The sequence below is a fragment of the Enterobacter cloacae complex sp. P1B genome (assembly GCF_014982345.1).
Taxonomy (GTDB): domain Bacteria; phylum Pseudomonadota; class Gammaproteobacteria; order Enterobacterales; family Enterobacteriaceae; genus Enterobacter; species Enterobacter bugandensis.
Window position 1 is genome coordinate 1 of record NZ_JADCLF010000014.1, and the last position, 57,671, is coordinate 57,671.

General features: G+C 58.0%; 51 protein-coding genes and 1 pseudogene (1 of these 52 running past the window's edge). 15 read left to right on the top strand and 37 right to left on the bottom strand.

The window, feature by feature from the left end; genetic code table 11:
* The 23 genes from INF77_RS17170 to INF77_RS17280 all read right to left on the bottom strand — a co-directional run.
* On the bottom strand, positions 1–606 hold a 606-nt coding region (locus INF77_RS17170; RefSeq protein ID WP_193532491.1), incomplete at its 3' end, for a type VI secretion system Vgr family protein.
* Positions 607–670: 64 nt separating this feature from the next.
* The gene (locus tag INF77_RS17175) at positions 671–1,081 is read right to left on the bottom strand and encodes a hypothetical protein (RefSeq protein ID WP_223824753.1); all 411 of its coding nucleotides are present in this window, start codon (positions 1,079–1,081) and stop codon (positions 671–673) included.
* Between the two features lie 279 nt (positions 1,082–1,360).
* On the bottom strand, positions 1,361–2,782 hold the full coding sequence (locus INF77_RS17180) for a serine/threonine-protein kinase (protein WP_193532492.1): 1,422 nt from the start codon (positions 2,780–2,782) through the stop codon (positions 1,361–1,363).
* Between the two features lie 24 nt (positions 2,783–2,806).
* Complete coding sequence (gene tssH / locus INF77_RS17185; protein ID WP_193532493.1) at positions 2,807–5,422, bottom strand: type VI secretion system ATPase TssH; 2,616 nt, start codon at positions 5,420–5,422, stop codon at positions 2,807–2,809.
* A gap of 35 nt (positions 5,423–5,457) precedes the next feature.
* Entirely contained in the window at positions 5,458–6,501 is a 1,044-nt protein-coding gene (gene tssG, locus INF77_RS17190) for a type VI secretion system baseplate subunit TssG (RefSeq protein ID WP_045630816.1), read from the bottom strand.
* Entirely contained in the window at positions 6,498–8,369 is a 1,872-nt protein-coding gene (gene tssF, locus INF77_RS17195; RefSeq protein WP_045260272.1) for a type VI secretion system baseplate subunit TssF, read from the bottom strand. Before tssF ends, tssG begins: the two co-directional genes overlap by 4 nt.
* A gap of 2 nt (positions 8,370–8,371) precedes the next feature.
* Positions 8,372–8,935: a type VI secretion system baseplate subunit TssE gene (gene tssE / locus INF77_RS17200; RefSeq protein ID WP_028013485.1), complete on the bottom strand. Its 564-nt coding sequence runs from the start codon at positions 8,933–8,935 to the stop codon at positions 8,372–8,374.
* The gene (locus INF77_RS17205; protein WP_047367782.1) at positions 8,928–9,740 is read right to left on the bottom strand and encodes a type VI secretion system accessory protein TagJ; all 813 of its coding nucleotides are present in this window, start codon (positions 9,738–9,740) and stop codon (positions 8,928–8,930) included. Before INF77_RS17205 ends, tssE begins: the two co-directional genes overlap by 8 nt.
* A 9-nt stretch (positions 9,741–9,749) precedes the next feature.
* Positions 9,750–10,748: a hypothetical protein gene (locus tag INF77_RS17210; protein WP_063437358.1), complete on the bottom strand. Its 999-nt coding sequence runs from the start codon at positions 10,746–10,748 to the stop codon at positions 9,750–9,752.
* A gap of 16 nt (positions 10,749–10,764) precedes the next feature.
* Positions 10,765–11,562 carry a PP2C family serine/threonine-protein phosphatase gene (locus tag INF77_RS17215; RefSeq protein WP_023336024.1) on the bottom strand — a complete coding sequence of 266 codons (798 nt, stop codon included), beginning with the start codon at positions 11,560–11,562 and terminating at the stop codon, positions 10,765–10,767.
* Positions 11,559–13,319 (bottom strand): type VI secretion system-associated FHA domain protein TagH, encoded by a 1,761-nt coding sequence (gene tagH / locus INF77_RS17220; RefSeq protein ID WP_193532494.1) that lies wholly within the window; start codon positions 13,317–13,319, stop codon positions 11,559–11,561. The genes INF77_RS17215 and tagH overlap by 4 nt, the downstream gene beginning before the upstream one ends.
* A gap of 86 nt (positions 13,320–13,405) precedes the next feature.
* Positions 13,406–13,759 (bottom strand): T6SS amidase immunity protein Tai4 family protein, encoded by a 354-nt coding sequence (locus INF77_RS17225; RefSeq protein ID WP_047364888.1) that lies wholly within the window; start codon positions 13,757–13,759, stop codon positions 13,406–13,408.
* Positions 13,756–14,247 carry a type VI secretion system amidase effector protein Tae4 gene (locus INF77_RS17230; protein WP_023330611.1) on the bottom strand — a complete coding sequence of 164 codons (492 nt, stop codon included), beginning with the start codon at positions 14,245–14,247 and terminating at the stop codon, positions 13,756–13,758. Before INF77_RS17230 ends, INF77_RS17225 begins: the two co-directional genes overlap by 4 nt.
* A 58-nt stretch (positions 14,248–14,305) precedes the next feature.
* Complete coding sequence (locus INF77_RS17235) at positions 14,306–14,788, bottom strand: type VI secretion system tube protein Hcp (protein ID WP_008502640.1); 483 nt, start codon at positions 14,786–14,788, stop codon at positions 14,306–14,308.
* 224 nt (positions 14,789–15,012) lie between these two features.
* Entirely contained in the window at positions 15,013–16,512 is a 1,500-nt protein-coding gene (tssC, locus tag INF77_RS17240; protein WP_006810956.1) for a type VI secretion system contractile sheath large subunit, read from the bottom strand.
* Between the two features lie 3 nt (positions 16,513–16,515).
* Positions 16,516–17,040, bottom strand: coding sequence for a type VI secretion system contractile sheath small subunit (tssB, locus tag INF77_RS17245; protein WP_022648413.1), 525 nt, complete (start codon positions 17,038–17,040; stop codon positions 16,516–16,518).
* Positions 17,041–17,115: 75 nt separating this feature from the next.
* Positions 17,116–18,132: a type VI secretion system protein TssA gene (gene tssA, locus INF77_RS17250; RefSeq protein WP_048956570.1), complete on the bottom strand. Its 1,017-nt coding sequence runs from the start codon at positions 18,130–18,132 to the stop codon at positions 17,116–17,118.
* Between the two features lie 11 nt (positions 18,133–18,143).
* Positions 18,144–18,860: a type VI secretion system-associated protein TagF gene (gene tagF, locus INF77_RS17255; RefSeq protein WP_193532495.1), complete on the bottom strand. Its 717-nt coding sequence runs from the start codon at positions 18,858–18,860 to the stop codon at positions 18,144–18,146.
* Positions 18,861–18,876: 16 nt separating this feature from the next.
* Positions 18,877–22,497: a type VI secretion system membrane subunit TssM gene (gene tssM / locus INF77_RS17260; RefSeq protein ID WP_193532496.1), complete on the bottom strand. Its 3,621-nt coding sequence runs from the start codon at positions 22,495–22,497 to the stop codon at positions 18,877–18,879.
* A 2-nt stretch (positions 22,498–22,499) separates the two neighbouring features.
* Entirely contained in the window at positions 22,500–23,738 is a 1,239-nt protein-coding gene (locus INF77_RS17265) for a DotU family type VI secretion system protein (RefSeq protein ID WP_193532497.1), read from the bottom strand.
* Positions 23,739–23,755: 17 nt separating this feature from the next.
* Positions 23,756–25,099 carry a type VI secretion system baseplate subunit TssK gene (gene tssK, locus INF77_RS17270; RefSeq protein WP_041909533.1) on the bottom strand — a complete coding sequence of 448 codons (1,344 nt, stop codon included), beginning with the start codon at positions 25,097–25,099 and terminating at the stop codon, positions 23,756–23,758.
* A gap of 28 nt (positions 25,100–25,127) precedes the next feature.
* Positions 25,128–25,631, bottom strand: coding sequence for a type VI secretion system lipoprotein TssJ (gene tssJ, locus INF77_RS17275; RefSeq protein ID WP_028013495.1), 504 nt, complete (start codon positions 25,629–25,631; stop codon positions 25,128–25,130).
* Between the two features lie 23 nt (positions 25,632–25,654).
* Positions 25,655–26,149: a hypothetical protein gene (locus INF77_RS17280; protein ID WP_028013496.1), complete on the bottom strand. Its 495-nt coding sequence runs from the start codon at positions 26,147–26,149 to the stop codon at positions 25,655–25,657.
* 978 nt (positions 26,150–27,127) lie between these two features.
* On the opposite strand from INF77_RS17280, the gene INF77_RS17285 reads away from it, so the two are divergent.
* Positions 27,128–29,416, top strand: a complete 2,289-nt coding sequence (locus INF77_RS17285; protein WP_048960693.1) for an FdhF/YdeP family oxidoreductase — start codon at positions 27,128–27,130, stop codon at positions 29,414–29,416.
* A 23-nt stretch (positions 29,417–29,439) separates the two neighbouring features.
* Positions 29,440–30,336 (top strand): LysR family transcriptional regulator, encoded by an 897-nt coding sequence (locus INF77_RS17290; protein ID WP_136343452.1) that lies wholly within the window; start codon positions 29,440–29,442, stop codon positions 30,334–30,336.
* On the opposite strand, the gene INF77_RS17295 is transcribed toward INF77_RS17290, so the two are convergent.
* Both INF77_RS17295 and INF77_RS17300 read right to left on the bottom strand, forming a co-directional pair.
* Positions 30,315–31,073 carry a phosphate/phosphite/phosphonate ABC transporter substrate-binding protein gene (locus INF77_RS17295; protein ID WP_136343453.1) on the bottom strand — a complete coding sequence of 253 codons (759 nt, stop codon included), beginning with the start codon at positions 31,071–31,073 and terminating at the stop codon, positions 30,315–30,317. The genes INF77_RS17290 and INF77_RS17295 overlap by 22 nt on opposite strands.
* Positions 31,066–32,037: a fatty acid desaturase gene (locus tag INF77_RS17300; protein ID WP_136343454.1), complete on the bottom strand. Its 972-nt coding sequence runs from the start codon at positions 32,035–32,037 to the stop codon at positions 31,066–31,068. Before INF77_RS17300 ends, INF77_RS17295 begins: the two co-directional genes overlap by 8 nt.
* 148 nt (positions 32,038–32,185) lie before the next feature.
* Between INF77_RS17300 and INF77_RS17305 the strand changes: the two genes are divergently transcribed.
* Positions 32,186–33,166 (top strand): GlxA family transcriptional regulator, encoded by a 981-nt coding sequence (locus INF77_RS17305; RefSeq protein ID WP_028013500.1) that lies wholly within the window; start codon positions 32,186–32,188, stop codon positions 33,164–33,166.
* Positions 33,167–33,244: 78 nt separating this feature from the next.
* Entirely contained in the window at positions 33,245–34,255 is a 1,011-nt protein-coding gene (gene gap / locus INF77_RS17310) for a type I glyceraldehyde-3-phosphate dehydrogenase (RefSeq protein ID WP_126326989.1), read from the top strand.
* Between the two features lie 40 nt (positions 34,256–34,295).
* On the opposite strand, the gene INF77_RS17315 is transcribed toward gap, so the two are convergent.
* Complete coding sequence (locus INF77_RS17315) at positions 34,296–35,483, bottom strand: MFS transporter (RefSeq protein WP_193532498.1); 1,188 nt, start codon at positions 35,481–35,483, stop codon at positions 34,296–34,298.
* A 115-nt stretch (positions 35,484–35,598) separates the two neighbouring features.
* Here INF77_RS17315 and INF77_RS17320 point away from each other — a divergent pair, with 115 nt between their 5' ends.
* Positions 35,599–36,555, top strand: coding sequence for an AraC family transcriptional regulator (locus tag INF77_RS17320; RefSeq protein WP_028013503.1), 957 nt, complete (start codon positions 35,599–35,601; stop codon positions 36,553–36,555).
* Between the two features lie 14 nt (positions 36,556–36,569).
* Here INF77_RS17320 and INF77_RS17325 read toward each other — a convergent pair.
* Positions 36,570–37,266: pseudogene (locus INF77_RS17325) on the bottom strand (carbohydrate porin).
* A gap of 280 nt (positions 37,267–37,546) precedes the next feature.
* Here INF77_RS17325 and INF77_RS17330 point away from each other — a divergent pair.
* The gene (locus INF77_RS17330; RefSeq protein ID WP_193532499.1) at positions 37,547–39,232 is read left to right on the top strand and encodes an alpha,alpha-trehalase; all 1,686 of its coding nucleotides are present in this window, start codon (positions 37,547–37,549) and stop codon (positions 39,230–39,232) included.
* A gap of 60 nt (positions 39,233–39,292) precedes the next feature.
* Here the strand turns inward: INF77_RS17330 and INF77_RS17335 are convergent, their stop codons facing one another.
* Together INF77_RS17335 and INF77_RS17340 are read right to left on the bottom strand one after the other, a co-directional pair.
* Complete coding sequence (locus INF77_RS17335) at positions 39,293–41,395, bottom strand: TonB-dependent siderophore receptor (RefSeq protein ID WP_193532500.1); 2,103 nt, start codon at positions 41,393–41,395, stop codon at positions 39,293–39,295.
* A 112-nt stretch (positions 41,396–41,507) separates the two neighbouring features.
* Positions 41,508–41,762, bottom strand: coding sequence for a GlsB/YeaQ/YmgE family stress response membrane protein (locus INF77_RS17340; RefSeq protein WP_028013508.1), 255 nt, complete (start codon positions 41,760–41,762; stop codon positions 41,508–41,510).
* A gap of 207 nt (positions 41,763–41,969) precedes the next feature.
* Between INF77_RS17340 and INF77_RS17345 the strand changes: the two genes are divergently transcribed.
* Complete coding sequence (locus tag INF77_RS17345) at positions 41,970–42,701, top strand: flagellar brake protein (RefSeq protein WP_126818483.1); 732 nt, start codon at positions 41,970–41,972, stop codon at positions 42,699–42,701.
* Positions 42,702–42,737: 36 nt separating this feature from the next.
* Here the strand turns inward: INF77_RS17345 and emtA are convergent, their stop codons facing one another.
* Positions 42,738–43,349 (bottom strand): membrane-bound lytic murein transglycosylase EmtA, encoded by a 612-nt coding sequence (gene emtA / locus INF77_RS17350; RefSeq protein WP_028013510.1) that lies wholly within the window; start codon positions 43,347–43,349, stop codon positions 42,738–42,740.
* 106 nt (positions 43,350–43,455) lie between these two features.
* Here emtA and ldcA point away from each other — a divergent pair, with 106 nt between their 5' ends.
* Positions 43,456–44,370 (top strand): muramoyltetrapeptide carboxypeptidase, encoded by a 915-nt coding sequence (ldcA, locus tag INF77_RS17355; RefSeq protein WP_182034843.1) that lies wholly within the window; start codon positions 43,456–43,458, stop codon positions 44,368–44,370.
* 88 nt (positions 44,371–44,458) lie between these two features.
* Entirely contained in the window at positions 44,459–46,192 is a 1,734-nt protein-coding gene (locus INF77_RS17360) for a potassium/proton antiporter (RefSeq protein WP_045630795.1), read from the top strand.
* 46 nt (positions 46,193–46,238) lie between these two features.
* On the opposite strand, the gene dadX is transcribed toward INF77_RS17360, so the two are convergent.
* Positions 46,239–47,309: a catabolic alanine racemase DadX gene (gene dadX / locus INF77_RS17365; protein WP_047367798.1), complete on the bottom strand. Its 1,071-nt coding sequence runs from the start codon at positions 47,307–47,309 to the stop codon at positions 46,239–46,241.
* Positions 47,310–47,318: 9 nt separating this feature from the next.
* Complete coding sequence (locus INF77_RS17370; protein WP_041909503.1) at positions 47,319–48,617, bottom strand: D-amino acid dehydrogenase; 1,299 nt, start codon at positions 48,615–48,617, stop codon at positions 47,319–47,321.
* A gap of 321 nt (positions 48,618–48,938) precedes the next feature.
* Between INF77_RS17370 and INF77_RS17375 the strand changes: the two genes are divergently transcribed.
* A complete protein-coding gene (locus INF77_RS17375) occupies positions 48,939–50,471 on the top strand; it encodes a SpoVR family protein (protein ID WP_023293929.1) in 1,533 nt (510 codons plus the stop codon).
* Between the two features lie 44 nt (positions 50,472–50,515).
* Here the strand turns inward: INF77_RS17375 and fadR are convergent, their stop codons facing one another.
* Positions 50,516–51,235: a fatty acid metabolism transcriptional regulator FadR gene (gene fadR / locus INF77_RS17380; protein WP_028013515.1), complete on the bottom strand. Its 720-nt coding sequence runs from the start codon at positions 51,233–51,235 to the stop codon at positions 50,516–50,518.
* 201 nt (positions 51,236–51,436) lie between these two features.
* On the opposite strand from fadR, the gene nhaB reads away from it, so the two are divergent.
* Both nhaB and dsbB read left to right on the top strand, forming a co-directional pair.
* Positions 51,437–52,975: a sodium/proton antiporter NhaB gene (gene nhaB / locus INF77_RS17385; protein ID WP_193532501.1), complete on the top strand. Its 1,539-nt coding sequence runs from the start codon at positions 51,437–51,439 to the stop codon at positions 52,973–52,975.
* A gap of 46 nt (positions 52,976–53,021) precedes the next feature.
* Positions 53,022–53,552 (top strand): disulfide bond formation protein DsbB, encoded by a 531-nt coding sequence (gene dsbB / locus INF77_RS17390; RefSeq protein ID WP_028013517.1) that lies wholly within the window; start codon positions 53,022–53,024, stop codon positions 53,550–53,552.
* Positions 53,553–53,585: 33 nt separating this feature from the next.
* On the opposite strand, the gene INF77_RS17395 is transcribed toward dsbB, so the two are convergent.
* The 3 genes from INF77_RS17395 to INF77_RS17405 form a co-directional block, all read right to left on the bottom strand.
* Complete coding sequence (locus INF77_RS17395; RefSeq protein ID WP_028013518.1) at positions 53,586–54,026, bottom strand: YcgN family cysteine cluster protein; 441 nt, start codon at positions 54,024–54,026, stop codon at positions 53,586–53,588.
* 93 nt (positions 54,027–54,119) lie between these two features.
* A complete protein-coding gene (locus INF77_RS17400) occupies positions 54,120–54,779 on the bottom strand; it encodes a fumarylacetoacetate hydrolase family protein (protein ID WP_028013519.1) in 660 nt (219 codons plus the stop codon).
* 47 nt (positions 54,780–54,826) lie between these two features.
* On the bottom strand, positions 54,827–55,102 hold the full coding sequence (locus tag INF77_RS17405) for a YcgL domain-containing protein (protein WP_041909499.1): 276 nt from the start codon (positions 55,100–55,102) through the stop codon (positions 54,827–54,829).
* Between the two features lie 123 nt (positions 55,103–55,225).
* On the opposite strand from INF77_RS17405, the gene minC reads away from it, so the two are divergent.
* From minC to minE, 3 genes are read left to right on the top strand one after another with little or no spacing between them, the layout of a single operon-like run.
* Entirely contained in the window at positions 55,226–55,933 is a 708-nt protein-coding gene (minC, locus tag INF77_RS17410; RefSeq protein ID WP_028013521.1) for a septum site-determining protein MinC, read from the top strand.
* Positions 55,934–55,956: 23 nt separating this feature from the next.
* The gene (gene minD / locus INF77_RS17415) at positions 55,957–56,769 is read left to right on the top strand and encodes a septum site-determining protein MinD (protein WP_028013522.1); all 813 of its coding nucleotides are present in this window, start codon (positions 55,957–55,959) and stop codon (positions 56,767–56,769) included.
* 3 nt (positions 56,770–56,772) lie between these two features.
* A complete protein-coding gene (minE, locus tag INF77_RS17420) occupies positions 56,773–57,042 on the top strand; it encodes a cell division topological specificity factor MinE (protein WP_010432714.1) in 270 nt (89 codons plus the stop codon).
* 74 nt (positions 57,043–57,116) lie between these two features.
* Here the strand turns inward: minE and rnd are convergent, their stop codons facing one another.
* A protein-coding gene (rnd, locus tag INF77_RS17425; protein WP_028013523.1) for a ribonuclease D crosses the window boundary here: on the bottom strand, positions 57,117–57,671 show its 3' portion. It continues 573 nt past the right edge of the window; 555 of the gene's 1,128 nt are visible here — the last part of the coding sequence; its start codon lies off the right edge, out of view; its stop codon occupies positions 57,117–57,119.

Genomic DNA, 57,671 nt, shown 5'->3' on the forward strand with positions numbered 1-57,671 from the left:
GCCGGACGGCGTCTGGTGGTAAGGAATGACCTCATAGCCGCTGAACGGCTGATGCTGCGTGGCGGCGTCAGTCAGCACCAGGGTGTGCTTGTCCGCATCGTGGCTGAAGTGATACGCAATCCCCTCCAGCTCCATCAGGCGGCTGATGAAGTCCAGGCTCGACTCCTGATACTGCACGCAGTAGTCCCAGACCCGGTAGCTGCCGGTGAGTTTATCCTCAACGTTGACCTGATGCTCGCCCAGCAGGGTTTTCACAATCTGCGGCACAGTCTGGCCCTGGAAAATACGCAGGTTGCGGTCGCGCTTCATCGGCCACAGGTCCGGCTCCACCGTCAGCTGGTACACCGCATAGCGCGTGCCCGTCAGCTCAACGGCGCTCACCGCCACGCGGGTAATCTTGCCGTTAATATAGCGGGACGTCAGCAGGCTCTGCGTCGGGATGGTCACCGTGACCGGCTGGCCCAGCAGCTTACTGCGGTCAATGCGCGCGTCCGTGCCGAGTACGGTCAGCGTCAGCGCGAACGACTCGGACATCGCCTCGCGGCCCGTCAGTTTCCAGAACAGAAGCCCCTCCACCGGGAGCTGAACGGTAATTCGGTTGAGCATAATCTTTATTCCATTTAGCTTATGCGATGCAAAAAAGCGGGTCGCATCTCTGATAAAGCATCATTCAAGAAAGGGGCTTTTCCCGCTCGTTCATCCAAAAAACAAGAGAGTAGATTTTCAGTGACTCTGATGTGACAAATAGCCCTACATTCAACCAGACGTTTGAAATTCCAAACACGCTTACTAAAAGAGGGAAAAATGAGACTGAACATCTGAATGAAATCAAACGAAATAATTCCTGAGCAAGAGCAAATTTGACTGCACCGTTCTTTCGTTTGAAGAATAACCAGGCCGAAGCAAACAAAGAGAGTAGCAAAAGTAAGTCAAGCACAAAAAAAAGCATGACCAAAATGCTGAAACCATCACCTGCAAAATAATTCAACGAAGCACTAAATGCTTTTGCGTCAGAAAGAAATGGGATTCTGTTGTGGCGTACTGAATTCGCGCAATAAATTAAAATTGCGAGAAGATCCATACTTCCCCAGAAATACCCTGATTTACTCTTTAAATGAGCGACATTTTGTTTATACACGTAATTAACACTGACAAAAATGGAATTCCGCATCTTCGCTTCAGCTAACTCTCCGGGGTCGGAGACAAAAGGGCCTGTCGTTTTTCACTGACGGTGGTCAATTAAGACCACCGCTACTAAGCCAACTGAGCTTTCAATCCTAAAGCGATTTTGTACATAAAGAGGAGAGACGCTCTTCGAACACCTTTGGAATAAGTCTCTGGTCTTGAAGATCGTGCATTACTAAGGATTCACCAGCCAGGTGCCCGGCTTGCTGATATCCAGCGTCTGGCTGCGCGTTCTCCCGTTGCCCTGCAGCTCAATCTTCGTCTCACCGGCTGGCAGCTTGAGCGAGGCATAGCCGTTGGTCGCCGGACGCAGCGCTTTTGGTTCGCCGTTCACTTTCAGCGTTTCACCGTCCTGGATACGGATATAAACCAGCGCGACCGGGCTGGCGCCGGCAGGTGGTGGCGTCTGTTGCGCCGTCGCTGGCTCGCTCACCGTCGCCGTTTCTGGCTTCACCTCTGGCGCGTTCGCGGCAGTTTCTGTCGGACGCGTCTCTGACGGAGCCTGGGCAGCCTGCTCAGGCGCATCATTCCCACCGCTGAACAGCATCGCCCCAGCGACAACGCCCACCAGCACGCCCGCGGCAACCATGCCCGGGATCTTATAGCGACGCCAGTCGAGCACCGAAGCTGGCTTCTCTTCCTCAACCGGAACCAGCATGGTGCCGGTTTTTTTGGCGGTGAGCACGTCATTGATCCCGGCGACCGGCATCTCAATCAGCGCCGCGAATTCGTCGATAGACTGCGGACGGTCCTCCATGTGCAGCGCCAGCGCGCGGTCGATGGCCTGCAGCAGCGGGATGGAGTAGCCCTGCGGCATGATTTCCACCAGCGGCTTACAGGTATCCTGGATGGAGCGCACCACGCTGACCGGCGGCGGAGAACCCACAATCAGGGTACGCAGCACCGCGCCGAGGGCGTAAATATCCGTCCACGGCCCCTGCTCGCTCTCGTTATCGTCGGTGTACTGCTCAATCGGCGCAAAGCCGGGGCGCAGCATGGTTTCCGTTTCGTCGGAAAGGTTACCGATGGTGCGGCGCGCGGAGCCGAAATCGAGCAGCACCGGCAGGCCGTTATCCTGGATCTGAATGTTATCCAGAGAGATATCACGGTGCAGATAGCCTTCGTCGTGGATGGTCTTGATCGCGCCGAACAGCATCGGCAGCGTGCGGCGGATCCAGGCCTCGTTGATCAGCTCCGGTTTTTCTTCGCGCAGGCGTGAAAGCGTGGTGCCGCTATAAAACAGCGTCCCCATGTAAGCCGTGTCATTTTGCACCCAGAAACGCAGGACGTGCAGCAGGTTCGGGTGGTTAAACCGCGCCAGCAGACGCGCTTCCTGAATAAAGCTGTTCAGGCCCGCGGAAAATGCTTTGCCAAAGCGCTCGCTGCGCAGCACCAGGGTCATGTCGTCGCCGCGCACGGCGAGCGAGGAAGGCATAAATTCTTTGATAGCGATAGTGCGTTCGAGCTGGTGATCCCACGCGCGATAGACAATGCCAAAACCGCCGCCGCCGATCACCTCTTTGATTTCAAACTCGTTGAAGCGGTACCCGACCGGGAGCGCGTTTGGGACAGTCCGATTGTTATCATTATCCGTCATCTTTTACAGTTCTCTTGATGATTATTACGCGGCAAACTGACAGTGAAACTCGCCCTGCTCGCAGGTGACATGCAGGCGTCGGAACTGCTCGTCGCTGCGGCTGGCGGTAAGTAAGATCTGGCTCATCTGAGGCAGCAGGGTGTTAGTCAGAATAGCATCCACCATGCGGCCACCGGACTCCACCTCGGTGCAGCGCTGAACAATCTGTTCCACCACGCTGTCGTCAAACTCAGAAATAATGCTGTGATTTTCTTCCAGACGACGCTGAATGCGCTTGAGCTGCAGGCGCACAATCTGCCCGAGCATCTCGTCGCTGAGCGGGTAGTACGGCACCACCAGCAGGCGGCCCAGCAGCGCCGGCGGGAATACTTCCAGCAGCGGCTGGCGCAGCGCGCCGCTTAACGCGTCAGGCTCCGGCATCAGCTCCGGATCGGCGCACATGGCGCTTATCAGCTCGGTGCCCACGTTGGACGTCAGAATGATAATGGTGTTACGGAAATCAATGTGGCGCCCCTCGCCGTCCTCCATCCAGCCTTTGTCGAAGACCTGGAAGAAGATCTCATGGACGTCCGGGTGCGCTTTTTCAATTTCGTCCAGCAGCACCACGCTGTAGGGGCGACGGCGCACGGCCTCGGTTAACACGCCGCCTTCACCATACCCTACGTACCCCGGAGGCGCACCTTTTAAGGTGGAAACGGTGTGCGCTTCCTGGAACTCGCTCATGTTGATGGTGATAACGTTCTGCTCGCCGCCGTACAGGGATTCCGCCAGCGCCAGCGCGGTTTCGGTTTTCCCGACGCCGGACGGGCCGCACAGCATAAAGACGCCCACCGGTTTGTTCGGATCGTCGAGCTTCGCCCGCGAGGTTTTCACGCGGCGGGCAATGAGATCCAGCCCGTGACGCTGGCCGATAACGCGCTGGTTCAGCGTATCGGCAAGGTTCAGCACCGCGTCGATCTCGTTTTTCACCATCCGGCCCAGCGGGATCCCGGTCCAGTCAGAGACGACTGCGGCGACCACGTTTTCATCTACCGCCGCAAACAGCAGCGGCTCGTCACCCTGCAAGGCGTTCAGCGCCTGCTGCTGCTCCGCCAGCTGGCTGCGCAGCTCGGCGGTCTCTTCCTCGCCCGCCGCAAACAGCGCGGCGCGCAGGCGGATGATCTCCTGCACCAGACCGCGCTCGTCTTCCCAGCGCCGGGCCAGAGCTTCGCGTTTTGTTTCATACGCGTCGCGCTCTGTGATTAATGCCGTTACGCGCTCTGCGTCACCGGCGCCGACGCGCGCTTCGCGTTCAGCAATTTCAATTTCAACGTCCAGCGCGGCAAGATGGCGCAGGCAGTCTTCCAGCTGCGCCGGCGGCGCGCTCTGGCTGACGGCCACGCGGGCACAGGCGGTGTCGAGCAGCGCAACGGCTTTGTCCGGCAGCTGACGCGCCGGGATATAGCGATGGGACAGCTTCACCGCCGCGCTGACCGCTTCGTCGAGCAGCAGGACCTGGTGGTGCGTCTCCAGCGGCGACACGGTGCTGCGTAGCATCAGAATGGCTTTCGCTTCGTCCGGCTCGTGAACCTGTACGGTCTGGAAACGACGGGTCAGCGCCGGGTCTTTCTCGATGTACTTTTTGTATTCCGCCCAGGTGGTGGCGCCGATGGTGCGTAGCTGACCGCGCGCCAGGGCCGGCTTCAGCAGGTTCGCCGCATCGCCGGTTCCCTGCTGGCCGCCTGCACCAATCAGAGTGTGGATCTCATCGATAAACAGGATAATCGGCGTGGCGCTGGACTGGACTTCGTTAATGAGCGCCTGCAGACGGGCTTCAAACTCGCCTTTCATGCCCGCGCCTGCCTGCAGCATGCCGATATCCAGCAGCCACAGCTGAATATTTTGCAGCGGCTCCGGCACGTCGCCGTCGGCGATACGCAGCGCCAGCCCTTCAACGACTGCGGTTTTGCCGACCCCGGCCTCCCCGGTCAGCAGCGGGTTGTTCTGGCGGCGGCGCATCAGGATATCCACCATCTGGCGGATCTCCTCGTCGCGCCCGACAACCGGGTCAATCTTCCCGTCGCGGGCGCGGGCGGTCAGGTCCTGGCCATACTGGGCCAGCGTCCCCTGCGCAGCCGGTACCATACCCGCCGGTGCATCGACGGCGGCAGCGGCCTGCTGCGTCTCTTTGCTGTTGGCGCAAATAGCGTCGAACTGCTCGATCAGCACTTCGACGTTAAGGCGGGTGAACTGCGACGAGATGCTTTTCAGCACGTTGGCCAGATTCCAGGTCTTGAGGATGCCAATCAGCAAATGGCCGCCGCGAATGCGGCTGACGCCAAACTTCAGCGAGCCGAAGACCCAGGCGCGCTCCACGGCGCTGTCGATATGTTCGGAGAGATCGGAAACGGAACTTGCGCCGCGCGGCAGAGCGTCCAGCGCCGCCACGATATCGCGCGTTAGCTGCTGTTCGTCGAGGGCAAAGTGGCGGATGACCTGCTGCAGATCGCCATCCTGCTGCTGCATCAGCTGATGCAGCCAGTGCACCAGCTCAACGTAGGGGTTGCCGCGCAGCTTGCAGAAGGCAGTCGCGCTTTCCAGAGAGGTAAATAACAGCGTATCCAGTTTGCCGAAAAGCACGGCACGGCTAATTTCTGACATGTTCGGTTCCGTTGATAACAATGCGTTAGAAAAATTTATCGCTCTGCGCGATACACCAGATCGCCACGCGGGACAGGCTGCGGCTGATGCCCCAGCCAGGTGTTAAAGCCTAATCGCCCATCGCTGCCGAGCGTGGTGCCCTGCACCGCGTCTTCACGCAGGATCACCCGTGTTTCCCATTCAAACTCAATTCCCGCGTACTGGCGCACCCAGTCGCGCAGCTCGGTGACCCACGCTTCGCCCGGCAGAAAGCGGTTGTACTCCTCCGCACTCAGCGGGCCAATCTCGATACGAAACTTATGCTGCACGTCGCGGACGGCAACGCCGAGAAAAGCGGATTCCCCCATGCGCGGCATGCGGCGTCCTGCTCCCAGCTGCGCCTGCTCGCGGGTGGAGAGCGGCATCCACTGCGGCACGTTGCTCACCAGCTTAACCGGCGCTTTAAAATAGCTGCGCAGGATCTTCTCCAGCCCTTCCGGATCCCGCCCGTGGCGGGTCAGGTGCCCGGCGTGGGTAAAGCGGGCATGGGCGCTCAGGCTGCCCTTGTTCATCTGACCCGGCTGTCCCATGCCGATCAGCGACGCCAGGTAGCCCTCAAAGCGCTTATTGTCGGCGCGATCGAGGGAAACGGCAGGCTGCGCATCCGCCCAGGCGCGGTAAAATAGCAGCGCAAGACGATGATGGAACAGATCGGCAAACGCGCTGAGGCTGGTGTCCTGATGATGATGAATCCGCTCGCGGGCGTACTCGGTCATATGCACCGGCAGCGGGCCGTTCGGGCCAAACAGGCCAAAGCTGAGGATCGACACCTCATGCAGCCCGCTTTCCTCACGCTGTCGCACCTGGGCCAGCGTCGACGGCGCAAAGCTCATTGAGGGCTGCTGGCCAATGCGCAGCGGCTCAAATTTCGGCAGCGGCGCGCGGCCCAGCGGGTAACGCTCGCCACCCTGGGCATCAATGCGCCTTAACAGCTGAAACAGATCGTAGCGCCAGGGCGTCTCGCGGACCCCGTGCCAGAACGTATCCGGCAGCTTCGTCAGGCGATGCACGCGCAGCGGTGCGGTGGCAGCGTCACTCATACCAGCGCCCTTTTACCCATGCGCGGTGCCCAGTAGCCTATCTCGCCGCGCTGCTGACTCTTCAGGGTGAACTCGGTGAAGCTGTTGATGGAGACCAGACGGGCAAAAAGGCGCTCCATCACGCTGCCGAAAAGCCACGGGCTGGCGCCGGAAAACGCCCGCTCGTCCACCGTCAGGGTGATGCCAATTCCGCGGGCGAAAACGACCGGGCCGGGTTCAGGCACGCGGCGGTGTACCGGCTCCAGCACACAGTGGCGAACCCCCTCCACCTGACGCGCAACCGGCGTTTCGGCCAGGTTGGCATACAGACCTAACAGCTGGCGCAGCGCCGCTGCCCCCTCTTCATTTTCGCTGTCCATCAGGCTGAGGTAGTTCATCTGCAGCTGGCTGATGAGCCGCCAGGTGCTGAACCCTTCCGCCAGCGCCGGACGCGGCGGCGTCGGGCCTTTGCGCAGGGTTAACCCCTTCACCGGCATGGAGTCGGCCATAATGAACTGCCCGAGCTCCTGCTGCAGCATCAGCGGCAGGTCGCGGCTGGTACAGAGCACCTCGGCAGAGATGTAGCGCAGGTTTTCCTGCCACGGGGCATGCTGTTCATCCACCAGCGAGACAAAGACCTCCGAGCCGATATAGCCGGTACGGGTGCCGTAACGCAGGGCGTGTTCGGAGAGCACGCGCTGTTCCCGACGCAGGGAAAAATAGGCCCCGTAGTTGCCCGCGTCGCCGCTCCAGGTGCTCCAGAACGGACGAAACGTCTGGTCGTCGCGCTGGCCGTCGGCGCTGCCAAAAATTTTATTTACCGCATAAATTTCGTAGTCCAGCGGACGGATGTTATCGACCACCAGATGGTATTCATGCTGGCCTTCATTCAGCTTCTGCCGGGCCGCCACTTTCGGGAACAGGTTGATGACCGGCGTGCAGTGCAGCGCCAGATGGCTGGCGTCGACCACGCGCTCCAGCTGTTCATCCGACTTATCCAGCAGAATGAAGATATCGAAGGCTTTTTCGTTTTCGCAGCGCTGGATAAGCGTGCTCAGACCGCTCAGGCTGATAAAGCGGAAGCGGGCCGGAAACGCAAAATACTCCTGCAGCAGACGGTAGCCGTCAAAGTTGCGCAGATCGTCCGGGAGGAGCGCCTGGTCCGGCGCAAAGCCCTCCTGACGCAGCGCATCCGTTGCCAGCAGCTGTCGCTGCGGCTGCGGGCTGACCGTCTGGCAGACGATCCCGGCGTGGTGCTCCATCACCAACTCCAGCAGCTTCAGCGCCTCAATGTCCGGGCCGCTGAGGAAAAACTCCAGCCGGTCAAAATTCAGGTGCCCAAGGTTTTGCGGGCCGTCGCAGGCAATGCGGATCCGCAAGGCGCTGTTGATCCCCCGCTGGCTTAAGCCGAGCTGCGCCAGCGGCAGGTCAGCGGGCACGCCGCCGAGCTCCACTTTGTCGATTTTCAGCGGCAGCAGATTAACCTCGTGCGCGGTGGTATAGCTGCAGGTTACGCCGGTTTTTTTCAGCGCCAGGCTGTCCATCATGGTGCCGCGCGGCACAATAAAGCCGTTGCTCAGATCGCCGCGGCTGCTGTCGGGCTCAATTTCCGCAATCGCCATTGAAGGGGTGGGCGCGAGGTAGTTCGGCGCGATCATCTCCAGCAGACGCTGGGAGAAACGCGGAAACTCCGCGTCCATTTTCATCTGCACGCGGGAGGTCAGAAACGCGAAACCTTCCATCAGGCGTTCGGTGTACGGGTCCGCCACTTCGATGCCGCGCATGCCCAGCCGCCCGGCGACCTTCGGATAGCGTTCGGCAAACTCGGCCCCCATTTCGCGCAGGTAGGCCAGCTCACGGTTGTAATATTCGAGCAGTTTACTTTCCATGATTACCCCGCATCTTTCAGTTCAAAATGGCCATTTTCCAGATCGACATCGGTACGAAACAGAAACTCCAGCGGGTACGGCACACACCATAAGCGCCCTTTAATCTCGATGGAGAGCACGTTATGCAGATCCAGCGAGGAGGTATCCGACACGCAGCGGACCTGCAGCCCCTGCGGCAAAATGCGCGGTTCAAAATTGATGATGGCCTCGGTGAGCTTGCGCTGAATGTCGTGCCATTCGATGTCCGACATTCTCTTCCCGGCCAGCGGCGCGACGCCGAAGTTAACCACCGAGCGGCTCACGTGCGGTAGCGCGCTTAAATCGCCGGAGGCATCGTGGTTGATGGTGTTAAACAGCCACTGCAGATCCCGCAGCACGTTACGACGCAGCGCGGCGTGGGTGATCAGGTTGCTGTTAGCCGGCTCGCGTTTTTTTTCCGGATCGTTATCGGTGAGGCGATCGAGCAGCGAAGGCTGCATTTTGTCGCGCGCACCCACCTTCTCCTGCCTGCTGCGGGCTTGCCAGCCGCTGCGCAGCAGATCGCCTTCGCCAGCGGGATTACTCATCGGCTCCATCCGTCGCAAACGACACGAGGCTTAACGACAGCAACGGGCTTTCGCTTTGCTCGCTGAGCCAGGCTTTCTGGCCCATCCCTTCGTACAGGGTGCCGTCCTCGTCGAGCGGCTGCCACTCGGTAGTGCGGCCCAGTTTGATCGCATCCGACGCATCGGCAGCAAACGGGTAACGCGCCGGGATCTGACAGACCTGCTCCGTACCGTCAGTCAGGCGCACCAGCGCGTGACGCCAGACCAGATCGGTCACGCTGGCAGGCGCCTGGAAACGGATCTCGGCGATAGCGTTAAACGGCAGCCAGAAATAGCGGCCGTTCACGATGGTTTCGCACACCGGGCCGAGACGGGCATCGCCGTCCATCAGCCAGTCAAACGGCTGAGCCTCATCGTTTTCGAGGGTGATGTGACCGGGAGTGGCCTGCGCCTGGTCAAGCGCTTCAAGGCGCAGCGACCGGGCACGCTCGCCCTCCTCGCGGAGCGCCGCGGCCAGGGTGGTCAGCCACGGCCACTGAGTTTCAGGCATGGCCGGACGCGCCTGCCCCGCCATCACCTGTGCGCGCTGCAGCTCGCCCTGAATGGACTGCTCCAGCAGCGTGACGGTGGGTTTCGCCTGCGGCTTCAGCGCCAGCCAGCTTTTCAGCTGGGTCAGCGCGCGCGTCCCGTTGCCGCTGAGGATTAAAAACTGCACGAACGCGGCGCGGAGGTCTGCATCTGCCGGACGGGCTTTGATCTCCGCTTCAAGACGCGCCAGCGCGTCGTTGAGCGTTTCACCCGCCAGGTGTTGATAGAGCGTATTCATAGCCATTCCTTAATTCGCCGCGCGCCAGGCGCCCACTGCCGGATCGCGCAGCTGAGGACGCAGGGTATCAATCAGAACGATATTCAGCGGGGTGCCTGGGGCAACCCAGGCGCTCCAGGTTTTCTTCACCGCCGCAATACGCGCCTGCAGTTTTGCATCGTCGCTGGCGGTCTCGCGGGAAATTTCTACCGCTACCGTGCCGTTGCTCTTCCAGCTGTTCAGGGTGCTGTCGTAAGGCAGGATCATCCAGCTCTGATCGCTGTCTGGCGTGCTGAATACCATGCGCTCTTTATTGACGGAGGTGATCAGCGCGTTTTCCGGATCGGCGCTCTGATTCAGCCCCATCACCGGGAAGCCGTGAATGTACGTCACCGCCATCTCTTTCTGCCCGCCGTTGCGGGACTGAGAGATAACGGTGTGACCGCTCAGCCAGCTGCCGTTACCGCAGCGGGTGGTGTCAGAATCCGGAATAAAGAGCGCCGGAGCGGACGCGCCGCCCTCCCAGAAGGTGCGCAGGTGGCAGCCATCCTGCAGGGTAAACTCCTGCCACGGCGTGCGGTCGGCAGCAACGGTGCGGGAAGCCACGTTCTGATCGGGTGGCAGTAACGCGCCGCTGGCTGGGGTTGCGGTGACGGTCTCGGCAGGCGCGGCCTGCTGCTGTTTCACCACCAGCGCCCAGTCCTGCGCTTTAGCTGCCGTGCCCTGCGCCAGCGTCGTTCCCTCGGGATCGTTGAGCGTCCAGCTGAGTTTATTCACTTTGCTGCACTGGTGTTCCAGCAGCGAGCCAAGACGCGGCACAAAGTTTTCCAGCACGGAGACGTCTTTCTTGCCGTTCGCCACAATGCGCAGCGCCACTTCTGGCTTACACCAGCTCTGCGGGGTGTTGTCTTTGATGTTGTCGATCCAGATATCCAGCTTCTGCGCAGGAGACTGCACGATGCGGAAATTTTCAGCCTGCGCGGTGGAGGTCGCCGCCAGAAGTGCCAAACCCGATAGCCAAAGTTTCATATCGTTCCTTGTGTGTCTAATCAGTTCCGCAGGGAAGAAATTGTGCTGCATCAGAGAGGGTGTGCAGCAAAGTGGTGTCCTGAGGGTTGCCCATCCATACCGCCAGGGCGGTATAGTTATCCTGCGCATTCCCCTCCTGCTCGCCATTCTTTTGAATGATTTGGTTCATTAAGGTCAGCCACTCCTGCGGCGTATTGACCATGTGCAGCGACTGCTTCATTTGCTCTTCGCTGACGCCGTGCCAGAACCCGTCGGTGCAGAGTAAAAAGGCATCGCCGTCTTCTACCTGCACCACGTCGCTGTAGCTCGCTTCCGGTCCGCCGTTTTCAATCCCCAGCGCCAGATAAAGCAGGTTGCTGTTGAGATCGTCCGTCTGATGCCCGGCATCCTTCATCTGCTGCACCAGACTGTGGTCCGTGGTGACGTGCCACAGCCACCCCCGGCGAAACAGGTACAGGCGGCTGTCGCCGGCATGCGCCCAGTACGCCAGCCCGTAGTCCCGGTCAATAAACAGGCTGACCAGCGTCGTGCCCATCCGGCGATAGTCCTGAACGGCCTGCTGTTCGCTCAGAATGGTGCGATTCGCCGTCTGCACGTAGTCGCGGATATGCTGCGCGTTGAGGTGCTTGTCGCCATCGAAGCGGGAGATAATGCTGTTACGGGCCAGTTCCGCGGCGACTTCACCACCGGGCAGACCCGCGATGCCGTCGCAGACGACAAAGCAGGCCGAGCGTTCCCCTATGGTTTCTCCCGTCTGATCCTGGTTGCTGGCGCGCGTCCCCTGGCGGGAGAGAGAAGCGGTTGCGATATTCATTTGTCTTCCGATCCGCTCTGTGAGTCTTTGTACTGATTCACCTCCATGTCATACGCATGAAGGAAGGCTTCGCCGAACAGGGTGTGGAAGTCATCCTCAATCTCGCCCGCCGTCTCGCCATAGCTGCGAACAAAATAGTCCCACAGGGCGGCTTTGCGGCTGCCCGGCAGCGCCAGACGCGAGGTCATGCCGTTCTGCTTCGCCTGCTCCTCCAGCTGTTCCGGGTTAAAGGACTGCAGCATCGCTGCGATGATGGCGCGGATACCGGAGATCATCCCCAGCTGGTGCGCCTGCAGGTCGATCAGCGCGTCGCGCACCGATTTGGTCGGCGGCATAAAGCCCGGCATCGGGGTGCCGAACATCTGAATTAAGACGGTTTTCCCGGTCGGCAACAGCTTGAACGGGTTGTTGGCATCGTCCAGCACCATGGTCATATCGGCTTTTACGCCGCGTTTCAGGATGGAGCGCGACGAGAGCAGCGCCACGGTGCCCTGCGAGAACATGCCGAGAATCTGCCCCAACTGACGCATATTTTCCCGGTCAAACTGCGGAACAGGCTGCATTTCGCTCAGGCCCATACCTTCAAGCAGCGCCTGCAGCAGCTCGCCCTGCAGCACTTCACCCTTCTCGCCATTATTCGGGCTGGCGGTTGGGGATGCCGCGTTATTGACCGGGTCGATGCGCAGGCGCCCCTTCGGTGCCTGAGCGCTGCTGCGCGCAACGGCCTGCGGCGTAGGCATGGTGAAGCCTGCGTAATCCGGCCGCGCTGGCTCTTCTTCACGCGGCGTTTCCTGCGGCTCTGGGGCGAACAGCGGAGAATCGGCAAGCACGTCCTCTTCCTGCTCCGGTTCAGGCGTTGGTGCTGGCTTTTCGTCGGCAATATCATCCGGGTGGGTCAACGGTGCTCCGCCCATCAGCCCGAGCGGGTCATCATTGCGCGCGGCTGGCGCGCTGGCCTTTCCACCGAACAGCGCCAGCGGGTCAAGCTCGTCCGCCGCGTCTTCTTTAGGGGCGGGTTGCCCCTCAACCGGCGGCACCAGCGTGGAAGGCGTAACGTCGTCAAAAATGCTCTCTTTTTTGAACAGCGCTTCGTCGCTGAACAGCGTGTCCGGGTCGACGTTCTTGCGCTCAAGCGTTGGATCGCTGTCGTTGAACATCGCCAACGGATCTTCGGCATTACGCTCAGGCGCGGCGGGCTGGGAGAAGGGATCCTGTGAGGCCGCAGACTGCGGTTTTGCGCGGTTGCTGGAGATGCTGTCGGAGATGGAGAACTCCTGCATCAGGCTGTCCCAGATTTCGGAAGGCACGGCGGTCGGTTCCGCCTTCCCGCGTGGCGCGGGGTTAGCAGGCTTCGCTTGCGCTGCAGGCGCAGCGGGTGCGGCTGTCGGACGTGACTGCTGCTGCATGCTGGCCGCCATGCGGCTCACCGGCTGCGTGTCGTGGATCAGTTCAGTCACTTCAATACGGTAGTCATCAATACCGAGAATGTCGCCATCCTGCAGTTCAACCTGACGTCCGCGTTCCAGCGGAATATCGTTTAATACCACGCGGGTGACGCTGCCACGGTTGGTGACACGGCATTCGCCCTGAGCGTCAACGTGGACAATGGCCTGCAGACGCGAGATGGTGCGGTCATTGTCCGGCAATACCAGATTGTTATCCGTACCGCGCCCAATGGTGCCGCCCGGGGCGTAAAAATCACAGCTGCTTTGCGGCGGCTGATGACCGGGTTTCGTAGAAATAATCGTGAATCGCATGGCGTATTCCTGCTGGTATGATTAGCGCTCAAACGCTGCCGCTCTCGGGACGAGAACGGCGGCGTTTGGGGCCGCTTCCACTGCTTCTATTTTGCGGTTTTGAGCGGACGAATCGCGTCGCTGTTGGCGATTAAGCTGCACTTTAAAACCTGATATTGGCCCGGTTCAGTACCGCCTATCTTCTCTTTCAGAGAAGAAACAATGATCTGGTCAGCTTTTTCAAAATTTTCAGCAGGGAGATTGCTTGCTTCCAGCCAGGCGGCCGCGCTGGCCTCTGCATCATCTTTCAGACTTTTACTGTCCGCGATCTTACTGATGCAACGGTTTTGCACCCAATTTTCAAAGATTTGTTGCTGAGTAAAAGCGCTGACGGCAGGCAGATTTTGGGCATAAACAGCAGAGGCATTGATAGCCAATACCAGCAGTAATAAACGTTTCATTTCAGGCTCCAGAAGGTGGCGTTGGTCGGAATAAACGAACCATTACCCGGTGAGCCGAGGAAATGGCAATCATCAGAGCAAATATTTCCATTCCAGAGTGTGACATGACCGGTTGCGTCGCTCCAGCCATGCCCGGTAAAGATGATAATGCCTTGCTTGCCTGCAAATTGCGCAGGCGTTGGGGAAGAGACCGACATATCTGCATTGCCCAGTACCGTGGGGAGAAATGCAATCATATCTTTAACGCGGAACATATAGCGCTTTTTGTCGTTCCCGGTCACTGTCGCATATTTACTGTTAGAGGGGATCGGAATGCCACAGTAATTTAAAACGTAACTCATACGAATTGGGCAGGCATTTTTAAAAATACCGGCGTCGATATTATGCTGAACTTTTCCACCCAATAATTTGCCAACCTGTTCTACGTTTACGTTCACTTCTCTGAATCTGTTCCAGGCGGCACCAAAAGCAGGACGCATATGAGACATCTCGTTTCTCCTTGATAAGAAGCTCAGGGTAAAGTGAGCCCTTTCGGGCCCACTATTATTATGCTTCTTTGTTTTCTTTGATATTCCAGCCAGCGCTGCTTTCAGCACCTTTACCACCCGACGTGGTCTGCTCCCAGTACTGCTGTTTCACTTTCGCAGCCTGGAATGCATAGGTCACACCCACGGTGTCGCCGTTGTCTGCACCGGTGTACTGAACGGAAGTCACCAGCACATCTTCCAGCGTAATGCGGGAGTATTCCACCTGCTGACCGCCCGCTTTACAGACGGACAGCTCAACCTTAGTCAGGTGTTTACCGCTGGCGCAGTGTTTCAGGATAGCGGTGGTGGATTTGTCGATCAGCGCGTTAACGTGCAGGTCGTTAAAGTTAACTTTACCGGCACCGCCGCCACCGCCAACGCTCATATTACCTGGCTGGGAAGCGCCCCAGGAGAAGGAGGTAATATCAGTCCAGCCGGTGTGGTTAGAATCTTTAGATTCGCCCGTAACACCCTCGACCTTCAGAAACATATCAATAGCCATAATATCTACTCTTCGTGGATGAACAATATTGCTTTCGAAAAAGCACTTATATGGCAAACAGGAAAGCATGGGGCTGAATAAAACCGTCCATATTTTACCTCTGCCTCATATCAAATGACCCGTGTCATTTGACAGTCTTACATTCCTCCAAAATAACGGAATGAATGTGAAGTCATTATTACCGTTCCAGCCGTCTTTCTTGCCGGCCCGTGCAGATGTTGCTCTTACGCGTCTTTCGTCTTCAGCGACGGCAGTTTAGAAACCAGACGCAGAGAAACGGTCAGACCTTCCAGCTGGTAGTGTGGACGCAGGAAGAACTTCGCGGCGTAGTAGCCCGGGTTGTCTTCGATTTCCTGCACCTGCACTTCCGCAGCCGCCAGCGGTTTGCGGGACTTGGTTTCCTGGGAGGAGTTAGCCGGGTCGCCGTCGACGTAGTTCATCACCCAGTCGTTCAGCCAGCGCTCCATCTCTTCGCGCTCGCGGAAGGAGCCGATTTTGTCGCGCACGATGCACTTCAGGTAGTGGGCAAAGCGGCAGCAGGCGAACAGGTACGGCAGACGAGACGCCAGGCGCGCGTTGGCGGTCGCATCCGGATCGTGGTACTCCGCCGGTTTTTGCAGAGACTGCGCGCCGATGAAGGCGGCAAAGTCGGAGTTTTTACGGTGAACCAGCGGCATAAAGCCGTTTTTCGCCAGCTCGGCTTCGCGACGATCGCTGATGGCGATCTCGGTCGGGCACTTCATGTCCACGCCGCCGTCATCGCTCGGGAAGGTGTGGCACGGCAGGTTTTCCACCGCCCCGCCGGACTCCACGCCGCGAATCGAGGTGCACCAGCCGTACTCTTTAAAGGAGCGGTTGATATTGGCCGCCATCGCATAAGCCGCGTTCGCCCACGAGTAGCTGTTGTGGTTCGCGCCATCGGTCTGCTCTTCAAAATCGAAGCTGTCCACCGGGTTGGTGCGAATGCCGTACGGCAGGCGCGACAGGAAGCGCGGCATCACCAGCCCCAGATAGCGGGCGTCTTCCGATTCACGCAGTGAACGCCAGGCGGCGTATTCGGTGTTCTGGAAGATCTTGGTCAGATCGCGCGGGTTGGCCAGCTCCTGCCAGGACTCCATCTGCATCACGCCCGGCGCGGTACCGGTAATGAACGGACAGTGCGCCGCAGAGCCGATGCGCGCCATTTCCCCCAGCAGCTCAACGTCCTGCGGGCTGTGGTCGAAATAGTAGTCGCCGACGATGCAGCCAAACGGCTCGCCGCCGAACTGACCGTACTCCTGCTCGTAGATTTTCTTGAAGATCGGGCTCTGGTCCCAGCCCACGCCCTTGTAGCGCTTCAGGGTGCGGCCCAGCTCCTGCTTGGAGATGCTCATAAAGCGGATCTTCAGCATCTCGTCAGTTTCGGTATTGTTGACCAGGTAGCTCAGACCGCGCCAGGCGCTCTCCAGCTTCTGAAACTCTTCGTGGTGAATGATCTGGTTCACCTGCTGCGAGAGCTGCTCGTCGATACCGGCAATCAGGTTCTGAATGGTGCGGTAGGTGTCGTTCGAGAAGGTAACGGTATTTTCCAGCGCCTGCTGCGCCAGGGTCTTGACCGCACTCTCCACGGCGGAACGCGCCTGATCGGTTTTCGGGCGGAACTCTTTGTTCAGCAGCGCGCTGAACTCATCCTGGCTGAACGCCTGACCCGCCTGCTGATCGTGTTGTTGAGTCTGGTTGCTCATCGATTATTCCTCGCTACCTTTCGCACTTTCGTCATTTTTTGGCATCTGGCTCAGGGATTTGAGCAGCGTCGGATCCTGAAGGATTTTTGCGATCAGCTCTTCCGCGCCGTTTTTGCCGTCCATGTAGGTCAGCAGGTTAGAGAGCTGCGTGCGCGCCTCCAGCAGCTTGTTCAGCGGCTCGACTTTGCGGGCCACCGCGTCCGGCAGGAAGTCGTCCATGCTGTCGAAGGTCAGATCGACGTTGAGCTTACCTTCGCCGGTCAGGGTGTTATCTACCTGGAACGCCACGCGCGGCTTCAGCGCCTTCATGCGTTCATCGAAGTTATCGATGTCGATTTCCAGGAATTTACGCTCGTCGACGGCTGGCAGATTTTCCACCGGCTTGCCAACCAGATCGGCCATAACGCCCATCACAAACGGCAGCTGAATTTTGCGTTCTGCACCGTAGATCTCTACGTCGTATTCGATCTGCACGCGGGGAGCACGGTTGCGTGCGATGAATTTCTGTCCACTGTTACTCATTGCCATGATGTTCTCCATCAAAGATGCGCGGTGAAGGTGAAACGGCAGACTCCATGCCTGTCGTCATAATGCCAGGACGCGTCATTCGCGGCGTCCAAAGATGTTTTCCAGTTGGTTAACGCCGTCTGGCGCCAGGTCGCGAATAATGTCCATAAAGTTAAGTTCTGACAGCCGCTGCACCCGTTCAATCATCAGCGGCGCGGGGTGGCTCGGTTCGTACTGCGCGAAATACTGCTTCGCTTTTTCCAGCATTAGCTGCGCGTCGGCGCGGCTGGTAACCTGCACGCTGCGCCAGTCGGTGACCGGCTGAACGGGCTGCGCTGCCGCAGGCTGCGGCTCAGCGTGCTGTTCAGCCTGCGCTTCACGGTTCGGCAGCAGCTTGCTGATGTCGGTCACCTGACACGCGCTGGCGACCAGCCCCACTGTTTTCAGCAGCTGTTCCATTTCCGGTACGCCGCTTTCACCGAGATGCCCGGTGAGCAACTCGCGGATGGCCAGCAGCCGTTCGTTAATCACAATGACCGCTGCGGTCCCCGGCTGGTCGCCGCGCGCCAGTTCGTCAATCAGCCTCGGGCGACCGCCGGGATAGTCCGGACACTCGGTTTTACTGCCGTCCAGCAGCGCCTGGGCGTCACGCAGCGAAATTTCATCGCCGTTTGAACGCAGCAGCGAGGCGTTACGTACCGCGACGGTGAGCTCGGATTTATCGCTCAGCCCTGCCAGAGCGTTAATGCGATAGAACGGGTCGGTTTCGCCATACTCTTCCAGCAGCGGATAGAGCGGCTCCCAGTAGCGCGCGATAGCCTCCTGCACCAGCAACAGCCCGTCCGCGTAGCCCGCAAGACCGCGACGGCGGGTCCAGGCGTGGGTTAACGCCAGCATCACGCGAAGATCTTTGGTGCGGCTCAGCAGGCTGGTAGCGAATTTTTCTACCGTGTTCCAGTCCGCAGGCTCTGCCGGGATGATGGTGTCGCCAAACTGCTGTTCCGCTTTGCCCTGACTGGCCTGGTTCATCGCCTGGAAATCAGCGTCATATTCCAGATTGTCGCCACAGGGCTTATCGGGACTTATTGGCGCGAGAAATTCTTCGATATTCATGAGATCCCTGCTTATTCAAACATAGGCGGATAGAGACCGTGACGCCCCGGGCGGGCGCCCCCTGCCGGGTCGAACAGCAGGGTAAAAAGCTGCCCGGTGAAGTTGCCGCTGTGAACGTGGGTGTATAGCGGGTAACCGTCGCAGCGGTTAGTCCACCAGTAGCTGGTCTGACGCAGCGGGTCAAAGCACTCTGCCGCCTGCGGCCAGCCCAGCGTGCTTTGGCCGTCCTCGTCGTAACCAATGACGTCGAGGATGTCAGAGCGCTTCTGTGGCTCGACGGGCTGCGGCGCCGGAATGGACATCAGCATCTCATCCAGCTGCGAGGCGGAAAAGCTGTTACGCACCGCGTGCAGCCCCAGACGACCAATTTGCTGATACCAGCTCTCCGCCTGGCTGAGCAGGCTGGTCGACCACTCTGACGGGGCGAAGCTCAACTGAATGCAGACCGGGTACTGTCGGCCAACGCTGTCGCGGCCGGGCAGCAGGCAGCCCATCTGGATCATCTGGCTACCCAGCATCGGCGGGACGACGAAATTCCAGACCGGAGCTTTGGTGAAGTGGCGCTCGCCGCTGCGCTGCTCTTCCTGCTGCCAGGCCAGCAGGCCAACCTGAAACCAGTGCGACCACTGGCGCTGTAAGGTGTCAGGAAAACGACGCTGCAGGAAATCTCCGGCGCTGGGTAATTTGCCATACCAGCTGTAGCGGTTCATCGCAGGGGTATTCGTCATACGGCTGTCCTTGCGGTTATGGGCATGAAAAACGGGGAAGCTGGAACGGGTTGCGGATGCTGTTAGGCGCAAACTCCAGCGTGACCTGATGTCCGTCGACGTTGAAGGTGGCCTGACGGCTCAGGCTTCCCGCGCCCGGGCTGGTGCTCGCTTTGTCAAAAAAGCGGTTTAACGCCCAGGAGCCGTTGGTCACAAGCGTCGCGGTGCTGCCGTTAGCCAGACCCAGCTGCATACGGACCTGGTTGGTGCCGCCCGGCCCCGGCCAGTTCATGATCTGCACCGCCTGCGGACCGTGGCTGTAACGCAGCAGCTGGCCGTCGACATCCAGCGTCAGGTTCAGAATGGTGTTATCCATTCGCACGGTGCGAACCGTCACCTTGAAAGACGGAGTGGTTGCGCCGTTAGCAAAGAAGGCGTCGCGAATCGACTGGGCCTGCTGGAACGGTCTCAGCAGCCCTTCGCTGCCCGGCAGGGTTTTACCGTCGATACCCGGCATAAAGCGCCAGTTTGCCTGCGTCGTATCCACTTTGCTGGTCAGGTTGTCGCGAAAGAAGGTATCCATCAGCCCGGTGCCCGGCGCGAACATGCGGGCGAGATCGTCCGGAGTGACCTCAGTGCTGGCGCTGCGCACCAGCGGGTAGCGACCGGCGATCGCCTGACGGCAGAAACCGCCGACTTCAACGTTGATCCGCTTACGCACGTTTTCCAGATCGCGGCGCTGGGTATCGCTACTGGCCCCCACCGCCATGTTGCTGAACATGGTTTGCAATCCGCCCGGCAGTCGACCGGCGCTGGCCTGCAGACGGCTGATCGCCTCGCCGCCCGGCGCCGGCATACCGCTGTTGGCGGCGTCCTGCACGGCGGTCAGGTAACGATAAAGCTCATCCACCTGCTTGAGAAAATCGTCAAACACGATGGTCTTGCCACCCTTTTCCAGCGGCTGGGCCAGCTCAATCATCGGCGCGTAGTGGTCAGTCACCAGCTGCTCCGGCGCCTGAGTAATCGCGGCAGCCTGCGTCGGGGCATTGTCATTATTGCTGAACAGCGCTTCCAGCGTGCGGGTGGCGCGGTTGCTCTGCGCCTGCGCTTTATCGGCATCTTCCGGTGCCGGGGTATCCCGGGAGAGCGTCAGCACCTGGCTCAGGTTCTGCACCAGACGGCGCAGGGGCGAGTTTGCGCCAGAGAGCAGGCGCGCAGTGTTGATGCGCTGGGAGAGATCGGCGCTGTTGTTAAGCTGGATGTCGGCGAGAAAGCGATCCCAGTTCGCGATAAAGTCGCGCATGTAGAGCTGGCGTACGGCGTTATCGATCTGCTGTTTATCTTCCTGCGCGGTCGCGGCGCCCAGCACCCAGGCGTCGTCTTCATGCAGGGCGGTCGTTACGCTGTCAATCTGGCTGTTAAAGCTTTTCCAGTAACCGTCCGGCGTATAAAGACCCGGCACCCCTTCGCTCACCGGCTTACCGCTTTTGCGGGAAAACACCAGCTCGCTCTGTGGCCCGCCCAGGTCGGAAAGGGAGACCGGTTTGAGGTTGTCGTCATGTTCCAGCAGGCGCTTCAGGCGACCGTAGACGCGGGTTGAAAGCGGCTGCTGGCCGATCAGCGCTCTTTCACGCGCCACCAGGGATTCGTCCTGCGCGTACGGCGAGGCCTGAATTTTCGGCTCCAGCAGCTGGGTGAGATGCCATTCGAGCTGCTGCAGCTGCGCCTTCGTGACGTTTTGCGGCAGGTTGCGCTGCAGGTTGAGCATCACCCAGGAGTGCAGGAATTTGCCGTCGTAGTGCTTCGGCTGATAGAGCATCTGATAGGCTTTCAGCGCCTCGTAGCTGTACTCCACGTCGCTGCCGTTGTCGTTGCGCAGCCAGGTGGTGATGTGCATAGCAACGGCGGGCAACAGCAGCTGATCCAGCGCTTTCTGGTACAGGGACTGCGAAGCATCGCTGACGTCATCCCCACGGTAAAGCCCCATGCGGCGGGAGACTGGCGGATCGTTGACATCAAACGCGTCGCTTTTCGGCAGGTCCACCAGGCCATTCAGCAATGGCAGCAGATCGTACAGGTCACGCTGCGGCTGGTTCTGCAACGCTTTGCTCTGCTGGTCCAGCAGCGGCACCTTCGCATCCACCTCTTCCAGATAGGCCTTGTTTTTAGCATAGCTGGTCAGCCACAGCCCGCCGAGGATCGCCAGCAGGGCCAGCAGCGCCACGTAGCCGGACCAGATCACCGCCCGGTTGCGCAGCTCCCACCAGCGGTTTTCCCCGGCGATCCCGGCTTCCTGGAAAATAACGTTTTGCAGCAGGTTCTTGATGAAGAAACTCTGGCCCTTCGCGCCCGGGATTGGGGCTTCTTTACTGACCGAATCCCAGTTATCGCGCTCTGCCCCTTCCGGCAGGGAGAGCGCGCGGTTCAGTTCGCCCATTACGCGGTCAAACGGCATGCCTTCCTGCGTCCCGCTGGCGAAGTAGATCCCGCGCGGGGAGAACTCAGTTTCGAAGTTGGAGCGCGCAAAGACCGTGCTCAGGTAGTCCGCCAGCAGCGGACGCAGCGCGGCGAACTCCTGCGGGAAGAGATACGCTTCGGCGCGGGTTTTCGCGTCATGCTCTTTGAGCATGGTTTCCGGCAGCCCGGCATCAAGACGCTGCTGTAACAGAGAAAATTCCTGCTGGAAGTTGCCCATCAGGTCGTAATCGGCGTGTTTGGTCTGCTCCCACGGCAGCGTGAAGCCCCAGATCTGGTCGCGCTGCGCTTTATCGTAGTCGGCAAACCAGGCGCGGAAGCCTTTGAGAAGGTCGGCCTTGGTCACCATCACGTACACCGGGAAGCGGATACCCAGCTGTTCATGCAGCTCGGACAGGCGCTGGCGCAGGTTCACCGCCTGCTGGCGGGACGCCTCGGCAGACTGGGTCAGCAGGTCCGAAATGCTGATCGTGACGATGACGCCGTTGATCGGCTGGCGGCGACGGTACTTGCGCAGTAGCCCCATGAACTGCAGCCACTCACCGGCATCCTGCGCCTGCTCGCTCTCCTGGGTGGTATAGCGACCCGCGGTGTCCAGCAGCACGGCTTCGTTGGTGAACCACCAGTCGCAGTTGCGCGTGCCGCCAATACCGCGCAGCGCGGTCTTACCGAAACGGTCGGCCAGCGGGAACTGCAGCCCGGAGTTCACCAGCGCCGTGGTTTTACCGGAGCCCGGCGCGCCGATAATGACGTACCATGGCAGCTGATAGAGATATTGCGTGCTGAAGCGCTGGGTCCACTGAGCGCCCTGGCCCGCTTTGCTGAAGTGCGCTTTTTTAAGCATCTGCGCGGCTTCATCAAAACGGCTGGCGAGGATCTGCTCCTCGCTGTTCAGGCGCTGCTGCGGATCCGCCGCCTCCGGGCTGGTGGTGTTCTCGTTGAGCTTGTCCATCAGCTTGCGGTTCAGCCAGGCGTTATAAAGGCGCGGCAGAATATGGCCCTGCGCCCACAGCAGGTAGACCACGGCGATACTGATGATGCGGTTCTGTTCGGATTCGAGCGGTCGGGTGTCCACGATGGACAACAGCGGGCCAATCATCCAGATCACCGCCGCCAGCGCCGTTACGCCGAGGAAGCTCCACAGAATGCGGTTGGTCAGAATGGAAAGAAGTGTAGTCAGCATCCTTAGTTTCCTTGCGGCAATCCGTTCAGCTCGGCCTGGGTGTTTTCAGGCGACACCAGCAGAGTAATTTCCACACGGCGGTTACGGGCGCGGTTTTCCGGCGTCGTGTTCGGCGCCACCGGGTTAATCTCGCCCCGCCCTTCCGCCTTCACGCGGCCAGGCTGAGAGAGGCTTCCCTGCAGCATTTTCTGTACGGAGCGCGCGCGTTCCAGTGAGAGCTCGTAGTTAGAGGCAAAGCGCGCGCTGCGGATCGGCACGTTATCGCTGTAGCCCACCACCAGAATTTTGCCGCTGACGTTGTTCATCGCCTGCGCAATGCGGTTGATGACCGGTTCATAGCGGTCGCGCACGACGGTCGAGGCGGAGTCAAACAGCCCATCGCCCTTCAGGATCACGACGCTGCGATCTGCCTGGTCTTTTACCGCCACCAGGCCCGCCTCAATTTCAGGCTTCAGGAAGCCGCGCAGGTTAAGCACCGCGGGCAGCTGACGCGCCGGCTGCTGGATGGTGGTTTCCGGCAGCTGGGACTGATAAATCTTCGCCAGCACCGGGTTGGTGTTGTCGCCAAGGCGCCAGTTAAGCACGATGTAAAACAGGCAGGCGATAAACCCGGCCAGCGCCACGCAGGCCCACAGGGGAACCATCGGCCGCCAGAGCTTGCGCAGCACCGGACGATCTTCCGGATGAGGAGAAAGCGGCGGCGGATAGCTGCCGCGCACGCCGCGGATCATTTGCCACAGCCGCTGCTTGATGGTTTCAAGCTGGGTGCGGCCATTGTCCAGCACCCGATAGCGCCCCTCGAAGCCGAGCAGCAGGCAGTAGTTGATCATCTCCAGCAGCAGGATATGCTCGCGCGGATTCTGCGACAGGCGCGCCAGCAGCTGGAAGAACTTTTCGCCGCCCCAGGTTTCGTTATGGAACGTCACCAGCAGGCCATTGCTGGACCAGACGCCGCTGCTGCCCCAGGGAGTCAGCGCGGCGGCCTCGTCCAGCGCCGTGCACAGGCAGTAGCGCGCCCCGACGATCACTTCGTAGGGCAGCCCCGCCTGCTGACAGCGGACTTCAAAACGGCGAATCTCATCGATCAGGCGCTGGCGTAACGCCACCTGATCGTCATGTGATACCGAATGACGGATCTGCGGAATCGCGTTGAGCAGCGGATTGGCGGCCGCCACCAGCTGATTGTTGCTACTGGCTCCGGTAAACGCGGCATCACTGCCGCTATCCTGTCGTTCCTGCATATTAAGCGCTCGCTTTATTATTCTGTCGGGCTACGGATGGCCCAAAACTCCATATCCAGCCCCGGGAACTCCCCTGCAAGGTGCAGGGCGAATGCGCCGGACTTATCCATCTCGTGCCACAGCTCGCTGCCCTTCTCCAGCTCGAAGTAGCTGTAGCCGGCATGCCACGGGATCTGCGGCGGCGCGACCGGCATGGCGCGCAGCATAATGCCCGGCAGCTGCAGCTGAACCAGATCGCGAATTTTCGAGACCGGGGCAATTTTCATCTGCGCCGGGAAGTGGGTTTGCAGGTGTTCGCCCGGCACGTTGGCTTTCACCGCCAGCACGAAGCCAAATTCCCGCACCATGCTGGTTTCAGGAACGGTGGCGATGTTCAGGCCATGCGAGCGCTCGTTAAGCGGCAGCTGAATGGCGTGGTCTTCCATCACCAGCGACAGCCCCTGACGCAGCATCAGCATCAGCTTGCTGAAGCAGTTCGCCAGATCGTCGTGATCGTAGATCGGCAGCACGCTCTCGGTGGTGCGCTGCGACGTCCAGGTCGTGAGCTCGGTGGCAAACGGCAGCCAGCTGCGCCAGAGCGTTTCCGGGTGCAGCAGCGGCAGCGTTTTTAAATGTGAAACCTCGCCCAGATGACGGTTCACGAGCGAAAGCAGCGTAAATTCAATCAGTTCAGAGGTGTTAAAGCGGCCAGGCTGACGCAGGCGGCCGCCAATCTGCTGGCTGCGCTGCACCAGCAAACCGTGCAGATCGTTGATCATGCTGTAGATCTGCGGGCTGTTATTGGCGTTCAGCATCGGCGGGATGTAGCTGTTATCCAGCCGCACGTGGTTGTCGTTGCGTTTTTCAGTCACAAACGCCACGCCGATGGATGTCCATTCTGCCGTGAGGTCTTTTTCCAGCATCAGCGTCAGGCGCAGGCGGCCAAACTGGACGGTGGCATCCCCCACCGACATGGCGTTATCGTCCTCCACCTCCTGCTCAAACGCGACGAAGCGGGCCAGTGAGGCAGGCTCTTCGCTGAAAATCACCTCTTCCCGCTCGCCACGACGAACCGGCAGCGCGAGCACCACCTTTTCGTTGGTGAGATTGTCAGGAATTTTTAGCGGCGCGGGACCATTGCGTCCGTTGCGGACCTGGAAAAAGGTGCCGTCCGGCAGTAACCCGCTGCAGTAGCTCAGGGCAATACAGCCCTGGCGAAGCATCGCTTCGTCCAGTTCTACGTCGAGAAAGCCCCAGAGATAGGAACGCTGCAGCGCACCCCACTCACGAACATGGTTGAGCAGATAACTTTCAGTCCGCTGAAAATGGTGTGGACGCAGGAACATGCCTTCGGTCCAGACGACCTTTTCTGCTTTGGTCATGATGATGTGTTTCCTGTTGTGAAGCGCGTTACTGGCTGATGACCCGAATGCCGTTTACGTCGAGAAAAACGTTGGCCTGGAGTTCATCCGCGGACCATTTCCAGAACTGGTAGATATGATTTTCGCCTGGCACAGGCAGCGGGAGTGAAACGCGCCATTTTTTACCGTCCAGCTTCTGATATTCCGCCATCACGCCGATATAACGCGCCTCAGGATCGCTCTGACCGCTGAGGGTTTTGGACAGCTGTCCCGGCATCAGGAAGAAAACGTCGCTGTTCAGCAGATTCGCGCCAAGCGTTGCTGACGCGTTGTTCTGCAGGGAATAGAAGTCGCTGGACATGAAATCCGCATCGGATTTCAACAACAGCACCCGGACTTTAAGTGGCGCAGAATCATTGATTTGTGGATGAGCCTGAAACTGCAGATTGTAGCGGGAAGGGTCGCTGTGTGAAGACGACGTACAACCACTGACAAGGGCGAAAATCGCCGCGTAAAAGACTAACCACAGCCGATGAAACTTTTTATTATTCATAAAAATACGCCCACGAAAGCCGTTTAGTTCAGGATCCAGGTACCGTTAGCGCTGTCTTTGCAGGCTTTGCTGTTGCCATCCACATCGACGCAGGTCGCTTTTTTACGCACCTTAGGACGAATGGCCTGTTTGCGGACGGTGGCTTCGTACTGGTCGGCTTTGATAACGGCACGCATCGGGACGTAGCCAATCAGCTGGTCGTTCCCCTCATCGGCGAGCGCCATCCAGTAGTGTTCAACCTGCCCCAGCACTACATAGGTTTTTCCGGTTTCCAGCGTACGGATAACCTTTCCGCCAAAATCAGGACGGCTCATCAGGGAGGCCGGGTACATGGCACGATAAGGCTCATTGAGCTGGGTGAATTCCGTTGGCGGCACCACGGCGTGACGGTGGGTCAGGGTGACACCGTTGACCTGGCTGGTCACGATCGTGTCGTCGGTGATTGCCGGTTTCTGTGGCGCTTTACAGCCCGCCACCGCCATTACAAACAGAAGTGAAAACAGTACGCGCATTTTCATATGCTTTTCCGTAGCGATATTTTGATGATGGAGATAAGGGGATGAAATTTGACTTAGGTGCTATTGTTAAAATAGTCAGGATAATTTCGGGGTGTTACTAATTTAAAGGCATAGCTACCGCACGAGCCCTTCAGAATAAGGCCCAGCGTCTTCCTGACATATTTTGACAAACGGTAAACAAGTTTACATGAGCTTTGCTTCAATTCAATATTTACCGCAGCGTAAGTGGTGGTAATTGAAGCAGCCAAAACATTATAGGAATAATCTGATAAAAAAACCCGACATGGCCTGGAGCTACTTATTTCAACACCTGCTAATGATATAACACACTGTTATTAAAGCACAAAATTCAAAAGAGAACGGATTTCATTAACGCAATAACGCTATTATCGCCACTACCATAATTAGTAGAAATGTCGTTTTGGTGATATCAGATGAAGATATCGACGATGAATTATTTGTTGCACTAACAGGGTATGTTTAATATTGCCGCATCACCTGACGACACCATCGCTATTTAACTTATTGACTGCCCCTTTAATTTCACGACTCAAAATAACTTATATTTCATATTGTGATAATAACCCTGTAAGTGATTATACATTTCCATTAATCATTAAGCCTGAGTAAACCTTCTCGTCACTATTTCGAATACCGATGTTGCTACAGCGCCTGTCATCCGCCATGTTTCCACTTTTGAGCGACCGTCTCTTTCATTCGAAATTTTACCTGCGCTACATGCTTTCCCTCTCGACGCTATCTATCCTGCCTACCGGATGATAGATACAATTTATTATTAAAATGATAAAATTTCGTTATAATTTCTTTAAATAGTTGCATGCCAACATTTTTAACTCATTGTTATAAAGATAATTACAGGCAAGAGCCGTAACTCGACCGCGTGGATTTCCATCTCCGCCAGTCATTGCTTTTGCTTATTACCCAGCCGTTGCGCGACCAAACACGTCAGGAGTCAGTATGAACACGAAAAGACGCTCAGTTCCCGGTATCAGACACTACGATGGTCCTGCCGGCGGCTGGGGCGCGTTGAAGGCGACGGCCATTGCAGTACGTACCCAAATGGATACCCTGGACGCTCCCGCGACGCTGCTGCGTACCAACCAGCCGGACGGTTTTGACTGCCCCGGCTGCGCGTGGCCCGATAAAGAGCACAAGTCGACATTCCAGTTCTGCGAGAACGGCGCGAAAGCGGTAACCTGGGAAGCGACCAGTAAGCGCGTGACGCCCGATTTTCTGGCGGAAAACAGCGTCTCCTCGCTGCTGGCAAAATCGGACTTTGAGCTGGAAGGTTACGGTCGTCTGACGCATCCCCTGCGCTATGACCGGGCCAGCGATACCTTCCGGCCCGTCGACTGGGACGAGGCGTTTCAACGCATCGGGGAAATATTGCGCGGGCTCGAACCGGACCAGGTCGAGTTCTATACTTCCGGGCGCGCCTCCAACGAAGCGGCGTATCTGTTCCAGCTGTTCGCCCGCGAGTACGGCACCAATAATTTCCCGGACTGCTCGAATATGTGTCACGAGGCCACCAGCGTCGGCTTGCCGCGCTCCATCGGAATTGGGAAAGGCACTGTCTCGCTGGACGATTTCGACAAGACTGAGCTGGTGATCTCCATCGGTCACAACCCCGGCACCAACCATCCGCGAATGATGGGTACCCTGCACGAGCTGGCGCGTCGCAATGTGCCGATTATCGTTTTCAACCCGCTGCGCGAACGCGCCCTCGAACGTTTTGCCGACCCGCAAAGCGTGATTGAAATGGCAACCTATAGCTCTACGGACATCGCCTCGACCTACTTCCAGGTGAAGGCCGGGGGCGATGCCGCCGCGCTGAAAGGCATTGCTAAACACCTTCTGGAGATGGAGGCCGAACGCGGTGACGTGCTTGACCGCGCGTTTATTGCAGAACACACCCGGGGTATTGAAGATTTTGCCGCCGATATCGCGCAGACCCGCTGGGACGACATTGAGCGCGAGTCGGGGCTCAGCCAGGCGGCGCTCAAAAAGGTGGCCGAGGCCTATGCCAAATCAAACGCCACCATCATTACTTACGGAATGGGGATTACCCAGCACAATAAAGGCACGGCGAACGTCCGCCTGATTGCTGACCTGCTGCTTCTGCGCGGGAACATCGGCAAGCCCGGCGCGGGGATCTGCCCCCTGCGCGGCCACTCTAACGTTCAGGGGAACCGGACCGTCGGGATTAGCGAGAAGCCTGCCCCGGCCTTCCTGAACCGCCTGAAAGAAGTGTTTGGCTTTGAGCCCCCTTCCCGTCACGGACACGATGCGGTGCAGGCGACGCAGGCCATGATCGACGGTCGCGCAAAAGCGCTCATTTGCCTCGGCGGTAACTTTGCCGTCGCGATGCCCGACCACGAGAACGGTTTCCCGGCGATGGGTAACCTGGATCTGAGCGTGCACGTCGGGACCAAGCTGAACCGTACCCATCTGCTGGTGGGCAAAGAGACCTTTATTTTCCCGTGCCTCGGCCGCACGGAGCTGGATATGCAGGCCACCGGCCGCCAGTCCATCACCGTCGAAGACTCTATGTCGATGGTGCATGCTTCCTCCGGCAAGCTGAAACCCGCCTCGCCGTTGCTCCGTTCGGAGCCTGCCATCGTCGCTGGCCTCGCAAAGGCTACCCTGCCGGAAACACGCGTGGACTGGCTGACGCTGGTCGAGGATTACGACCGCATCCGCGATTTGATCGAGCAGACCATTCCGGGCTTTGAGAACTACAATGCGCGGATCCGTGTTCCCGGCGGCTTCCGCATGCCGCTGCCTCCGACACAGCGTATCTGGCCCACCGCAACGGGCAAAGCGATGTTCTCGGTATTCGACGGCGTACAGGAAAACGCCAGCGGTGAAGGCGAGCATGTGCTGCGCCTGATCACGCTGCGCAGCCACGATCAGTACAACACCACCATTTACGCCCTAGACGATCGCTACCGTGGCGTATTTGGCCGCCGCGACGTGCTGTTTATGAACGAAGAAGATATGGCGCAGTCAGGGCTGGAACACGGCGATCGCGTGGATATCGAAACCGCCCTCCCCGGCAGCGCGCAGCGGCTGGAAGATATTACGGTGGTGGCGTACAACATCGCCCCGGGCTCCGTCGGCGCGTATTACCCGGAGGCCAACGTGCTGGTGCCGCTCGATTATCTCGATAAGGACAGCGGTACGCCGTCGTATAAATCGGTTCCGGTTCGCATTACCCTGCGCTCGAAAGAGATCCGCATGCTGTAAGGCTTTACGCGCAGAGAAGAGTGATGGACATAAAACAGTTAAAATATTTACTCGCGCTCGACGAGACCCGCCACTTTGGTAAAGCGGCATTGCGGTGCAACATCACCCAGCCGACCCTCTCCATGCGCATCCGCAGCCTGGAAGAGGAGCTGGGGCTGGTGCTGATCGTGCGCGGGCAGCGCTTTGAAGGGTTTACGCCGGAGGGAGAGCGCATTCTCGCATGGGCGCGCGCGCTTCTTGCCGCACACGACGGATTGCAGGCGGAAGCCGCGCTGTGTAAAGGCCAGGTAGTGGGAGAATTACGTCTGGGGATGGTGCCGCTGGCGAGCGTGGATCCGATGATCTTTATCCGCCTGCTGACGCAAAAGTACCCGGAGCTGACCTACAGCCTCTATTCTATGTCTTCGGCGCAGATTGCCGACGGCGTCAACCGCAATCAGCTTGAGCTGGGGATTTGCTACCTGAACAGCATCGACACCAGCCTGTTTGACATTATTCAGCTTCCCAAAACGAAGATGGGGCTGCTCCACGACACCCGTCATTTCCAGCTTACCCCGGAGACGCTGACCTGGCACGACCTGACGGATTTTCCGCTGGGGTTCCTGACCAAAGGGATGCACTACCGGGCGCATATGGAGGCCAGCTTTAAAGCTGCTGGCATCGAACCGACGGCCGTTTTTGAGAGCGACTCCACGTTCCAGATCATTCAGGCAGTTCAGAGCGGCGTATGCTGCGCCGTGATGCCGCTGAATAACGGGCTGGAAGCCCTGAACGGCACTTTCAGGATTATCCCCATCGCCGACGCGAACATTGAGGCTCCCATCGGCCTGATTATGCGCAGGCAGAAACCCGTCTCTTCGCTGGCGCTGCGCTGTTTTACCGACGCGCAGGCGATTTATCACGCGGACAAGGAGGCGTAAGCCTGCCGCGACACCACGCTAAAACCGCCGATCAGCACTGCGGCGCAGACCTCCCGGTATTCCGGCGCACTCACCAGCTCGCGCAGCGCATCGCGAATGGCGCTGAGCGTTTCGGGGGACGTGCGTCGCGACGTGATTAATGGCAGCCCTGGCGTCAGCGGCGTTCGATCGAACGCCGCCAGCCCCGCAAGCCGTTCCGGCTCATGACGCTCCAGCAGCGCCCAGGTCACGCAGTCGATGGCGGCGATATCGCTCTTCCCGCGCTGCACGTCAATCAGCGACTGACGGTGGCTACCGCTGAAGGACGTTTGTGAAAAAAATGGTCCGTCAACAATCAGGGGAGCCACCTTTTTTCGCAGCGCGTTATAGCCGGACTGCGAGTCTTCCGAATTACAAACCGCCCGACGTCCGCGAAAATCCGCCAGCGTGAGATGCCTTTCCTCCGCGCGCGCTACCAGAAAACTGCGGTACTGGAATCCTTCGCAGCCCGCGGCGGTGTAGTGAAAACAGCCCACCACCTGTACCTCCGGGAGCTGCGTCACCAGCGGGTAGCCGCATGTCTGGCTGAGGATAAGCTCAGGCTGCTGCCAGTGGGCCAGCAGGTCAGACTCCGGCCAGCCGGGAGCACCACCGACGGGCACGCCACGCGCGGCCAGCAGATGCTGCACCGCCAGCCAGAGCGCGCGGGTATCGCCGCGATCCACGGCGTACATGGGAAACGCCAGCAGGTTACTCATACCTCTCCTCCTGTTGTTTTCCGGGATGGACGGTGACCTCCACTGGCCGGGTCCAGAACTGGCGTAGCCATTCACCGTAGCCCCGTACCACAAAGCCGTGGTTACGCTGCCGGTACGCCTCCCGGTTTTGCCGGTAGATCGTCGGCAACCCGTACCAGGGAACGCCCGGTAAATCGTGGTGAATAGAATGGTAGTTGAGATTCAAAAACAGCACCCGCCAGACTAGCCCGGCCTCGTTAATGACCGAGCGCGCGAGCGGATCGTCCGCCGCCCGATGTTCGTAGAACGAGCGGACCTTGGTCAGCGCCAGCGCCGGATAGCTTACCGCCAGCACAAACCAGACGGGTGAAAAGCCGTGATGCACCATCCACGCGAAAAGTGCCCCCAGCAGCAGAGCATGAACCAGCCACATCGCCATCGCCCGCAGGTGAAAATCACGAAACGCCGCCCCGGCGCTGCCCAGCGTCTGGACGATATCCAGCAGCGGCGCCAGCAGAAGCCGCCCGGCAAAGGTATTCCGGGCCCGGATCAGGCACTTCTGCCACGGGGAAAAGCGCGCCCAGCTCGCCTCGGTGAAATAATACGACTCCGGGTCATCCACCGGATCGGTCAGGCTATCGTGACGGTGATGGGCCAGATGGGAATCCCGGTACAGGCCATACGGATACCAGACCGCCAGAGGGAGCGTGCCGAACAGCTGGTTAAGCCAGGCAAAACGGGTGGGATGCCCGTGGATCAGCTCATGCTGCAGGGACATGTACCAGGCGGTAAACCAGATAAGCAGCAGCGTGGCGGGAAGCAGGCCGAGCGTTTGCCAGAATGTTAGGGCGGAAAACCAGCCGGTATAGATAATGACGATCAGCAGCCACGTAGGGAGTTCACTTCGCCACAGAATCCCAGATGCAAGTCGGTGGATGTGATTGCGCTGCTGCGGATGTAAATAGAGGGTGCTTCGTTTACTCATTCCTTCAGACGCCGTTTCGCCAGAGACAATGCTCTGACGATCGGGGATAACGCCTGAAATGACAAAGAACTTAAATCGCTTTGCTTTGCCGGAAACGCAGGGTCACGCCCGGCTTGACTTATTCTGTAGTAAAGGTACTTTTCAGGACATGAAGAAAATATTAATTATCGTACCTGACGGCGGCATGCTGTTTGAGGCCGCCGGTATCGCCGACATTCTGATGCAGGCCAACCGGCTGCATCCGGAAGGGCTTACCCAGCCCCGCTACCGTATCATCATTGCCACCACGCAGCCCCACCAGGTGATCCACGGCCAGTCTGGCCTGAACCTGCTGGCGGACTATCGTCTGCCGGAGCTGGATCCGCGCGAACCGCTGGACACCATTATCATCACCGGACGCGGGATCAACGAGCAGGAGAGCACGGCGGTGGTGGACTGGCTGCACCTCGCTGCCCCGCACGCCCGGCGAGTCGCCTCCATTTGCGGGGGCGCGATGCTGCTTGCCCAGACCGGCTTGCTGGACGGCCGCCGTGCAACCACCCACTGGCGGCTGCTGGAGACGATGCAAGCCCAGTACCCGGCTATCCACGTCGAAGGCGGCCCGCTGTATATTCAGGATGGCCCCATCTGGACCTCCGGCGGCGTGAGTTCCGGGTTCGATCTGACCCTGGCGCTGGTGGAAGACGACTACGGATTTACCCTCGCCCGCGACGTGGCGCAGGATATGGTGATGTATCTGCGTCGCCCCGGCGGACAACTGCAGTTCAGCCGCTATAGCCTGCAGCAGCCTGGCGCATCGGGGCCTATCAGCGAACTGCAAACCTGGATCCTGCAGAACCTCACCGCCGACCTGTGCGTGGAAAATTTGGCCGAAAAGGTGGCGATGAGCCCGCGCAATTTCACCCGGGTTTTTACCCGCGACGCGGGCGTCTCGCCTGCCCGTTACGTGATGGAAGCGCGCCTGGCCGCCGCCCGACAGTTGCTTGAGCAGACCCATGATCCCCTTGAGCGGGTTGCCGAGCAAAGCGGGTTTGGCACCAGCATTAACCTGCGCCGCGTGTTTGAGAAACAGCTCCACCTCACGCCAGGCGAGTATCGCCAGCGCTTCCACTGCCGCAAGATGGCGTAATCTGATCCTTTTTTGTCGTTTACGCCAACCGGCCCTGCGCCTACAGTGACTCCAGACAACAGAGATAAGGAGTGCACCATGGTTAAGGTCGGTATTAACGGTTTCGGCCGTATCGGACGTAATTTCCTGCGCGCGGCGCTGGGTAACCCGGATCTTCAGATTGTGGCCATTAACGATCTGACGGACAGTAAAACCCTCGCCCACCTGCTGAAACATGATTCCCTTCTGGGCAAACTGCCCGCGCCCGTTGAAGCGGCTGACGGCGCACTGCAGGTGGACGGTCAGCGGATTGTGGTGTTTAGCGAACGCGACCCGGCAAATATTCCGTGGCGCGATGTTGGTGTTGACGTGGTAATTGAGGCCACCGGCTTCTTTACCGATCGGGAAAAAGCGGCGGTGCACGTCACGCAGGGTGGCGCAAAGCGCGTCATCATCTCCGCGCCCGGCAAGAATGATGATCTGACGGTTGTGATGGGAGTGAACCACGATCGCTACGACCCGGCTCAGCACGTGGTCGTCAGTAACGGGAGCTGTACCACTAACGGTCTGGCGCCGGCGGCTCAGGTGCTGCATCAGCAGTTCGGGATCGAGCATGGTCTGATGAACACGACGCACGCCTACACCAACAGCCAGGCGCTGCACGACCAGCCGGAAAAAGATCTGCGCGGCGCGCGCGCGGCGGCGCTGTCGATTGTGCCTTACTCCAGCGGCGCGGCGAAAGCGCTGGGCAAAGTGATCCCCTCCCTGGACGGCAAGCTGACCGGGTACTCCCTGCGCGTGCCGGTGCCGGTGGTGTCGATTGTAGATTTAACGGTAACGCTCAGCCGTACCGTAACCGCCGAAGAGGTGAATGAGGCGTTCCGCAACGCGGCCGCCAGCGGGCCTCTGAAAGGGATCCTGGGCTATAGCGATGAACCGCTGGTCTCCAGCGACTACCAGGGCGACCCGCGCTCCTCCATTATCGACGGGCTTTCCACGCTGGTAATTGGCGGGAACATGGTGAAGATCCTGGCGTGGTATGACAACGAGTGGGGCTTCTCTAACCGCCTGGTGGATCTGGCGGTGCTCATGGATAAGAAAGGGCTGTAAGCCTGGAGCCGGGTGGCGCGAACGCTCACCCGGCAAAAAATCATTCCGCTTTCACTTTCACGCCCATCAACACAATCACCATCGCCGTCACCAGCAGGAACCCGCTTCCGGCGAATACGCCGCTGGCACCGTTAAGGTCAAATACCGCCCCGCCCCCGGCCGCACCGGCGCTTATCGCCAGCTGGATTGAGGCCACCAGCAGCCCCCCTGCACTTTCGGCTTCATCCGGAACGGTGGTGGCAAGCCAGGTTGACCAGCCCACCGGAACCAGACCAAACGCAAAGCCCCACAGCGCCACCAGGAAACCGTCCAGCATTGCCAGATGGCCAAACGCCACCATCGTCAGCGCCAGTATGCCCATGGCGAACGGCACCAGCGCCAGCGTCAGGCGTAGATTACGTGCCAGCAGATGTCCGGCAACGGAAGTACCGACAAAGTTCGCCAGCCCAAAGCCCAGCAGGATCAGTGAAATGGTCTCAACGTTCGCCTGCCCCACCGTTTCCAGGAACGGGCGCAGGTAGGTAAAGAAGGCGAAATGGCCGCTGAAGATCAGAATAGTGGCCAGCATGCCGCCGATCATGCCCGGTCGACGCAGCACGCGGAACAGCGTGCTGAGGCTACCGCTGCTCTCGGGCTTCATGGACGGCAGTACCCAGATCTGCCACAGCAGCGCCAGTACGCTCGGCAGTATGCAGAGCACAAAGACGTTGCGCCAGCCGATCAGGCTACCCAGATAGCTCCCCAGCGGGGCAGCAACCACGGTGGCAATCGACACGCTGGAGAAGATCACCGCCAGCGCCTTCGGTACTTTATCCGTCGGAACCAGGCGCATCGTGGTGGCCGTCGACATCGCCCAGAAGCCACCGATGGCGACCCCTAACAGCAGGCGCCCCATCAGCAGGACGTGCAGCGTAGGCGCAAAGGCCACCAGCAGGCTGGAGATGATTTGCAGCACGGAGAAAAACATCAGTACCCAGCGACGGTCGATACTTTTGGTCGCCGGCGTAATCAGAAGCCCGGTGACCAGTGCCACCAGCGCGGTGGCGGTGACGGCCTGCCCGGCCATGCCCTCGCTGACGCCCAGACTCGCGGCCACCGGCGTCAGCAAACTGGCTGGCAGGAACTCAGCCGTTATCAACCCAAACACGCCCAGCCCCAGTGAATAGACGGCCCGCCAGGCGGGTCTGGCAGGCGCCACGGCCTCTCTCACCACGACACATGAATTCATCTGTTGTTCTCCCGTTATAAAAATGTGACAACTGTCGCAAAAGCATAGAGGGTTCACCGTGGACGATCTATGACATATAATCTCCACTTATTGATTATTCGTCCGGAGTTGCGCCATGACCGTTCAGTCCCCCGATTTGATCAGCGAACTCTTACGCGGCATGCGCCTGTCGGGCGTGAAATACCGACGGATTGAAGCCAGCGCGCCGTTTGGCGTGGCGTTCCACCAGGCGCCCGGTAAGGCGCAGTTCCATTTTGTGAGCCACGGTAGCGCCCTGCTGCGTATGGAGAGCGGTGCGACCTTCGAACTGAGCGGCGGCGACGCGCTGTTTATTCCTGGCGGGAATGCCCACGCCCTGCTCTCTGACGCTCAGGCAGCCATTACCCCGGTGAACGCTTTTCCGAGCGAACCTATCTGCGGCTCGGTGTGCGCCATTACCTGCGAGCCCTGTCCGGAGAGCGAGAACACCATCATCTTTAGCGGGTGTATGGATTTTGAGCTCGGCGGGATGCAGCCGCTGATCAAAGCAATGCCGGAAGTGATGATGGTCAGCCGGCTGATGTCCACCTGGCCGGAAATTCATCCGCTACTGGCGGCGATGGAGCGAGAATCCATGACCCGTCAGGCCGGGTTCGCCGGGATCCTTGCCCGGCTGGCTGATGTGGTGGCGGCGTTAATTGTGCGCGGCTGGGTTGAGGGCGGCTGCGGTAAAGCCACCGGCTGGGTGCAGGTTTTACGCGACCCGCGCCTGAGCCGGGCCATTTACGCCATGCACCAGCAGCCTGGCCTGAACTGGAGCGTGGCGGATCTGGCGAAAGAAGCGGGTACCTCACGCTCCGTGTTTGCCGAACGGTTTCTGGCCGCGACGGGGACGACCCCGGCAAAGTATCTCAGCGAACTGAGAATGCGGCTGGCGATTCAGTACATTCGTCACGAAAATCAGCCGATTGAAACGGTCGCCCTGCGGCTGGGTTACGGATCGCTGGCGGCGTTTAGTCGGGCCTTTAAGCGCATCATTGGCCATGCGCCGGGCACGCTGCGGGAAGCCGGCCAGGCCCCGGAAGAGGTCTGACCGGCAGGCTGGCATCAGAAAGAGTATTTAAAGCGCACGCGGCCACCGTAGCGATCGTCGTTTTTCTTATCGCCCGCTTTCGGGGAAGCGTTGACCCAGGACGCATACGCGCCCAGATAGATATTGAAGTTTTTCATCTTCAGGATGTTCGGGATCAGGTACGACGTATGGATGGTATGAATATCGTACTCGCCCTTCGCGTCCAGGTAAGCGGTGTTGAGGTTCATGACCACGCCGTTCTCCGGATCGGTTTTAAGCCCGTCCCAGGTCATAGTAAACCCGTAGCCGTCGCTGTAGAGATCGTCCGACTTTAATTTCCCCGTCGTTCACAGAACCGAAGAAGAATACCGCATCATCGAGATAAAATTTCCCGCCGAGAGGCTGAACGGAAAATCCGGCAGAATTGCCGTTATCCCTTTTTCGATAACCATCAAAACCTCATAAATTACGCCCGTTAATATCCCAGCGTTCTTTATATCCCGGCGCCCGGTCGCTATTAGCGCTTTGCTTAATGGAGGTCAGACTGCCTGTTTTACTGGCGGCATCTATATTAAACGCCACGTCACCATAAAATTTAATATCACCAAACCCTGAAAGCGTCAGCTTTGGCGGTTCGGCTTTGCTCACCGGCTCTTCGGACTGCACAACAACGGCGGGTGCTGCCTGCGCGGCGGCCGCCTGCTGCTGTCTAAGCGCCGGAATAAAATGCACTTATCAGTATTACCGTTTTTTTAATTTCATAAAATTCATCCTGATTATAAAAGTGAATACGCAAATCGGGAGCATCGCCATTTCGACTACATAGCCTTTTGGGTTCTATTATTTTTTTTGTTGCACAACAAATCCTTCCGGACAGGGCGTGCGAAGCGGTAAATTGTCTGGTTCTGCGCAAAATGGGATATTCAACACGCGAAGCGGGCAATATTCGTCTAAGGTTTTCAGGTGATTGATAACAGCGGTCACGCTGCTCAGGAATACAGGAGACGAACCGATGATAAGACCTCGTACTTTACGCCCTGCTCTTTTGCACCTCGCGCTGGGAGGCGCGCTGCTCGGTGTGGCAACGATGGGTTATGCTGAAGAACAGCTAGCCTACCAGAAAAATTCACCCGATATTTTGCTTGGCCCTCTGTTTAACGACGTGCAGAGTGCCAAACTGTTTCCCGATCAGAAAACCTTTGCCGATGCCGTTCCCAAAAGCGACCCGCTGATGATACTGGCGGATTACCGGATGCAGCACACCCAGACAAGCTTTGACCTGCGCCACTTTGTGGAGATGAACTTCATACTGCCTGCGGAAGGTGAAAAATATGTGCCGCCTGCGGGACAAAGCTTACGTGAGCACATTGACGACCTCTGGCCTGTGCTGACGCGCACCACGGATAAAGCCAGTAACAAATGGGATTCCCTGCTGCCTTTACCGAAACCTTACGTTGTGCCCGGCGGGCGCTTCCGCGAGGTCTACTACTGGGATAGCTATTTCACCATGCTGGGCCTGGCGGAGAGCGGCCACTGGGACAAAATCAGCGATATGGTGGATAACTTTGCGTATGAGATTGATACCTTCGGCCATATCCCCAACGGTAACCGCAGCTACTACCTGAGCCGCTCCCAGCCGCCGTTCTTCTCACTGATGGTTGAGCTGCTGGCAACGCATGACAAAGACGCGCTGAAAAAATACCGTCCACAAATGGAAAAAGAGTACACCTACTGGATGGAGGGTGTAGAAAGCCTTCAGCCAGGGCAGGCTAACCAGCGCGTGGTGAAGCTCGATGACGGTTCCGTACTCAACCGCTACTGGGACGATCGCGATACCCCGCGCCCGGAGTCCTGGCTTGACGATATCACCACGGCGAAGAGCAACCCTAACCGGCCTGCGACGGAGATCTACCGCGATTTGCGCTCCGCAGCGGCCTCGGGCTGGGACTTTAGCTCCCGCTGGATGGACGACCCGCAAAAGCTCGGCACCATCCGCACCACCAGCATTGTGCCCGTCGATCTGAACGCCCTGATGTTTAAAATGGAAAAACTGCTCGCGCGAGCAGGCCAGGAGGCGGGCGACAGCGCGGCGGCGAGTAAATACGAGGCATTAGCAACCGCGCGTCAAAAAGCCATTGAGCGCCACCTGTGGAACGATAAAGAGGGCTGGTACGCCGATTACGACCTCAAGAGTAAGAAGGTGCGCAACCAGCTCACGGCGGCGGCCCTCTTCCCGCTCTACGTGAAGGCGGCGGCACAGGATCGCGCCGATAAAGTGGCCGCGGCCACCTCCGCACGCCTGTTGAAGCCGGGCGGTATTACCACCACCACCATCAACAGCGGCCAGCAGTGGGATGCGCCAAACGGCTGGGCACCGCTGCAGTGGGTGGCAACGGAAGGGTTGCAGAACTATGGGCAGGATAAGGTTGCAATGGACGTGACCTGGCGCTTCCTGAAGAACGTTCAGCATACTTACGACCGCGAGAAGAAGCTGGTGGAGAAGTATGATGTCTCTTCTACCGGTACCGGCGGTGGCGGCGGTGAATATCCGCTCCAGGATGGGTTCGGCTGGAGTAACGGCGTGACGCTGAAAATGCTGGATCTGGTTTGTCCGAAAGAGAAACCGTGCGACAGCGTGCCGGAAAATCAGCCTGCGGCGAATGATGAGGCTGCGCCGGTGAAAGCTGCGGCGCAGTAAGGGAGTATTGCCGGGTGATGGCTACGCCTTACCCGGCCTACATTTTGAACTCACAGGGATTTAGAAGCTGTAACTCGCCCCTAGCTGATACGTCCTGTCACGCCCAATCCAGCAGTTGGTCGCGTCGTAGCAGGTCAGCGTCTCTTTATTGGTGATGTTCTGCATACTTGCCTTAAGCGTCAGCCCCGCCAGCGAAGGCAGAATTTCGCCCATCCGGTACGACGCCGCCAGATCGTACTGCGTAGTGCCCCCCAGCTTACCCGCATCGTTAGACGGTGAAATCTCCATCGGCCCGGTATAGCGCGCCCCGGCGCCCAGCATCAGCCCCTTCAGCGGCGTGCTCTCGAAGGTGTAGTCCCCCCACAGGTTGAACGCATTTTCCGGCACCTGAGCAGGACGCTTGCCCTGGTATTTATCATCTTCGGTATTAATTACGTGGGTGTAGGCATAGTTGGCAATCAGCGTCAGGTTGTCCGTCGGGCGGCTGATGGCGGAGAGCTCCGCGCCTTTGGATTCCACTTCACCAGTCTGACGGTAGTTCAGGAAGCCCGGGTCGGAGGTGACGACGTTTTTCTGCCGGATGTTAAACACCGAGGCGGTAAACGTCGTGGCGTACTCTGCCAGCAGATATTTTACCCCGCCTTCCACCTGCTTGCTGGTGGTTGGCTTGACGTCTTTCGCCGTGAGCGTCCCCTGCGGCGAGACCGGTGCAAAACCTTCTGAATAGCTGATAAACGGCGAAATACCGTTATCGAAGGCGTAAAGCGCCCCCAGGCGTTTGGTAACGCGATCCTGCGATACCCAGGCCTTATCGCCGTTTTGCAGGTAATCGGTGGTGACGGAGCGGTAATCGTCGTAGCGCAGGCTGCCCAACAGACTTAAGCCGCCAAATTCCACCTGATCCTGCAGGTAGTACCCGTTCTGCTGGTAGCTGAGGCGGTTTTTCTGGGCGGTGTAAAGCCCCAGCGCGCTTTCGTGGATTTGCGAATAGTCCGGATTACGCATATCCATGCCCGGCGTGGTCGACGCGTAGCGGTAGTGGAAATGGGAGTTCAGCTTCTGATAGTCAAACCCGGCCAGCAGATGGTGTTTCCAGTCGCCCAGCGCAACGGTTTTAGTCACCTGGTTGTCGATGTTGAAGCTCTTAAGATCTTCATCGGTGGTATAGGCAAAGCGGTTAAGCTGATAGACCTCACTTCCCGTTCCCGTCGCGTAGACGCTGTTCTGGTGGGTATCGACGTCGAAATAGCGCGCTTTCTGATTAAAGCCCCAGCCGCTGTCAAACTCGTGTTCGAAGCTGTAGCCCAGCATCCACTGGCGCTGCTTAAACCCGCTCCACTCATCTCCGGCGTAATCCCGGCGATCGGCATATTTGGACCGCAGATAAGCGAGCGGCAGCGGGTTAGACGGCGTCAGGCTCGGGGAGTTTTGCGCCAGCGCATCCAGGGTGAGACGGGTTTTACTGTCGGGTTGCCATGTAACGGACGGGGCGACCAGATAATTTTCATAGCGGCTGGTGTGCGGCTGATCGTCATTCTCCGTCGCCTTACCCAGCAGGCGGTAATTCCAGTCGCTGTCGGCAATTTGTCCGGTCGAATCGAGGTAGCCTTCTTTCAGATTACGGTTCCCGGTGTTAAAACCGACCTCGGTTCGGGCTTCCCGCTGCGGCTTTTTGCTTTGAATATTTACCAGCCCGCCCGGTGAACCGCCGCCGTAAAGCACCGATGAAGGCCCTTTCAGGATATCGACGCTCTCTATTAACAGCGGATCGATGCGCGCCTTGGTGTTGCCGGTGACGTTATAGGGTAGCTGCAGCCCGTTGTAAAACTCCTGATCGACGGTAAAGCCACGAATTTTGTATTCGCTCATATAGGAGGTATTCCCCCGCACCTCGGTTGAGACGCCTGGGGCATAGCGCAGGATTTCATTCACGGAGTTCGCGTGACGCTTTTCGATCTCCGGCGCAGAGAGCGTGTTGATAACCTGCGGCGTTTTACTTTCGGCAACGGCCGATTTGGTGGCGCTGTTGGTCCAGGCCGGCAGCGCGCTGCCCTGCTCTGAGCCCGTGACGACAATGGTTGATTCTTCGGCGAAAGCCTGGACCTGCAATGCCAGCGTGACTGCACCCGCCAGGGTGCATAACGTAAAACGTGAGGAGTTCATAATGTCGTCTTGTTATTACATGCAATACGGAACGACAATTATTATCATTTAGATTAGCAAATCAATATGGCGGCAAAAAAAACGGCCCTCCGCAGAGAGCCGTTCTGTCATTTTATGCTCGTCGCAGTAATCTGAATATGCCCAGCACGACAATGGCTCCCACGACAGCGACCAGGAAACTGTGCATGTCGAAACCACTGATGTCACCACCAAAACCAAACATCGTCGCCAGCCAGCCGCCTACAACCGCACCAACGACCCCGAGTACGCAGGTCAAAATAAAGCCGCCGCCATCGTTTCCCGGCATGATCAGTTTTGCGATAGCGCCGGCAATAAGGCCAAAGATAATCCAGGCGATGATACCCATAGCAATGCCCTCTTGCAGATTAAACGCATGTGCAGAAAACCTACTGCACAGCTAACTTAAGTATAGGTCATCACCGGAAAACCAGTTTCGTCTCACCGACTTATCCTGCGGACAACGGTAAAAAAATCTCACCGGTTTGTATTAAGTTTGAGGGTGGATTGCCGATAACACTATGACAGTCTGTCATCAATCAAGGAGCCATCCGGCGTGAGTCATTACAGTGAGCAGTTCCTCAAGCAAAATCCGCTGGCTGTATTAGGGGTATTACGCGACCTGCAAAAAGGCGAAGTGCCGCTGCGCATCAGCTGGTCGAATAATCAGTTTATCAGCAAGATCCTTGACGTCTCGCAGGAGAGGCTGGTTATTGACCTGGGCAGCCTGGAGTATGAAAACCGCGCGGCGCTGAAAGCAGAGAATATCGTGGTCATGGCCGAAACCCATGGGGCCAAAGTGGAATTTGTCCTGCCGCGACTGGAACTGAGCGAATACCAGGGACTTCCGGCTTTTGTTACCCCCCTTCCTGGCAACCTCTGGTTTGTCCAGCGCCGTGAATATTTTCGCATCAGCGCCCCGCTTCATCCTGCCTATTTTTGTAAGGCCAAAATGCCGGACAAAAAAGAGATCCGCTTCCGTCTCTTTGACCTGTCGCTGGGCGGAATGGGCGCGCTGATGGATACCCCGAAGCCGGAGGGTCTGGTAGAAGGCATGCGGTTTACGCAAATAGAACTGGATATGGCGGGCTGGGGCCGTTTTTATTTCGATGCACAGCTGATTGCCATCAGCGAGCGCACGGTGGTGGACAGCAAAAATGAAACGATTACCACGCCGCGTCTGAGCTTCCGTTTTCTGAACGTCGGGCCCGGCGCGGAGCGCGAGCTGCAGCGCATTATCTATTCGCTGGAACGGGAAGCACGGGAACGTGCGAATAAGGTTCTTTAGGAAAAGTCGGGCAGCGAGCGCCGCCCGTTTGCGGCATTACATGGCATCCATCGCTTTCTGTACTTTCCAGATATAGCGAGGCGCCTGCGGTGCCGGATGATTTTTCGCCACATGCTCGACGAACTCATCTTTGTCCATGTCGTTGATCTCCTCAATCGCCTCTTTGCGGTCAGAGGAGAAAGTTCTGAGCAGCGCCCCGGCGCCGTTCACGTACGAGACCACCAGCGCGTATTGCATCACTTCCGGATCCTCAATGCCCTTCAGCACGCCGTGTTCCAGAATGCTCAGGTAAGCGGTCCCCATAGAAATGTTGCGTTCCGGGTTCTTCAGCTCGCTGGTCGACGGCTGGCCGCTCCAGCCCATATAGCGGTAGACCTCTCTCCCCGCCGTAGAGGCTTTCAGCTGCATCAGCCCCACCGCGTTGGATTTGCTGACAAGCGTAGGATTGCCACCGGACTCCACCGCAATAATGGCGGTGATCAGCCGCGGGCTGACGCCCCATGCCTTCCCGGCTTTTTCACTGATCGGCATCCACTGCATGGCCCGTTTCACCGGCACTTCCGGATTCCAGGGCGGGTTTTGATAATCATGTTTTGAACTACAGCCAGCCAGCAAAACAATCAAAAAAGCAAACCATCTCAATTTCACGTCATCTATCCTTATAGCCGGTCATCGCGGTGCGCCGCCCTTGAAGCAGGCGGCGTATACGCGGCATGATATAGACAATTAGTTTCTCATTCAGCAAGGAATTGCCATGTCTCAGTTTCATCTCATCGCGCCATCGGGCTACTGTATTAACCAGGACGCGGCGCAGCGGGGCGTTCAGCGCTTACTGGAATCCGGCCATCAGGTAGAAAATCAGACAATTATCCCCCGCCGCCAGCAGCGTTTTGCCGGAACAGAAGCGCAGAGGCTAAATGATATCAATAGCCTGGTGAACCTGAAGGGCGAAAACCGAATAGTCCTTGCGGTGCGCGGCGGCTATGGTGCGAGCAGGCTGCTTGAGAGCATTGACTGGCAGGGCCTGGCTCAGCGCCAGCAGCAGGATCCGCTGCTGATATGCGGCCACAGCGATTTCACCGCCATCCAGCTTGGTCTTCTGGCGCTGCATAACGTCATCACGTTTAGCGGCCCGATGCTGGCCGGTAACTTCGGCGCGCCGGAACTGGACGCGTTCACAATGGAGCATTTCTGGCGCGCGCTGCGCAATCCCACCTACAGCGTTGAATGGCAAGGCAATGGACCGCACTGGGAATGTGAGGGCCAGCTCTGGGGCGGTAACCTGGCGATGCTGGTCTCGCTCATCGGCACGCCGTGGATGCCGCAAATCAAGGACGGCATTCTGGTGCTGGAGGATATTAACGAACATCCGTTCCGCGTCGAGCGCATGTTATTGCAGCTTTATCATGCCGGTATTCTCGATAGCCAGTCCGCGATCGTGCTGGGCAGCTTCAGCGGCTCTGCCCCGAATGACTATGATGCGGGCTACTCCCTGGAAACGATGGTCGATTTCATCCGCTCGCGGCTGGATATTCCGGTTATCACCGGTCTGGATTTCGGCCATGAGCAGCAGACCGTTACCCTTGCGCTGGGCGCGCAGGCGACGCTTACACATGATGTTTCGGGCAGTCGGTTAACGATCGGTGGTCATCCGGTCATAAAAGCATAAAAAACCCCCTTAATAAAACGCTGTTGCCGTTGTTAATATGTTAGGGTTTTAGTAACAGCGTTAACATTGAGGTGGGAGAAAGAGAACATTGGATGCCGCAGCGATAATCAGCCTTTTCATTTTGGGTTCTGTACTTGTAACCAGCAGTATTTTATTAAGTTCATTTTCATCGCGTCTTGGCATACCCATTCTTGTTATTTTCCTTGCCATCGGCATGCTGGCCGGCGTTGACGGCATCGGCGGTATCCCCTTCGATAACTATCCCTTCGCCTACATGGTGAGTAACCTCGCGCTGGCGGTGATCCTGCTCGACGGCGGGATGCGCACTCAGGCGAGCTCCTTCCGCGTAGCCCTGGGGCCTGCGCTGTCGCTGGCGACCGTCGGCGTGTTGATCACCTCCGGCCTCACCGGGATGATGGCCGCATGGCTTTTCAATCTCAATCTCATGGAAGGCTTGCTGATTGGCGCAATCGTTGGCTCTACCGATGCGGCGGCGGTCTTTTCCCTGCTTGGGGGTAAAGGGCTTAACGAACGCGTTGGCTCAACGCTTGAGATTGAATCCGGCAGTAACGATCCGATGGCGGTGTTCCTGACCATCACGCTGATAGAGATGATCCAGCAGCACGAGACGGGCCTGAGCTGGATGTTTGCCCTGCATATTCTGCAGCAGTTCGGGCTGGGGATTGTCATCGGCCTGGCGGGGGGATACCTGTTACAGCAGACGATCAACCGCATTTCTCTGCCCTCGGGGCTTTACCCTCTGCTGGCGCTGAGCGGCGGCATTCTCATTTTTGCCGTTACCACCGCGCTGGACGGCAGCGGTATTCTCGCCGTCTACCTCTGCGGGTTCCTGATGGGCAACCGCCCTATTCGCAACCGTCATGCTATTTTGCAGAACTTTGACGGCCTGGCGTGGCTGGCGCAAATCGGCATGTTCCTGGTGCTGGGCCTGCTGGTGACCCCGTCGGACCTGCTGCCGATCGCCGTTCCGGCGCTGCTGCTGTCGGCGTGGATGATCTTCTTCGCCCGTCCGCTCTCCGTATTTGCAGGCCTGCTGCCGTTTCGCGGTTTTAACCTGCGCGAGCGCGTCTTTATCAGCTGGGTCGGCCTGCGCGGCGCGGTGCCGATTATCCTTGCGGTGTTCCCGATGATGGCCGGTCTCGACAACGCGCGGCTGTTCTTCAACGTGGCGTTCTTCGTGGTGCTGATTTCCCTGCTGTTCCAGGGCACGTCGCTCGGGTGGGCGGCGAAAAAGGCCAAAGTGGTGGTGCCGCCCGTAGGCTGGCCGGTCTCCCGCGTGGGGCTGGACATTCACCCGGAAAACCCGTGGGAGCAGTTCGTCTACCAGCTGAGCGCCGACAAATGGTGCGTGGGAGCCTCGCTGCGCGATTTGCACATGCCGACTGAAACGCGCATTGCCGCCCTGTTCCGCGATAATGTCCTGCTGCACCCGACTGGCAGCACCCGCCTGCGCGAAGGAGATATTCTGTGCGTCATTGGCCGCGAGCGCGACCTGCCCGCGCTGGGCAAGCTGTTCAGCCAGTCGCCTCCCGTGGCGCTGGACCAGCGTTTCTTCGGCGATTTTATTCTGGAAGCCAGCGCCAAATTTGCGGATGTGGCGCTCATTTATGGCCTGGATGAAGGTGCAGAAGACGGTGATAACCCGCAAACGCTGGGCGAAATCATTCAGCAGCGGCTTGGCGCTGCGCCGGTTGTGGGTGACCAGGTGGAGTTTGCCGGGATGATCTGGACGGTGGCAGAAAAAGAAGATAACGCGGTGCGGAAGGTCGGTTTGAGGCCGATGGAAGAGGAAGCGGAGTAGTTTTTTTGCCGGGTGGCGGCTTCGCGTCACCCGGCAAAGATACAAGTTACACCGTCACAACCGGCACTCTTGGTGCCAGGGCACACATCAGTTCATACCCTACCGTTCCCGCCGCGGCCGCCACGTCATCAATTTTGATTTCGTTGCCCCATAGCTCGACCGGTGAACCGATGCCCGCCTGCGGGCATGGCGTCAGGTCAACGGCCAGCATATCCATTGATACCGTGCCTACCGTTCCCGTGCGCACCCCATCAACCCACACTGGTGTGCCGGTCGGCGCGATACGCGGATAGCCGTCGGCATAACCGCCCGCGACGATGCCAATCCGCTGCTCGCCCTTCGCCCGGAAGCGGCTGCCGTAGCCTACCGTGTCGCCCGCCTTCAGCGTCTGCACGCCGATGATCTCGCTGCGCAGGGTCATGACCGGCCTCAGGCCGCTGTTGGCGATATCCTGCCACTGGCCTGAGGGTGATGCGCCGTACAGAACGATCCCCGGACGCACCCAGTCATAGTGGGCTTCAGGATGCCAAAGCGTCGCCGCCGAGTTCGACAGGGAGCGCGGACAATCGAGCCCTTCAGCTGCCTGCTCAATGCGGACCATAGCATCAGCAATGCCGTCCGGTTTTTCCGCGTCGGCAAAATGCGCCATCAGCGTCATTTCCCCGACGTTTTTCAGGCCACGCAGCTGCTGCCAGACCGTATGCACCCGCTCAGGCTGGAAGCCCAGGCGGTTCATGCCGCTGTTCACCTTGAGATAAATATCCAGCGGAGCGTGGAGCTTCGCATCCTGAATGGCTTTAATCTGCCAGTTGCTGTGAACGCTGGTGGTCAGGCGATACTTATCCAGCAGCGGCAGATCGTCCGCGTGGAAGAACCCCTCCAGCAGCAGAATAGGCCCTTTCCAGCCGCGCTCGCGCAGCAGGATGGCCTCTTCGAGATTGAGTAACGCAAAACCGTCGGTCGCGCCGAGCGCGCTCCATATACGGTCAATACCGTGGCCGTAGGCGTTTGCCTTGACGACTGACCAGACGCGCGAACCAGGTGCTGCCCGGCGAACAATTTGCAGGTTTTCCTTCAGGGCCTGCAGATCCAGCTGAGCCAGAACAGGACGGGACATGACAACTCCTTAGTTATGCGCGCCGTGCAGGTGCTGAGGACGCGATGGCGTAAATCCTGATTGATAGCGCGCAGCACTTAAATCGTCAAACGGAATTGCCGGCGTGCGCCCGGAAATCAGGTCGCTCAGCAGCTGGCCCGAGCCGCAGGCCATCGTCCAGCCGAGCGTGCCGTGTCCGGTATTGGTCCACAGGTTTTTATATGGCGTGCGGCCCACAATCGGCGTGCCGTCCGGGGTCATCGGACGCAGGCCGGTCCAGAACGTCGCCTGTTCCACAAACCCGCCGCGCGGGAAGAGATCGCCCACCACCATCTCCAGCGTTTCACGACGCGGCTGCAGCAGCTCGGTGTTGAAGCCGACAATCTCCGCCATGCCGCCGACGCGAATACGGTTATCAAAGCGGGTAATGGCGATTTTGTAGGTTTCATCCAGGATGGTTGATACGGGCGCCCCGCTCTCCTCTTTCACCGGGATAGTCAATGAGTAGCCCTTGAGCGGGTAGACCGGAATATCGAGGATGCCTTTCAGCATGGCGGTGGAGTAGGAACCAAACGCCATCACGTAGGCATCCGCCTTTATCACCTCGTCGCCGCACTTTACGCCGTAAATTTTTTCGCCTTCCGACAGCAGCTTGTCGACGGAGGTATTAAAGCGGAATTTCACCCCAGCCTGCTCGCACATCTGTGCCAGACGCTGGGTAAAGAGCTGACAGTCGCCGGTTTCGTCATTCGGCAGACGCAGACCGCCGGTCAGCTTGTGGGCCACTTCGGCCAGCGCGGGTTCCACCTGCCCCAGCTGGCTGGCTTCCAGCAGCTGATACGGTACACCGGCATCTTCCAGCACGGCGATATCGCGGGTGGCGTTTTCATACTGTTGCTCGGTGCGGAACAGCTGCAGCGTGCCGCCCTGACGGCCTTCGTACTCAATCCCCGTCGACGCGCGCAGGGCTTTGAGGCAGTCACGGCTGTATTCCGCCAGACGCACCATGCGGCCTTTATTTTCCATATAGTGCCGGGTGTCGCAATTGCGCAGCATCTGCCACATCCACTTCAGCTGGAACTGCGTGCCGTCAAGGCTGATGGCCAGCGGCGCGTGGCGCTGGAACATCCATTTGATCGCCTTCAGCGGCACGCCGGGCGCCGCCCACGGGGCCGCATAGCCAGGAGAGATTTGACCGGCATTTGCCGCACTGGTTTCAAGCGCCGGGCCGGATTCACGATCGATAACGGTAACCTCATGTCCCGCCTGACTTAAATACCAGGCGCTGGTTACGCCAACGACACCACTTCCCAGTATGACAACACGCATAGCCACTCCATTATGAGCAAAAGAACAATCATCTAATTACAGATTGATAACCTAGTTGAAAATATTATTCAACATACGACTTTTTTATGGTGACTTACCTCACACATCCCCCAGCATCAGGGGACAGGGATAATTTGGGATCTCCTGCTGAGCTTTATTTTTAACCAGCATAAAATTCTGATGGGTACGCTTTTTTTGCCGTATCAAAAACGGGAAATCGCAAAGAAAAAATTTCTGCGCCAGCACGCTTTTTAACACGTTGATCTATGCTTGAAAGGAGGCTCTCCAGACAGAGAGAGCACCCACAACGAGGGCGCGCTAATGGCTACTATTGATTCCCTGAACAAGGACAACACACGTCTGAGCGATGGACCCGACTGGACCTTCGAGCTGCTGGATGTCTACCTCGCCGAAATCGACCGGGTGGCAAAACTGTATCGCCTGGATACCTATCCCCATCAGATTGAGGTGATTACCTCCGAACAGATGATGGACGCTTACTCCAGCGTCGGGATGCCGATCAACTATCCGCACTGGTCGTTTGGTAAAAAATTCATTGAAACGGAGCGGCTGTACAAGCACGGCCAGCAGGGGCTGGCGTATGAGATCGTCATTAACTCCAACCCGTGTATCGCCTATCTGATGGAAGAGAACACCATTACCATGCAGGCGCTGGTGATGGCGCACGCCTGCTACGGCCATAACTCTTTCTTTAAAAATAACTATCTGTTCCGCAGCTGGACGGACGCCAGCTCCATCGTCGATTACCTGATCTTCGCGCGTAAATACATTACCGACTGTGAAGAGCGCTACGGCGTGGACGAGGTAGAGAAGCTGCTAGACTCCTGCCACGCGCTGATGAACTACGGCGTGGACCGCTATAAACGCCCGCAGAAAATCTCACTGCAGGAGGAGAAAGCCCGGCAGAAAAGCCGCGAGGAGTATCTGCAGAGCCAGGTGAACATGCTGTGGCGCACCCTGCCGAAGCGTGAGGAGGAAAAAACGATTGCCGAAGCGCGTCGTTATCCGTCCGAGCCGCAGGAAAACCTGCTCTATTTTATGGAGAAGAATGCCCCGCTGCTGGAGCCGTGGCAGCGCGAGATTTTGCGTATCGTGCGTAAGGTGAGCCAGTATTTCTATCCGCAGAAACAGACCCAGGTGATGAACGAAGGCTGGGCAACATTCTGGCACTACACCATTCTCAACCATCTGTATGACGAGGGGAAAGTCACCGAGCGGTTCATGATGGAATTTCTTCACAGCCATACTAACGTGGTGTTCCAGCCGCCCTACAACAGCCCGTGGTACAGCGGGATTAACCCGTATGCGCTGGGCTTTGCGATGTTCCAGGATATTAAGCGCATCTGCCAGTCGCCAACGGAAGAGGACAAGTACTGGTTCCCGGATATCGCCGGTTCTGACTGGCTGGAAACGCTGCATTTTGCGATGCGCGACTTTAAGGATGAGAGCTTTATCAGCCAGTTCATGTCGCCGAAGATCATGCGCGATTTCCGCTTCTTCACCGTGCTGGACGATGACCGCAACAACTATCTGGAGATCTCCGCGATCCACAACGAGGAAGGATACCGGGAGATACGCTCCCGTCTCTCCTCCCAGTACAACCTGAGCAACCTTGAACCCAATATTCAGGTTTGGAACGTGGACCTGCGCGGCGACCGCTCCCTGACGCTGCGCTATATCCCGCACAACCGCGCGCCGCTGGATAAAGGACGTAAAGAGGTGCTGAAGCACGTGCACCGCCTGTGGGGCTTTGACGTGCAGCTGGAGCAGCAGAATGAGGACGGCAGCGTGGAGCTGCTGGAACGCTGCCCGGCGCGGTTGAATACGCTGTAGCGCCACCGGGCGAAAAAAAACCTCTCGATTGAGAGGTTTTTATTTTAGCGACTCTGAATCGCTAAATCGCCCGGCAGCGTTTTCTGCATACGGTGCCAGATTTCACCGGAGTCGTGGCCGTAGCGGCGTACGGTTTCATAAACCTGATCGTGCAGGCCTTCGGTGCAGAGCTTGCTCAGCTTATGGTAGAAGCCCAGCGCCAGACTGCGGGCTTCAGGGTTAGCGAAGTAGTGACGACCAATGCGGGTATAGAGCCCTTTCATACCGTTGAGGATCAGGCCGTAAACCGGGTTGCCGGAGGCAAACGCCAGGCCGCGAAACACGTTGTAATCGAGGGTGGCAAAGGCGTCGGCGTGATCTTCAACTTCATTCGCGCTGGCCAGCACCGCAAGCGCATCTTCAGGATGCTGACGGAAAGCGGTACGAATAAAAATAGTCGCGATGTTGGTGCGCACGGAGAGCAGATTATCAATCAGCTGCGGCACGCTTTCGTGGTCGAGGCGCGCCAGCGTTTCAAGAATGTTCAGCCCCGAGGTTTCCCAGAAGTTGTTTACCTTTGTTGGCTTGCCGTGCTGGATCGTCAACCATCCATCACGCGCCAGTCGCTGAAGCACTTCACGCAGCGTGGTGCGAGTGACGCCAATCAGTTCAGAGAGTTCGCGTTCAGCCGGAAGAATGGACCCCGCAGGGAAACGATTATTCCAGATGCTTTCAATGATGTACTCTTCCGCGAAACCCGCCGGGCTCTGCGCCTTAATGACCATAGTGAGATTTCCATTACACAGCTTTTTGCAAATTGGACTCATCATACCAGAGGCGTGCAACGGCAGGTAGCGCGGCAAAGTGAGAAAAGAGGGATCGCCGTTTCATTTTTGTGAAATTTACAATGCGGTCTTATCCGCCTCCGGGCCGCGATTTTTGCGTATACTGATGTTTTGTATTACTTAACGGGAAGGACGTCTGTTGTGGAAATTTCTTTTGGGCGCGCGCTGTGGCGCAATTTTTTAGGTCATTCTCCTGACTGGTACAAACTGATACTGCTGGTTTTCCTGGTCGTTAATCCCATCATTTTTAGCGTGGATCCGTTTATCGCCGGGTGGCTGCTGGTGGCAGAATTTATCTTCACCCTGGCCATGGCGCTGAAGTGTTATCCCCTGCTGCCCGGCGGTTTGCTGGCATTTGAAGCCGTTGTCCTCGGCATGACGTCCGCAGAGCATGTAAAAGCAGAGCTGGCCTCCAATCTGGAAGTGCTCCTGCTACTCATTTTTATGGTGGCCGGTATCTACTTTATGAAACAGCTGCTGCTGTTTATCTTTACCCGCCTGCTGCTGAGCATTACGTCAAAAACGATCCTCTCGCTGGCGTTTTGCCTTGCCGCCGCCTTTCTGTCGGCCTTCCTGGATGCGCTCACCGTTGTCGCGGTGGTGATCAGCGTCGCCGTCGGATTTTACGGCATTTATCACCGCGTGGCCTCCTCTCGCCCAAGTGAGGATTTACAGGACGATAGCCACGTCGAGGCGCATAACCGCGACGTGCTGGAACAGTTCCGCGCGTTTCTGCGCAGCCTGATGATGCACGCAGGGGTCGGTACGGCGTTGGGCGGCGTGATGACCATGGTGGGCGAGCCGCAAAACCTGATCATCGCGAAAGCGGCTGAATGGCATTTTGGCGAGTTTTTCCTGCGCATGGCCCCCGTCAGCGTGCCTGTGCTGGTCTGCGGGTTAGCGACCTGCATTCTGGTCGAAAAATTCAGGCTGTTCGGCTACGGCGCACAGCTGCCTGAACCGGTCCGCAAAGAACTGCATAAATTTGACGAGCAGAGCCGCAAACAGCGTACGCGCCAGGAGACGCTGCGTCTGATTGCGCAGGGGATCATCGGCATCTGGCTTATCGCCGCGCTGGCGTTGCATCTTGCCGAAGTCGGGTTGATTGGCCTCTCCGTCATTATACTTGCCACCACCTTTAGCGGGGTTACGGACGAACATGCTATTGGTAAAGCCTTTACCGAAGCCCTGCCGTTTACCGCGCTGCTGGCGGTCTTTTTTGCGGTCGTGGCGGTGATTATTGACCAACACCTTTTCGCACCGATTATCGCGTTTGTGCTTCAGGCCTCGCCGGACTCGCAGCTTACGCTGTTCTATCTCTTTAACGGTCTGTTGTCCTCTATTTCCGATAACGTCTTTGTCGGGACGGTGTATATCAATGAGGCCAAAGCGGCGATGGAGCAAGGGATCGTCAGTACCGGGCAGTTCGACCTGCTGGCGGTAGCCATCAACACCGGAACAAACCTGCCCTCCGTTGCAACACCTAACGGCCAGGCGGCATTTCTCTTCCTGCTGACCTCGGCGCTGGCACCGCTCATACGACTTTCTTATGGAAGAATGGTCTGGATGGCGCTGCCGTACACGCTGGTGCTCACCGTTGTTGGTTTGCTGTGCATCAAAATTACTCTCGTTCCCTGTACGCAATGGCTGCTACAAGCGGGTATACTTGCGGCGCATTAAAATTCGTTTACACTGCGCTTTCTAAGCATGTTCCAGGGAAATGATTATGTTGAGATTTTTAAACCAGTGCTCCCGCGGTCGCGGAGCGTGGTTGTTGATGGCCCTGACCGCCTTTGCGCTGGAAATGGTTGCGCTGTGGTTCCAGCACGTGATGGGACTCAAGCCCTGCGTGCTGTGCATCTACGAGCGCTGCGCGCTGTTCGGCATTATGGGTGCAGGCCTGGTGGGCGCAATTGCCCCAAAAACGCCGTTGCGCTATGTGGGTATTGCCATCTGGCTGTACAGCGCCTGGAAAGGGATTGAGCTTTCCTGGCAGCACACCATGATGCAGCTGCATCCGTCACCGTTTATGACCTGTGATTTCGCCGCCCGCTTCCCTAGCTGGCTGCCGCTGGATAAGTGGCTTCCGCAGGTGTTTGTCGCATCCGGTGACTGCTCCGTACGTCAGTGGGAATTCCTGACGCTGGAGATGCCGCAGTGGCTGGTGGGCATTTTTGTGGCCTACTTCGTCGTGGCGCTGCTGGTGCTGATTGCTCAGCCGTTCAAACCGAAGAAACGCGATTTGTTTGGAAGGTAAAAGCAAAAACCCGCCCCGGCGGGTTTTTTATTATCACCGATTAGGGTGATTCATGATGTGATCTTCCCAGTCCCGTACCTCGGACTCCTTCACCGCAATGTGGCGTACCGAGATACGCTCGCCGTGCATCGCCGCTTTTGAACCGGTCAGCAGAGGATGCCAGGCCGGTAGATCTTTCCCTTCCGCCAGCAGGCGATACGCGCAGGTGTGCGGCAGCCACTCAAAAGTCGGCAGATTTTCACGGGTGAGCTTGATGCAGTCCGGCTCGAACTCAAAGCGGCGTTCGTAGTTGCGGCACTGGCAGGTTTTAATGTTCAGCTGCCTGCAGGCGACGTTGGTGAAATAGATCTCATCGGAGTCTTCATCCATCAGCTTGTGCAGGCAGCACTGCCCGCAGCCGTCGCACAACGATTCCCACTCCGCGTCGGTCATTTGGTCAAGAGTTTTGCTTTGCCAGAAAGGAATGTCGTTCATCAGGATGTCCACACGTCAAAAGAAAGCGCACCTTATAACGAGTCTGGCACGTGGTTGCAAGTTTTGCCGCCCTTTGCAGGCGGCAAGTTGCGGTTACAGCACGCGGGTTTTTAGCGACAGGCCGTTAAAACCGACCTCAAGCTCATCGCCGCTGGCGAGCGGGCCCACACCTTCCGGCGTGCCGGTGAGGATCACATCGCCCGGCTTCAGGGTGAAGAAACGGCTCATGTAGGCGATCAGCGGCACAATCTTGTGGATCATATCTGCCGTGGTGCCCTGCTGGCGGATCTCTCCGTTAACCTTCAGGCTGAGCGGAGTGTCCTGCGGATCGTTGGTAAATTCATTCACCGGAACAAACCCTGAAATCGGACATGCGTTATCAAAGCCTTTGGCTTTTTCCCACGGCTGCCCGGCCTTCTTCATTTTGCCCTGCACGTCGCGCAGGGTCAGATCCAGCGCCACGCCGTAGCCGGCAATCGCTTTCTCGACATGCTCTTCGGAAGCCTGGCGCAGCGTGGCGCCGATCAGCACGGCAAGCTCTACTTCGTGATGCACCGACCCCAGCCCCTGCGGCAGCGCCAGCGGCTGGCGGATGTCGCATAGCGCCGTCTCGGGCTTAATAAACAGGACCGGCTCTTCTGGGGTTGCGCTGCCCATCTCCTGAATATGCTTCGCATAGTTGCTGCCCACGCAGACCACTTTGCTGACGGGATAATCCAGTAATGCACCTTGCCAGTTATGATGTTGATACATGCTCGACCCCTAATCGGTTGATGTGTTATGCCCGAAAACAGCTGAGGCTATTTTTTCCCGGACGCCTCGAGGTGCTGTTTTAATAAATTCTCAGGCGGCGGTGGAAGCTGTAAATAATAGCCCTGCTCGGCTAATGCCGTTTTCACTTTTTCCAGATCGGCATTCACCAGTTTCTTACGGCCGTCCAGCGGCAGCAGCATCGCCAGCTGTGGTCGGCCAAAGTTCTTCATTAATTCTTCCGGCACGCGTGAAAAATCGTCTTTCTTTTCGACATAAAGATAGGTCTGGTCACGGCTTGTACTTCTGTAGATCACACAAAACATGTTTTTACTCTGAATTAATGGGTGGTTGCTTGCCTCAATATACTCCTGACTATAACATGCCTGATACTCTTCGGAATATCGCAGCGAATGGTTGCGGTTAATAGCAAATTGAGTAAGGCCAGGATGTCAAACACGCCCATCGAGCTTAAAGGCAGTAGCTTCACCTTATCAGTGGTTCATTTGCATGATGCAAAACCCGAGGTTATTCGTCAGGCGTTAGAAGACAAAATCGCCCAGGCTCCCGCCTTTCTGAAGCACGCCCCCGTCGTCATCAACGTCAGCGGTCTTGAGGCGCCGGTTAACTGGACACGTCTCCAGCAGGCGGTCTCCTCTACCGGGCTGCGTATTGTCGGCATCAGCGGCTGCAAAGATCCCGAGCTGAAAGCGGAAATCGACCGTGCGGGGCTGCCTCTTCTTAATGAAGGCAAAGAAAAAACCCCACGTGCAGCACCCGCTGCCGTACAAACGCCCCCTCCTGCGGCGCAAAACGTTACCGCTCTCACAAAAACGCGAATGATTGATGTGCCGGTTCGTTCCGGTCAGCGCATTTATGCGCCAAACTGTGATCTAATTGTTACAAGCCACGTCAGCGCTGGCGCAGAGCTTATTGCAGATGGCAATATTCACGTTTACGGTATGATGCGTGGACGTGCGCTCGCGGGCGCAAGTGGCGATCGGGACGCGCAAATATTTTGTACTCATCTGACGGCGGAACTGGTGTCCATCGCAGGTGAATATTGGCTGAGCGACAAGATCCCAGCCGAATTTTATGGCAAAGCGGCTCGCCTGCTTCTGGCAGACGACGCGTTGACCGTTCAACCGTTGAATTAATCCCTTTTTAACAAGGAATTTCTATGGCACGCATTATTGTTGTTACTTCGGGTAAAGGAGGCGTTGGCAAGACCACCTCCAGCGCGGCCATCGCTACTGGTTTGGCCCAGAAGGGAAAGAAAACCGTCGTTATCGACTTCGATATCGGTCTGCGTAACCTCGACCTCATCATGGGATGTGAGCGTCGCGTCGTATATGACTTCGTGAACGTCATTCAGGGCGATGCCACGCTGAACCAGGCGCTGATTAAAGACAAGCGCACCGAGAACCTCTTCATTCTTCCGGCTTCTCAGACGCGTGATAAAGATGCCCTGACCCGTGAAGGTGTGGAAAAGGTGCTCGACGAGCTGAAAAAAATGGAGTTCGACTTCATCGTCTGTGACTCCCCTGCCGGCATTGAAACCGGTGCCCTGATGGCGCTCTACTTTGCTGATGAAGCGATCATCACCACCAACCCGGAAGTCTCCTCCGTGCGTGACTCCGACCGTATTCTCGGTATTCTGGCCTCCAAATCCCGCCGTGCGGAAAATGGACAGGATCCGATCAAAGAGCACCTGCTGCTGACCCGCTATAACCCGGGTCGCGTAAACAAAGGTGACATGCTAAGCATGGAAGACGTGCTGGAGATCCTGCGCATTAAACTGGTTGGCGTTATCCCGGAAGACCAGTCCGTGTTACGCGCCTCTAACCAGGGCGAGCCCGTGATCCTTGATACAACGGCAGATGCAGGTAAAGCTTACGCCGATACCGTTGACCGTCTGCTGGGAGAAGAACGTCCTTTCCGCTTCATTGAAGAAGAGAAGAAAGGTTTCCTCAAACGCCTGTTCGGAGGATAAGTTATGGCATTACTGGACTTTTTTCTCTCGCGGAAAAAAAGCACCGCCAACATCGCAAAAGAACGCCTGCAAATTATCGTTGCGGAGCGTCGTCGTAGCGACGCCGAGCCTCACTACCTGCCGCAGCTGCGCAAGGACATCCTGGAAGTGATCTGTAAGTATGTGCAGATTGACCCGGAGATGGTCACCGTACAGCTGGAGCAAAAAGACGGGGATATTTCGATTCTGGAGCTGAACGTAACGCTTCCGGAAGCGGAAGAGTCGCGTCCGTAGGTTCCTGGTGTCGTAGCCCCGGTAAGCGCAGCGCTACCGGGGAGAATATGCCGGGTATATCGCCCGGCATATTTTTATCGCGGATAACCTTCCAGCAAGGTATTCAGGCGATCGGCCATCAATACCCCGCGCCAGCCAGCCATCAGTTCCGGCACGCCATTCTGCGGTTTCAGCTTCCAGTGCCAGTTCAGCAGCTGGTTAATCTGTCTGCGTGACGCCAGCAGTTCAGCGCTCAGCTTGCTTTCCGTTGCGACATCCTGCACCAGCGCTTTGATATCCTTAAATGCTTTACGATAGCCCGGCATATCCATGAGATTCAGCAGCGTCTCAGGCAGTGCGTCCTCCGGCAGCGCCTGCGCTTTGGCGACCAGCGCCAGCAGGGTTTTACCATGGAAACGGATCTCGCTGCCGGAAAGGCCAATGCTGTCCAGCTCGCCCAGGCTGCCCGGCATATAGCGCGCGACCGCCCAGAGATGCTCTTCACGCACCACAAAATTCACGGCCAGATCGCGCTCGCGCGCTTTACGCAAACGCCAGTCCGCTAACAGCTGCAGGCAGGCCAGCTGACGCGTGCGAAGCTGCCAGGCGTTGGTGATATCACGCCAGGCCTCTTTCGGGTCAACCACTTC

Bases quoted from the DNA above. Each gene is read 5' to 3' on its own strand.
- INF77_RS17175 (WP_223824753.1), bottom strand. From the start codon at position 1,081: ATGGATCTTCTCGCAATTTTAATTTATTGCGCGAATTCAGTACGCCAC.
- INF77_RS17180 (WP_193532492.1), bottom strand. From the start codon at position 2,782: ATGACGGATAATGATAACAATCGGACTGTCCCAAACGCGCTCCCGGTC.
- tssH (WP_193532493.1), bottom strand. From the start codon at position 5,422: ATGTCAGAAATTAGCCGTGCCGTGCTTTTCGGCAAACTGGATACGCTG.
- tssG (WP_045630816.1), bottom strand. From the start codon at position 6,501: ATGAGTGACGCTGCCACCGCACCGCTGCGCGTGCATCGCCTGACGAAG.
- tssF (WP_045260272.1), bottom strand. From the start codon at position 8,369: ATGGAAAGTAAACTGCTCGAATATTACAACCGTGAGCTGGCCTACCTG.
- tssE (WP_028013485.1), bottom strand. From the start codon at position 8,935: ATGAGTAATCCCGCTGGCGAAGGCGATCTGCTGCGCAGCGGCTGGCAA.
- INF77_RS17205 (WP_047367782.1), bottom strand. From the start codon at position 9,740: ATGAATACGCTCTATCAACACCTGGCGGGTGAAACGCTCAACGACGCG.
- INF77_RS17210 (WP_063437358.1), bottom strand. From the start codon at position 10,748: ATGAAACTTTGGCTATCGGGTTTGGCACTTCTGGCGGCGACCTCCACC.
- INF77_RS17215 (WP_023336024.1), bottom strand. From the start codon at position 11,562: ATGAATATCGCAACCGCTTCTCTCTCCCGCCAGGGGACGCGCGCCAGC.
- tagH (WP_193532494.1), bottom strand. From the start codon at position 13,319: ATGCGATTCACGATTATTTCTACGAAACCCGGTCATCAGCCGCCGCAA.
- INF77_RS17225 (WP_047364888.1), bottom strand. From the start codon at position 13,759: ATGAAACGTTTATTACTGCTGGTATTGGCTATCAATGCCTCTGCTGTT.
- INF77_RS17230 (WP_023330611.1), bottom strand. From the start codon at position 14,247: ATGTCTCATATGCGTCCTGCTTTTGGTGCCGCCTGGAACAGATTCAGA.
- INF77_RS17235 (WP_008502640.1), bottom strand. From the start codon at position 14,788: ATGGCTATTGATATGTTTCTGAAGGTCGAGGGTGTTACGGGCGAATCT.
- tssC (WP_006810956.1), bottom strand. From the start codon at position 16,512: ATGAGCAACCAGACTCAACAACACGATCAGCAGGCGGGTCAGGCGTTC.
- tssB (WP_022648413.1), bottom strand. From the start codon at position 17,040: ATGGCAATGAGTAACAGTGGACAGAAATTCATCGCACGCAACCGTGCT.
- tssA (WP_048956570.1), bottom strand. From the start codon at position 18,132: ATGAATATCGAAGAATTTCTCGCGCCAATAAGTCCCGATAAGCCCTGT.
- tagF (WP_193532495.1), bottom strand. From the start codon at position 18,860: ATGACGAATACCCCTGCGATGAACCGCTACAGCTGGTATGGCAAATTA.
- tssM (WP_193532496.1), bottom strand. From the start codon at position 22,497: ATGCTGACTACACTTCTTTCCATTCTGACCAACCGCATTCTGTGGAGC.
- INF77_RS17265 (WP_193532497.1), bottom strand. From the start codon at position 23,738: ATGCAGGAACGACAGGATAGCGGCAGTGATGCCGCGTTTACCGGAGCC.
- tssK (WP_041909533.1), bottom strand. From the start codon at position 25,099: ATGACCAAAGCAGAAAAGGTCGTCTGGACCGAAGGCATGTTCCTGCGT.
- tssJ (WP_028013495.1), bottom strand. From the start codon at position 25,631: ATGAATAATAAAAAGTTTCATCGGCTGTGGTTAGTCTTTTACGCGGCG.
- INF77_RS17280 (WP_028013496.1), bottom strand. From the start codon at position 26,149: ATGAAAATGCGCGTACTGTTTTCACTTCTGTTTGTAATGGCGGTGGCG.
- INF77_RS17285 (WP_048960693.1), top strand. From the start codon at position 27,128: ATGAACACGAAAAGACGCTCAGTTCCCGGTATCAGACACTACGATGGT.
- INF77_RS17290 (WP_136343452.1), top strand. From the start codon at position 29,440: ATGGACATAAAACAGTTAAAATATTTACTCGCGCTCGACGAGACCCGC.
- INF77_RS17295 (WP_136343453.1), bottom strand. From the start codon at position 31,073: ATGAGTAACCTGCTGGCGTTTCCCATGTACGCCGTGGATCGCGGCGAT.
- INF77_RS17300 (WP_136343454.1), bottom strand. From the start codon at position 32,037: ATGAGTAAACGAAGCACCCTCTATTTACATCCGCAGCAGCGCAATCAC.
- INF77_RS17305 (WP_028013500.1), top strand. From the start codon at position 32,186: ATGAAGAAAATATTAATTATCGTACCTGACGGCGGCATGCTGTTTGAG.
- gap (WP_126326989.1), top strand. From the start codon at position 33,245: ATGGTTAAGGTCGGTATTAACGGTTTCGGCCGTATCGGACGTAATTTC.
- INF77_RS17315 (WP_193532498.1), bottom strand. From the start codon at position 35,483: ATGAATTCATGTGTCGTGGTGAGAGAGGCCGTGGCGCCTGCCAGACCC.
- INF77_RS17320 (WP_028013503.1), top strand. From the start codon at position 35,599: ATGACCGTTCAGTCCCCCGATTTGATCAGCGAACTCTTACGCGGCATG.
- INF77_RS17330 (WP_193532499.1), top strand. From the start codon at position 37,547: ATGATAAGACCTCGTACTTTACGCCCTGCTCTTTTGCACCTCGCGCTG.
- INF77_RS17335 (WP_193532500.1), bottom strand. From the start codon at position 41,395: ATGAACTCCTCACGTTTTACGTTATGCACCCTGGCGGGTGCAGTCACG.
- INF77_RS17340 (WP_028013508.1), bottom strand. From the start codon at position 41,762: ATGGGTATCATCGCCTGGATTATCTTTGGCCTTATTGCCGGCGCTATC.
- ldcA (WP_182034843.1), top strand. From the start codon at position 43,456: ATGTCTCAGTTTCATCTCATCGCGCCATCGGGCTACTGTATTAACCAG.
- dadX (WP_047367798.1), bottom strand. From the start codon at position 47,309: ATGTCCCGTCCTGTTCTGGCTCAGCTGGATCTGCAGGCCCTGAAGGAA.
- INF77_RS17370 (WP_041909503.1), bottom strand. From the start codon at position 48,617: ATGCGTGTTGTCATACTGGGAAGTGGTGTCGTTGGCGTAACCAGCGCC.
- INF77_RS17375 (WP_023293929.1), top strand. From the start codon at position 48,939: ATGGCTACTATTGATTCCCTGAACAAGGACAACACACGTCTGAGCGAT.
- fadR (WP_028013515.1), bottom strand. From the start codon at position 51,235: ATGGTCATTAAGGCGCAGAGCCCGGCGGGTTTCGCGGAAGAGTACATC.
- dsbB (WP_028013517.1), top strand. From the start codon at position 53,022: ATGTTGAGATTTTTAAACCAGTGCTCCCGCGGTCGCGGAGCGTGGTTG.
- INF77_RS17395 (WP_028013518.1), bottom strand. From the start codon at position 54,026: ATGAACGACATTCCTTTCTGGCAAAGCAAAACTCTTGACCAAATGACC.
- INF77_RS17400 (WP_028013519.1), bottom strand. From the start codon at position 54,779: ATGTATCAACATCATAACTGGCAAGGTGCATTACTGGATTATCCCGTC.
- INF77_RS17405 (WP_041909499.1), bottom strand. From the start codon at position 55,102: ATGTTTTGTGTGATCTACAGAAGTACAAGCCGTGACCAGACCTATCTT.
- minC (WP_028013521.1), top strand. From the start codon at position 55,226: ATGTCAAACACGCCCATCGAGCTTAAAGGCAGTAGCTTCACCTTATCA.
- minD (WP_028013522.1), top strand. From the start codon at position 55,957: ATGGCACGCATTATTGTTGTTACTTCGGGTAAAGGAGGCGTTGGCAAG.
- minE (WP_010432714.1), top strand. From the start codon at position 56,773: ATGGCATTACTGGACTTTTTTCTCTCGCGGAAAAAAAGCACCGCCAAC.